The organism is Mesorhizobium sp. M0088 (assembly GCF_040322895.1).
Lineage (GTDB): Bacteria > Pseudomonadota > Alphaproteobacteria > Rhizobiales > Rhizobiaceae > Mesorhizobium.
Genome location: NZ_JAMYUI010000013.1, coordinates 1 through 54,915, shown reverse-complemented (window position 1 = coordinate 54,915; position 54,915 = coordinate 1). Strand labels below are relative to the sequence as shown.

58 protein-coding genes and 1 tRNA gene (1 of these 59 only partly in view) are annotated in these 54,915 nt (G+C 62.4%); 26 read left to right on the top strand and 33 right to left on the bottom strand.

Translation table 11 applies throughout. The features are described 5' to 3' along the window. A protein-coding gene (locus NKJ67_RS16980; protein WP_352582000.1) for an alkaline phosphatase family protein crosses the window boundary here: on the top strand, positions 1–1,111 show its 3' portion. It extends 458 nt beyond the left edge of the window; 1,111 of the gene's 1,569 nt are visible here — the last part of the coding sequence; its start codon lies beyond the left edge, outside the window; the stop codon is at positions 1,109–1,111. Between the two features lie 48 nt (positions 1,112–1,159). Here the strand turns inward: NKJ67_RS16980 and NKJ67_RS16975 are convergent, their stop codons facing one another. Then, positions 1,160–2,497, bottom strand: a complete 1,338-nt coding sequence (locus NKJ67_RS16975) for a PRC-barrel domain-containing protein (protein WP_352581999.1) — start codon at positions 2,495–2,497, stop codon at positions 1,160–1,162. A gap of 259 nt (positions 2,498–2,756) precedes the next feature. Between NKJ67_RS16975 and NKJ67_RS16970 the strand changes: the two genes are divergently transcribed. After that, on the top strand, positions 2,757–3,677 hold the full coding sequence (locus NKJ67_RS16970) for a diacylglycerol/lipid kinase family protein (RefSeq protein ID WP_352581998.1): 921 nt from the start codon (positions 2,757–2,759) through the stop codon (positions 3,675–3,677). 29 nt (positions 3,678–3,706) lie between these two features. Here the strand turns inward: NKJ67_RS16970 and NKJ67_RS16965 are convergent, their stop codons facing one another. Further along, positions 3,707–3,907 carry a hypothetical protein gene (locus NKJ67_RS16965; RefSeq protein WP_127269171.1) on the bottom strand — a complete coding sequence of 67 codons (201 nt, stop codon included), beginning with the start codon at positions 3,905–3,907 and terminating at the stop codon, positions 3,707–3,709. Positions 3,908–4,077: 170 nt separating this feature from the next. On the opposite strand from NKJ67_RS16965, the gene NKJ67_RS16960 reads away from it, so the two are divergent. Beyond that, positions 4,078–5,589 (top strand): sensor histidine kinase, encoded by a 1,512-nt coding sequence (locus NKJ67_RS16960; RefSeq protein WP_502905224.1) that lies wholly within the window; start codon positions 4,078–4,080, stop codon positions 5,587–5,589. Positions 5,590–5,604: 15 nt separating this feature from the next. Here NKJ67_RS16960 and NKJ67_RS16955 read toward each other — a convergent pair whose 3' ends face one another. From NKJ67_RS16955 to NKJ67_RS16945, 3 genes are all read right to left on the bottom strand, one after another. Then, positions 5,605–6,063 (bottom strand): hypothetical protein, encoded by a 459-nt coding sequence (locus NKJ67_RS16955; RefSeq protein ID WP_352581996.1) that lies wholly within the window; start codon positions 6,061–6,063, stop codon positions 5,605–5,607. Between the two features lie 11 nt (positions 6,064–6,074). Beyond that, positions 6,075–6,401: an ElaB/YgaM/YqjD family protein gene (locus NKJ67_RS16950; RefSeq protein WP_023811001.1), complete on the bottom strand. Its 327-nt coding sequence runs from the start codon at positions 6,399–6,401 to the stop codon at positions 6,075–6,077. Positions 6,402–6,529: 128 nt separating this feature from the next. Next, complete coding sequence (locus NKJ67_RS16945; RefSeq protein WP_256747408.1) at positions 6,530–7,291, bottom strand: Crp/Fnr family transcriptional regulator; 762 nt, start codon at positions 7,289–7,291, stop codon at positions 6,530–6,532. Positions 7,292–7,498: 207 nt separating this feature from the next. Here NKJ67_RS16945 and NKJ67_RS16940 point away from each other — a divergent pair, with 207 nt between their 5' ends. Continuing rightward, positions 7,499–7,810 carry a response regulator gene (locus NKJ67_RS16940; protein WP_050580453.1) on the top strand — a complete coding sequence of 104 codons (312 nt, stop codon included), beginning with the start codon at positions 7,499–7,501 and terminating at the stop codon, positions 7,808–7,810. Positions 7,811–7,823: 13 nt separating this feature from the next. On the opposite strand, the gene NKJ67_RS16935 is transcribed toward NKJ67_RS16940, so the two are convergent. Further along, positions 7,824–8,375, bottom strand: coding sequence for an RNA polymerase sigma factor (locus NKJ67_RS16935; RefSeq protein WP_013529285.1), 552 nt, complete (start codon positions 8,373–8,375; stop codon positions 7,824–7,826). 3 nt (positions 8,376–8,378) lie between these two features. Continuing rightward, the gene (locus NKJ67_RS16930; protein ID WP_127269630.1) at positions 8,379–8,582 is read right to left on the bottom strand and encodes a NepR family anti-sigma factor; all 204 of its coding nucleotides are present in this window, start codon (positions 8,580–8,582) and stop codon (positions 8,379–8,381) included. A gap of 216 nt (positions 8,583–8,798) precedes the next feature. Here NKJ67_RS16930 and NKJ67_RS16925 point away from each other — a divergent pair, with 216 nt between their 5' ends. From NKJ67_RS16925 to NKJ67_RS16900, 6 genes are all read left to right on the top strand, one after another. Further along, entirely contained in the window at positions 8,799–9,593 is a 795-nt protein-coding gene (locus NKJ67_RS16925; RefSeq protein WP_023810997.1) for a response regulator, read from the top strand. 284 nt (positions 9,594–9,877) lie between these two features. Next, positions 9,878–10,045, top strand: a complete 168-nt coding sequence (locus NKJ67_RS16920) for a DUF1328 domain-containing protein (RefSeq protein WP_013529282.1) — start codon at positions 9,878–9,880, stop codon at positions 10,043–10,045. A gap of 178 nt (positions 10,046–10,223) precedes the next feature. After that, positions 10,224–11,255, top strand: coding sequence for a sensor histidine kinase (locus NKJ67_RS16915; RefSeq protein ID WP_164748875.1), 1,032 nt, complete (start codon positions 10,224–10,226; stop codon positions 11,253–11,255). After that, positions 11,252–11,566, top strand: coding sequence for a hypothetical protein (locus NKJ67_RS16910; protein WP_236383520.1), 315 nt, complete (start codon positions 11,252–11,254; stop codon positions 11,564–11,566). Before NKJ67_RS16915 ends, NKJ67_RS16910 begins: the two co-directional genes overlap by 4 nt. A gap of 121 nt (positions 11,567–11,687) precedes the next feature. Then, positions 11,688–12,014 (top strand): hypothetical protein, encoded by a 327-nt coding sequence (locus NKJ67_RS16905; protein ID WP_127267715.1) that lies wholly within the window; start codon positions 11,688–11,690, stop codon positions 12,012–12,014. An 83-nt stretch (positions 12,015–12,097) separates the two neighbouring features. Further along, complete coding sequence (locus NKJ67_RS16900) at positions 12,098–12,343, top strand: YMGG-like glycine zipper-containing protein (RefSeq protein ID WP_023810994.1); 246 nt, start codon at positions 12,098–12,100, stop codon at positions 12,341–12,343. Between the two features lie 96 nt (positions 12,344–12,439). Here NKJ67_RS16900 and NKJ67_RS16895 read toward each other — a convergent pair whose 3' ends face one another. From NKJ67_RS16895 to xylF, 4 genes are all read right to left on the bottom strand, one after another. Continuing rightward, positions 12,440–14,068 carry a CHASE domain-containing protein gene (locus NKJ67_RS16895; RefSeq protein WP_127321395.1) on the bottom strand — a complete coding sequence of 543 codons (1,629 nt, stop codon included), beginning with the start codon at positions 14,066–14,068 and terminating at the stop codon, positions 12,440–12,442. Positions 14,069–14,195: 127 nt separating this feature from the next. After that, complete coding sequence (locus NKJ67_RS16890; protein ID WP_127267717.1) at positions 14,196–14,996, bottom strand: ATP-binding cassette domain-containing protein; 801 nt, start codon at positions 14,994–14,996, stop codon at positions 14,196–14,198. Between the two features lie 11 nt (positions 14,997–15,007). After that, a complete protein-coding gene (locus NKJ67_RS16885; RefSeq protein ID WP_127267718.1) occupies positions 15,008–16,360 on the bottom strand; it encodes a sugar ABC transporter permease in 1,353 nt (450 codons plus the stop codon). Positions 16,361–16,502: 142 nt separating this feature from the next. Then, positions 16,503–17,543: a D-xylose ABC transporter substrate-binding protein gene (gene xylF, locus NKJ67_RS16880; RefSeq protein WP_013529274.1), complete on the bottom strand. Its 1,041-nt coding sequence runs from the start codon at positions 17,541–17,543 to the stop codon at positions 16,503–16,505. A gap of 270 nt (positions 17,544–17,813) precedes the next feature. Between xylF and NKJ67_RS16875 the strand changes: the two genes are divergently transcribed. Continuing rightward, entirely contained in the window at positions 17,814–19,061 is a 1,248-nt protein-coding gene (locus tag NKJ67_RS16875; RefSeq protein WP_127267719.1) for an ROK family protein, read from the top strand. Positions 19,062–19,077: 16 nt separating this feature from the next. On the opposite strand, the gene phoB is transcribed toward NKJ67_RS16875, so the two are convergent. The 7 genes from phoB to NKJ67_RS16840 form a co-directional block, all read right to left on the bottom strand. Beyond that, a complete protein-coding gene (phoB, locus tag NKJ67_RS16870) occupies positions 19,078–19,767 on the bottom strand; it encodes a phosphate regulon transcriptional regulator PhoB (protein ID WP_010911896.1) in 690 nt (229 codons plus the stop codon). A gap of 16 nt (positions 19,768–19,783) precedes the next feature. Next, the gene (gene phoU / locus NKJ67_RS16865; protein ID WP_127267720.1) at positions 19,784–20,491 is read right to left on the bottom strand and encodes a phosphate signaling complex protein PhoU; all 708 of its coding nucleotides are present in this window, start codon (positions 20,489–20,491) and stop codon (positions 19,784–19,786) included. 26 nt (positions 20,492–20,517) lie between these two features. Next, positions 20,518–21,342: a phosphate ABC transporter ATP-binding protein PstB gene (gene pstB, locus NKJ67_RS16860; RefSeq protein ID WP_127267721.1), complete on the bottom strand. Its 825-nt coding sequence runs from the start codon at positions 21,340–21,342 to the stop codon at positions 20,518–20,520. A 17-nt stretch (positions 21,343–21,359) separates the two neighbouring features. Beyond that, positions 21,360–22,676, bottom strand: coding sequence for a phosphate ABC transporter permease PstA (gene pstA, locus NKJ67_RS16855; RefSeq protein WP_352581995.1), 1,317 nt, complete (start codon positions 22,674–22,676; stop codon positions 21,360–21,362). Beyond that, the gene (gene pstC / locus NKJ67_RS16850) at positions 22,673–24,139 is read right to left on the bottom strand and encodes a phosphate ABC transporter permease subunit PstC (protein ID WP_127271979.1); all 1,467 of its coding nucleotides are present in this window, start codon (positions 24,137–24,139) and stop codon (positions 22,673–22,675) included. Before pstC ends, pstA begins: the two co-directional genes overlap by 4 nt. 96 nt (positions 24,140–24,235) lie before the next feature. After that, positions 24,236–25,264 (bottom strand): PstS family phosphate ABC transporter substrate-binding protein, encoded by a 1,029-nt coding sequence (locus NKJ67_RS16845; protein WP_127271977.1) that lies wholly within the window; start codon positions 25,262–25,264, stop codon positions 24,236–24,238. A gap of 510 nt (positions 25,265–25,774) precedes the next feature. Further along, a complete protein-coding gene (locus NKJ67_RS16840) occupies positions 25,775–30,340 on the bottom strand; it encodes a PAS domain-containing protein (protein ID WP_352581994.1) in 4,566 nt (1,521 codons plus the stop codon). Between the two features lie 168 nt (positions 30,341–30,508). Between NKJ67_RS16840 and NKJ67_RS16835 the strand changes: the two genes are divergently transcribed. Continuing rightward, on the top strand, positions 30,509–30,859 hold the full coding sequence (locus NKJ67_RS16835; protein WP_128288233.1) for a hypothetical protein: 351 nt from the start codon (positions 30,509–30,511) through the stop codon (positions 30,857–30,859). 72 nt (positions 30,860–30,931) lie between these two features. Here NKJ67_RS16835 and NKJ67_RS16830 read toward each other — a convergent pair whose 3' ends face one another. After that, positions 30,932–31,168, bottom strand: coding sequence for a hypothetical protein (locus NKJ67_RS16830; RefSeq protein ID WP_013529265.1), 237 nt, complete (start codon positions 31,166–31,168; stop codon positions 30,932–30,934). Positions 31,169–31,292: 124 nt separating this feature from the next. Next, entirely contained in the window at positions 31,293–32,207 is a 915-nt protein-coding gene (locus NKJ67_RS16825) for a DUF2865 domain-containing protein (protein WP_127268025.1), read from the bottom strand. Positions 32,208–32,524: 317 nt separating this feature from the next. Here NKJ67_RS16825 and NKJ67_RS16820 point away from each other — a divergent pair, with 317 nt between their 5' ends. Continuing rightward, on the top strand, positions 32,525–32,737 hold the full coding sequence (locus NKJ67_RS16820; RefSeq protein ID WP_352581993.1) for a hypothetical protein: 213 nt from the start codon (positions 32,525–32,527) through the stop codon (positions 32,735–32,737). A gap of 14 nt (positions 32,738–32,751) precedes the next feature. Here the strand turns inward: NKJ67_RS16820 and tolA are convergent, their stop codons facing one another. From tolA to NKJ67_RS16785, 7 genes are all read right to left on the bottom strand, one after another. After that, entirely contained in the window at positions 32,752–33,120 is a 369-nt protein-coding gene (gene tolA / locus NKJ67_RS16815; RefSeq protein ID WP_128308833.1) for a cell envelope integrity protein TolA, read from the bottom strand. Between the two features lie 293 nt (positions 33,121–33,413). Next, positions 33,414–34,241, bottom strand: a complete 828-nt coding sequence (locus NKJ67_RS16810) for a glutathione S-transferase family protein (RefSeq protein ID WP_352581992.1) — start codon at positions 34,239–34,241, stop codon at positions 33,414–33,416. A 22-nt stretch (positions 34,242–34,263) separates the two neighbouring features. After that, entirely contained in the window at positions 34,264–34,845 is a 582-nt protein-coding gene (locus NKJ67_RS16805) for a VOC family protein (protein ID WP_352581991.1), read from the bottom strand. Between the two features lie 271 nt (positions 34,846–35,116). Further along, entirely contained in the window at positions 35,117–35,293 is a 177-nt protein-coding gene (locus NKJ67_RS16800; RefSeq protein WP_127320620.1) for a Flp family type IVb pilin, read from the bottom strand. Positions 35,294–35,472: 179 nt separating this feature from the next. After that, positions 35,473–35,547, bottom strand: a tRNA-Glu gene (locus NKJ67_RS16795). Between the two features lie 90 nt (positions 35,548–35,637). Continuing rightward, positions 35,638–36,045, bottom strand: a complete 408-nt coding sequence (locus NKJ67_RS16790) for a VOC family protein (protein ID WP_127395797.1) — start codon at positions 36,043–36,045, stop codon at positions 35,638–35,640. 48 nt (positions 36,046–36,093) lie between these two features. Then, complete coding sequence (locus tag NKJ67_RS16785; RefSeq protein WP_352581990.1) at positions 36,094–36,477, bottom strand: fimbrial protein; 384 nt, start codon at positions 36,475–36,477, stop codon at positions 36,094–36,096. 28 nt (positions 36,478–36,505) lie between these two features. On the opposite strand from NKJ67_RS16785, the gene NKJ67_RS16780 reads away from it, so the two are divergent. Both NKJ67_RS16780 and rpoH read left to right on the top strand, forming a co-directional pair. Continuing rightward, complete coding sequence (locus NKJ67_RS16780; RefSeq protein WP_352581989.1) at positions 36,506–37,546, top strand: RluA family pseudouridine synthase; 1,041 nt, start codon at positions 36,506–36,508, stop codon at positions 37,544–37,546. A gap of 201 nt (positions 37,547–37,747) precedes the next feature. Then, on the top strand, positions 37,748–38,659 hold the full coding sequence (gene rpoH, locus NKJ67_RS16775; protein WP_352581988.1) for an RNA polymerase sigma factor RpoH: 912 nt from the start codon (positions 37,748–37,750) through the stop codon (positions 38,657–38,659). A gap of 142 nt (positions 38,660–38,801) precedes the next feature. On the opposite strand, the gene NKJ67_RS16770 is transcribed toward rpoH, so the two are convergent. The 4 genes from NKJ67_RS16770 to NKJ67_RS16755 all read right to left on the bottom strand — a co-directional run bounded on the left by NKJ67_RS16770 (position 38,802) and on the right by NKJ67_RS16755 (position 41,344). Beyond that, on the bottom strand, positions 38,802–39,674 hold the full coding sequence (locus NKJ67_RS16770; RefSeq protein WP_127271973.1) for an MBL fold metallo-hydrolase: 873 nt from the start codon (positions 39,672–39,674) through the stop codon (positions 38,802–38,804). A gap of 140 nt (positions 39,675–39,814) precedes the next feature. Then, positions 39,815–40,474 (bottom strand): peroxiredoxin, encoded by a 660-nt coding sequence (locus NKJ67_RS16765; RefSeq protein ID WP_127260439.1) that lies wholly within the window; start codon positions 40,472–40,474, stop codon positions 39,815–39,817. Between the two features lie 220 nt (positions 40,475–40,694). Next, the gene (locus tag NKJ67_RS16760) at positions 40,695–41,060 is read right to left on the bottom strand and encodes a cell division protein ZapA (protein ID WP_023810969.1); all 366 of its coding nucleotides are present in this window, start codon (positions 41,058–41,060) and stop codon (positions 40,695–40,697) included. An 11-nt stretch (positions 41,061–41,071) separates the two neighbouring features. Continuing rightward, entirely contained in the window at positions 41,072–41,344 is a 273-nt protein-coding gene (locus NKJ67_RS16755; RefSeq protein WP_013529251.1) for a DUF4164 domain-containing protein, read from the bottom strand. A 263-nt stretch (positions 41,345–41,607) separates the two neighbouring features. Here NKJ67_RS16755 and tkt point away from each other — a divergent pair, with 263 nt between their 5' ends. The 7 genes from tkt (at position 41,608) to NKJ67_RS16720 (ending at position 51,112) form a co-directional block, all read left to right on the top strand. Next, entirely contained in the window at positions 41,608–43,599 is a 1,992-nt protein-coding gene (gene tkt, locus NKJ67_RS16750) for a transketolase (protein ID WP_352581987.1), read from the top strand. A gap of 153 nt (positions 43,600–43,752) precedes the next feature. After that, positions 43,753–44,763: a type I glyceraldehyde-3-phosphate dehydrogenase gene (gene gap, locus NKJ67_RS16745; protein WP_023810967.1), complete on the top strand. Its 1,011-nt coding sequence runs from the start codon at positions 43,753–43,755 to the stop codon at positions 44,761–44,763. 218 nt (positions 44,764–44,981) lie between these two features. After that, positions 44,982–46,871, top strand: a complete 1,890-nt coding sequence (locus NKJ67_RS16740; RefSeq protein ID WP_127271761.1) for a potassium/proton antiporter — start codon at positions 44,982–44,984, stop codon at positions 46,869–46,871. A gap of 147 nt (positions 46,872–47,018) precedes the next feature. Next, complete coding sequence (locus NKJ67_RS16735) at positions 47,019–48,215, top strand: phosphoglycerate kinase (RefSeq protein ID WP_352581986.1); 1,197 nt, start codon at positions 47,019–47,021, stop codon at positions 48,213–48,215. Positions 48,216–48,349: 134 nt separating this feature from the next. Next, the gene (locus tag NKJ67_RS16730) at positions 48,350–49,375 is read left to right on the top strand and encodes a class I fructose-bisphosphate aldolase (protein ID WP_127330958.1); all 1,026 of its coding nucleotides are present in this window, start codon (positions 48,350–48,352) and stop codon (positions 49,373–49,375) included. Positions 49,376–49,541: 166 nt separating this feature from the next. Continuing rightward, on the top strand, positions 49,542–50,282 hold the full coding sequence (locus NKJ67_RS16725; RefSeq protein ID WP_352581985.1) for a DUF899 domain-containing protein: 741 nt from the start codon (positions 49,542–49,544) through the stop codon (positions 50,280–50,282). A 62-nt stretch (positions 50,283–50,344) separates the two neighbouring features. Continuing rightward, positions 50,345–51,112, top strand: coding sequence for an SGNH/GDSL hydrolase family protein (locus NKJ67_RS16720; RefSeq protein ID WP_256747400.1), 768 nt, complete (start codon positions 50,345–50,347; stop codon positions 51,110–51,112). Here the strand turns inward: NKJ67_RS16720 and NKJ67_RS16715 are convergent. Continuing rightward, complete coding sequence (locus NKJ67_RS16715; RefSeq protein WP_023810961.1) at positions 51,080–51,241, bottom strand: hypothetical protein; 162 nt, start codon at positions 51,239–51,241, stop codon at positions 51,080–51,082. The two genes, NKJ67_RS16720 and NKJ67_RS16715, sit on opposite strands and share 33 nt — an antisense overlap. 117 nt (positions 51,242–51,358) lie before the next feature. Next, positions 51,359–52,306 (bottom strand): ring-cleaving dioxygenase, encoded by a 948-nt coding sequence (locus NKJ67_RS16710; RefSeq protein ID WP_352581984.1) that lies wholly within the window; start codon positions 52,304–52,306, stop codon positions 51,359–51,361. 311 nt (positions 52,307–52,617) lie between these two features. Here NKJ67_RS16710 and NKJ67_RS16705 point away from each other — a divergent pair, with 311 nt between their 5' ends. The 4 genes from NKJ67_RS16705 (at position 52,618) to NKJ67_RS16690 (ending at position 54,786) form a co-directional block, all read left to right on the top strand. Continuing rightward, positions 52,618–52,785, top strand: a complete 168-nt coding sequence (locus NKJ67_RS16705; RefSeq protein ID WP_013529241.1) for a hypothetical protein — start codon at positions 52,618–52,620, stop codon at positions 52,783–52,785. Between the two features lie 82 nt (positions 52,786–52,867). Beyond that, on the top strand, positions 52,868–53,458 hold the full coding sequence (locus NKJ67_RS16700; RefSeq protein WP_352581983.1) for a DJ-1/PfpI family protein: 591 nt from the start codon (positions 52,868–52,870) through the stop codon (positions 53,456–53,458). 72 nt (positions 53,459–53,530) lie between these two features. Then, on the top strand, positions 53,531–53,938 hold the full coding sequence (locus NKJ67_RS16695) for a hypothetical protein (protein ID WP_352581982.1): 408 nt from the start codon (positions 53,531–53,533) through the stop codon (positions 53,936–53,938). A 128-nt stretch (positions 53,939–54,066) separates the two neighbouring features. Further along, entirely contained in the window at positions 54,067–54,786 is a 720-nt protein-coding gene (locus tag NKJ67_RS16690; protein ID WP_013529238.1) for a helix-turn-helix transcriptional regulator, read from the top strand. Positions 54,787–54,915 lie beyond the last annotated feature (129 nt).

The following is a 54,915-nucleotide window of genomic DNA, read 5'->3' as shown; positions in this document are numbered from 1 at the left end:
CGACGCCAGCGCCGGGTCCCCCGACATCCACCGTCCGCTGGCCGACGGCGTGGCCGGGACCATCAGCAACGCGCCGCCCGTCTACTCCGGGCAACAAACGCCGGCGGCTTTCCTGACCGGCGAATTCACGCGTTGGCTTGGCGAACAGGAGAACGCCACGCCGTGGTTCGCGCATCTTTCCTTCATCAGCCCGCACCCGCCTTTCATTGTGCCGGAGCCCTACAACACGATGTACGATCCGGCTGACGGCCCGGCCTTCCGGCGCGCGGCAAGCTGGCACGAAGAGGCGAAAAACCATCCCTATCTTGCCTATGATCTCGGCCGGCAGAGACAGATAAAATTCCGCCCGGACGCCAGAGGCAAGGTGCACGACTGGAGCGAAGACGATTTTCGCCGCATCCGCGCGATCTATTACGGCATGATTTCCGAGGTCGACGCGCAGCTCGGCCGCGTCTGGCAAGCGATCAAGGCAGCCGGGGCGTGGGACGACACCATCATCGTTCTGACCTCGGACCATGCCGAGATGATGGGCGACCATTTCATGCTGGGCAAGGGTGGCTATTTCGACGGCAGCTATCACATTCCGCTGATCATTCGCGATCCGCGCCACGGCAAGGCGACCGGCGGCAGTGTCGACAGCTTCACCGAAGCGGTCGACATTTTGCCGACGCTTCTCGACCTGCTCGGCGAAAAGCCCGCGCCGCATCTCGACGGCGCCTCGCTGAAGCCGTTCCTGGGCGGAGAAACCCCTGCGGCCTGGCGCGATGCCGCGCATTGGGAGTTTGACTTCCGCTCGATTGCCGCGGGCGAGGCCGAAAGCCATTTCGGCATCGCCGCACGCCAATGCAACCTCGCCGTGATCCGCACGGAACATTTCAAATATGTGCATTTCGGCGGCAATCTGCCGCCGCTGCTCTTTGATCTTAAAAGCGATCCGGGCGAGCTGGACAATCTCGCGGCCGACCCCGGCCATCTCACCGTGCGCCTGGAATTCGCCGAACGGCTGCTCGCCTGGCGGGCCGAACATCTCGACCAGTCATTGGCACTGGCCGAATTGACCGAGAACGGCCTCGTCGGCCATGCCGCTGGCCTGCCACCTGGCCACACATAAATAAAGCCCGCGCCGTTGCCAGCGCGGGCTTCATTTGGCTGAACAGAATTACCTTACGATCATGCGCTGCTGATCGCGCTGCTCAGCATAGCTGCCCTTGTCATAGGCGGTTTGAGCCTCGAGCTGTTCCTTGGTGAAGGTCGTGTAGAGGTACTTGTTGCCGTCCTTGTCGGTCATGAATTTGAGATTATCCATACCAACCGCGACCTCCTTTTCACCGACGCCTAAGAAGCCGCCAACGTCGACGATCACCGCGTCCGTCTTGTTGTCAGGCGCAAGCACGACATCACCGATTTCGCCAACCCTGGCGTCGTTTGCGCCGTAGACAGTCGTGCCCTTCAGGTCATCGGCACGAATCTCGCCGACCGGCATCTCGGTCAACGTCGACTTGTCGATGGCGGCAGTCTGTGTCTGGTCGGGAGCCGAGGCGTCAGGGGTGGTCGCTGCCGGAGCTTCGGCGCTCTTGTCTGCCGGAGCGACAGCAGGAGCCGTCGTGTCGGACGGCACAGCAGCCGGAGCGGTGGCCGCAGGCTCGTTGGAAGCCGTCGTGGCCGGCGCCGGATCATAGGCCTTGCGGTCGAAATCGGGCTGCGCCTGCAGCTCTTCCTTGGTGGTCTGGGCCACCAGCCAGCGGTCGCCATTCTTCTCGGCCCACTGCGCCTTAGAGAAATCATAGGTGACATTCTTGGCGCCGAGGCCAAGGAAACCGCCCACGCCGATGACCAGGGACTCGGCCTTGCCTTGCTTGGTCAGCACGATGTCGTTGACGTCGCCGATGTTCTGCGCGTCATCACCGGTTCCGTTATATACGTCTTCACCGATGATGTTGGTGGCAAGGTTACCGTCCGCGCGCTTTACCGGTTCCGCCGGAGCGGCGTTCATGTCGGCCGGCTTTTGTGCCGTATCCGTCGTAGCAGGTGCCGTAGGTGCGGTCGCGTCGGTCGATGCCGCAGGTGCGGGGGCCGGACTGTAGGGCTGGCTGTCGAATTCCGCCTGAGCGGTCAACTCGTCCTTGGTCGTCTGGGCTACCAGCCAGCGGTCACCATTCTTTTCGGCCCACTGCAGCTTGCCGTACTCGAAGGCGACGCTCTTGGCACCGACACCCAGAAAACCGCCAACGTCGATGACGACGGATTTCGCCTGCCCATCCTTGTCGAAGACGACGTCGCTGACATTGCCGATGTTCTCGGCATCATCGCCGGTGCCGTTGTAGACGGATTCACCGATGATGTTGGTGACGATGCTGCCCTCTGCGCGGACCGTCGCGGCGCCTGACTCCTGAACGGCTGGGCTCTGTGCCGGCGCCGGGGTCGTCGCGCTCTGCGCATATGCGCCCGTCGCGATCAGTGTTGCGAGTGCGGTCGTGGCTAAAAGATTGCGGATCATGATAGTCTCTCCTCGTGCCTGATCTCATGCGCCGCGTCGTGGTCGCTGGGGAAATCGGACGCGGCATCTACAGGTTCACAACGTCGTGACCAGTCTGTTGTTCCGACAAAACCACTGCGGTTCGGGAAACGAAAACACGGAAATGATCGAGCGGCTTAGAAGCCCCTCCGTGTCAAGGGAACCTTTCCGTCGCCGCCGCGTTTCAGCCATCGGCTGGGCGTGTCCCGGCCACTTTTTGGCTGACGTGGTGGAGCGGGGTATGAAATTCGCAGCGGTGCTGAACCGGGATGGCGGCACTTTGCGCACCACCGACCTCGTCGCCTTCTCCGACAGGATGCATCAGACGCTGGAGACGGCAGGGCACTCGCTCAGCATCGAAATTGTCGCCGGCAAGGACGTGGTGGAAACGCTTGACAGCGCGGCTTCGCGTCGCTCTGTCGACATCGTGCTGGCGGGTGGCGGCGACGGGACCATTTCCGCCGCGGCCGCCCGGCTGATGGGCACGAAGAAGGCGCTTGCCATATTGCCGGCCGGCACCATGAACCTGTTCGCGCGGGGGTTGGGCATTCCGCAGTCACTCGATGGAGCGCTGAAATCCTTCGCCGACGGCGAAATCATCGCGGTCGACGTGGCGACAGCCAATGGCCAACCTTTCATACATCAGTTCTCGATCGGCATGCATGCGAAGATGGTGCAACTGCGCCAGAAGATGGAGTTCGGTTCGCGGTTGGGAAAGATCCGCGCCTCGGCCAAAGCGGCTTGGGCGACGATCAACAATCCACCTGCGATGAATGTGACGCTCAGCATCGGCGAAGCCGAAATGGCGGCACGCATCACCGGCATCGGCATCACCAACAATTTGTTCGGCGAAGGCCATTTGCCTTATGCCGACAATCCGGCGGGCGGCGTACTCGGTGTCTATGTCACGGTGGCGAAGCAGCGCGCCGAACTGGTCAAGTTTTTCTTCAACGTGGCGCGCGGCAAATGGCGCGACAACGAACATGTCGAAATCCACCAGACGAACAGAACGGTGCTGAAAATCCATTCGAGCAGCCGCAAGTTTCGCGCTGTGATGGACGGCGAATTGGTCAGGCTTGACCGTGAAACGGTAATCGAAATCCAGCCTGGCGCGCTGAATGTACTGGTGCCGGCGAGCGCGACCCAATCGAGAGCCGCCTGATGCGATGCGTTGCAACGAACAAACCGGCTTTAGCCAGCAGGAGCCTGCTCGGTGGTGCTGGGCGTGGGGACATGCTGTTCATCGCTGGTTGGCGCCTTGATCAACACACCATAAATCTCGGCAATGCCCCACGCAGCAAACACCAGAAGCAATGCGGCGATCAGGATTCGAAATCCATGCCAGCCCCATCGCCCCTGCCGCGCCTTGTTTTCTGGAATGATCTTGGCCATGCTCGATCCCTGTCTCATTCTGCACCAGCTGGCGCGCTCGGCAAATCATGGTCGGGTAACGGTTCCTCGCTAGGATGGTTCCGGAAAAGCGCGCTGGCCTTGCACCAGCGCAAGCAGGCGGCGGCGAAGACCGAGACGAGGCAATTGGGGTGACTGGCAAGACGCAAACAGTGCCCGAGCTGCCGGCCGAAGTTGCGCGCGCAGTCAAGGATGTTGACCGGCTCGCCGTGCTGCACGGGTTGGAGATGCTGGATACAGCGGCCGATCCCGATTTCGACCGCGTCAGCAGCCTTGCCGCGGCGGTGATGCAGGTGCCGATGGCCCTGGTCACGCTCGTCGACCTCGAACGGCAGTGGTTCAAATCCTGCTTCGGCCTGGACGAGGCCGAAACCGCGACCGACGTCTCCTTCTGCGCCCATGCGATTGCCGCCGGCGACGAACCGATGGTGGTGGTGAATGCAACGACGGATCCCCGTTTCAAGACCAACCCGCTGGTCACCGGAAAGCACCATGTCCGCTTCTATGCCGGCGCGCCGATGGTTGTGGCAGGTGCCCGCATCGGCACGCTGTGCGTGCTCGACCGCTCGCCGCATGGTTTTCCATCCCACGCTGAGCTCGACCAGTTGAAGTCGCTCGCCGGCCTCGCTGCCAGCCTGTTCACCCTCAAGGACGCAACCCGCAGCGGCGCGATCGCCGAGGCCGCACTGGTTCGCGAGGAAAAACGACGCGCCATCGCACTCGATGCGGCGTCGCTCGCTAGTTGGGCATGGGATATCCGCACCGATATCATCGAATGCGACACATTGATGTCGGAGCTGTTCAACCTGCCGCGATCCAACCGGCTGCGCGCACGCGACATCCTCACCGCCATCGATCCGCGTGACGTCTACCAGACCGAAACCCGCTTTCGCGACGCCCTGACCGGCAGCGACGACTATTTCGGCGAATACCGGGTGAAGGGCTTTCATCCGCCGCGCTGGCTCGCCACGCGCGGCCGTGTCATCGAGCGTGACGGCGACGGCAAGCCGACCTTGATCTTCGGCGTCAACTACGACATCTCCGAGCGTAAGCTCGGCGACGAACGCCAACGGCTGCTGCTGCGTGAGCTCAACCATCGCGTCAAGAACACTTTGGCGACCGTCCAGGCGCTGGCAACGCAGACCGTGCGCCATGCCCGCCCGCCAAGCGAGTTCCTCGAGGCGTTCGGCGCCAGGCTTCAGGCCTTGGGCATCGCCCACAATCTGTTGTCGGACCGCGAGTGGCGCGGCATCGGCATCAGTGAACTCGTCCAGATCGAGGTCAAACCTTTCGAAACGGCCGAGCAGCCGCGCATGACGATCTCCGGCGACGACCTGCTGCTGTCGCCCGACCAGGCCGTCGGGCTTGGCCTGATCCTGCATGAACTGGCCAGCAACGCGCTGAAATATGGCTCGCTGTCGGTGCCGTCAGGCAGGGTCGATCTCGGCTGGAGGACGCAAGGCAGGAGGGATGCCCGGCGTCTTGTGCTGACCTGGCGCGAAAGCGGCGGCCCGCAAGTCGCTCCGCCGGATCGGCACGGCTTCGGCTCGATCCTCATTCGCCGCAGCCTGGCCAAGGTCATTTCCAGCGAAGTAACCCATGAATTCCGGCCGGAGGGCGTGTTTGCCGAAATCTCGATGCCGCTGGAAGAGTTGTCAAAGTGACCTCTCCCAACAGCTCTATCTCCGTTCGCTCTCATCCGGATCGTCGGATTTCACATTCTCCCGGTAGATGGCGTAGGCCGCGAGCGCCACGGCGGGCCCTAGAATGACGCCGAGACCGCCTTTTCCCTTGAGCAGGCTCGGCAGCACGGCGAGTGCGGCGGTGATGCCGATCGCCTTCATGTCGGCATTGCGGCGCTGCGCCCGGCGCCGGGCGCGTGAGCCTGCGGAGATCCGGTAGATCAGCAGGATAAGTCCGGCAAGCACCAGGAAACCGACGCCAAACCCCAGTGCCGCGGCAAGCGGCCCATAGCGCATCGCCGTCCAGATATAGGCGGCCCCGACAAGAAAACCGACACCGCAAAGTGCGGCGGCCATGGCGATCACATAGACGATCGCCGCCGTGCGCGCCCGGTGTATGGCGGCCACGGTTTCCCCCGAGGCGAGGCCCGAGATCAGGGTTGCCAACATTCCCATCTGGAGCGCGACTAGCGACGCGCGATGAGCGCGAAAAGGAAGCCTACGCCGGCGGCGATCGCCAGTGACGTCACCGGCTTTTCACGCACGCTTGCCATCATCTGCGCTTCGATGTCCTTGGCATTGCTGCGCAGGCTGTCAAAGGCTGCTTCGCCCTGCGCACGCAACTGCTCGACCCCTTCCGTGGCTGCGCGGCGCGCGGTGCCATAGCCATGCTCGCCGGTCTTGGCCAGTTGTTTGGTGAGCTTGTCGATGTCGGCCTTCAACTGCCTGATGTCGGCTTCCAGGTCCGCATTTGCACGGGCGTCGTTTGCGGTCTTTCCTGCGGCAGTGGCCATGGCTTAACTCCTTGTGATTGCTTGGTTTCAAACGCGCTGCGCGTCTCAAGGTTCCGGCATTGGGGACAAAGTAGCCGAAAACGCATCGGCGCGCACCCGGTCCGCCGGCTCCGGCAAAACACGCTTCCTCAGATTAATGGCCGGCGCGCTTCACCCAGCCCTTCCCAGCCGGCGAGCCGCTTGAGCCCTTCATTGTCGGAAACCACGCAGCCGCCGTCGCGCCAGACGATCAGCTTGCGATCCATCAGCTTGCGGATCGTCTTGTTGGTGTGAACCAGCGACAGGCCAAGCGTATCGGCGATGTGCTGTTGCGTGATCGGTATCTGGACGGATTGGTTGCCATTCAGTCCGACGACCTTGGCGCGGCTGCCGATGAAGGCGATGAGATAGGCAGCGCGCTCGATCGCACTGCGGCGCCCGAGGCTGAGCAGATTCTCGTCCAGCATCCGCTCTTCACGCGATGCGATCCAGGTGATGTCATAGGCCAGCCCGGGATGATTGCGGTACAGCTCATGCAGATATTCGCGCTCGAAAACACACAGCAGCATCGGCGACAGTGCCTCCACGGAATGCTGCATCTCGCCCATCACACTGCCTTGCAGGCCAATCAGATCACCGGGCATGAGATAGTTGAGGATCTGGCGGCGGCCGTCCCGCAGCAGCTTGTAGCGGAACGCCCAGCCGGAGAGCACCGTGTAGAGATGGGCGCTATGGCTTCCCTCCACCAGCACCGTGCCACCCTTTTCGACTGCGAGTTCGCCCTTCTTGAATTTGCTGATGAAGGCCAGTTCCTGTTTTTCGAAATCGCGAAAAATCGGCAACGGCCGCAATGGGCAGTTCTCGCAAGGATATTGGCGGCTGGAGAAAGCGCTATTGTTCTGAACCGACATTTCGACCCCCCTTCGAAAGCCGCTCTTGGAGAGCGCGTTTCAACGCGTTGCAAGGATTGAGGTTCCGCCCGCTTGCCACATGTCTTTTTTAAATGACAGCAAGCGAATTAGCGATCATGACTCCGGCGTTTCAAGGAGTCTTTGCCTGTGCCCACATTGCTCGACGGATTGCGGATTCTGGTCCTGGAGGACGAATTTCTGATCGCCATGGACGTCGAGCAGCTTTGCCGCGACCATGGCGCCGATGAGGTGGTGATCGCCCGTGACCTGACCGAGGTCGATGGCCGCGAGGTCGCCACGCGATTCGATGCAGCCATTGTCGACTTGATGCTGGGCGGCGCCTCAACTATCGATTTCGCCTCCGGGCTGCGCGCGGCAGGCATACCTTTCGTGTTTGCGTCGGGCTATTCGGATGCCGATGAAATCAAGGCATCGTTTCCGGGCGTCAGGCTGGTTGGCAAACCCTATTCGGGTGAAGACCTCGTGCAAGCGGTCGCCGCGGCCTGCGGACGCGCTTGAGACACGATCGCGGTCAGCTCGCCGGCGAGCTCGTTACCTGGGCCGAAATTGCGTCCGGACCATACTCGTCCTCGCCTGATATTTTCAGGATCTCCTGCAAGCGCGTACGGGCTCGGCTGACGCGGCTCTTGATCGTTCCCACCGCGCAACCGCAGATCTCGGCGGCCTCCTCGTAGGAGAAACCAGATGCGCCGATGAGGATGATGGCTTCGCGTTGGTCCTCCGGCAATTGCTCCAGGGCGCCGCGAAAATCCTTCAGGTCGAGCTGGCCGTGCTGGGCCGGATGAACGGCAAGCCTGGCCGTCATGATACCGTCGCTGTCCTGCACTTCGCGCCCGCGCTTGCGCATCTGCGAATAGAACTCGTTGCGCAGGATGGTGAAAAGCCAGGCCTTGAGATTGGTGCCGGGCTGGAAGCTCTCATGCTTGTCCCAGGCCTTGACGAGCGTTTCCTGGACGAGGTCGTCGGCTTTGTCGGCATTTTGCGTCAGCGACACGGCGAACGCGCGCAGACTTGGGATTGCCCCAAGCAGATCGGTCTTGAAGCCTTGTGAGACCGCGGCCATGCCTCAGTCCTTCTTCTGTGCGGGTTCAGCCCGTTCCAGCTGGCTAAGCAACTGGGAAAAGCGATCCGGCACATCGTCGGAGACCAGCGCGTCGTAATATTGTTTGAGTTTGCGTCCGATTTCGGAGTTCGGCCCAAGAGCATCACCAGAACCGTTCCGGCGCCTGCTCTCAGCGCCAGCCAGAATATCTTTCGTCATATCCTTCATTTTGCCCTTATATTCCCAGCGCTCAAACCGCTCTTATCATACTCAACACAACGCAAGCGGCGCCCTCGTCTGGTTGCCCATCCCGACCCCAAACGCCCCTCCCCGGTATTTGTTCCGTCGAGGCGGAACTTTTTCTAAAAATCCGCGTTATCGTCAGGGCTTGCAGTCAGCTTGACCTGCTACGCATTCACGTCATTCTGAGGGAGACGTCTTACCATGAGCTTATCCGCCACCATCGCACCACATCTGCCCTTCCTGCGCCGCTTCTCGCGGGCTGTTTCCGGGTCGCAAGAGAGTGGTGATGCGCTGGTAGCCGCGATGCTCGAGGCCATCATCGCCGATATCGAGATATTTCCCGAAGCATCGAGCGACCGCATCGCGCTGTACAAGGTTTTCGCCAAGCTGTTCACATCGGTCGCCATTCGCGTTCCACAGGAGCAGGCGCAATCGGCGTGGGAACAGCGCACCGCCGCCAATCTGAATGCGATCGCGCCGCGGCCCCGTCAGGCCTTCCTCCTCGTGGCTGTCGAAGGCTTCAGCGAGGACGAAGCGGCTGAGATCCTCGACGTCGGCGACCAGGAGTTTTCAGAGCTGCTTGCCCAGGCGAGCAACGAGATATCCCGTCAGGTGGCAACCGACGTTCTGATCATCGAGGATGAACCGCTGATCGCCATGGATATCGAAGAAATGGTAGAGAGCCTCGGGCACCGCGTCGTTGGAACGGCGCGCACCCATGCCGAGGCCGTGATGATGTTCGGCAAGACACGGCCGAAGATGGTGCTGGCCGACATCCAGCTTGCCGACGGCAGTTCCGGCATCGAGGCCGTGAACGAGATCCTGTCATCGACGTCGGTGCCGGTCATCTTCATCACCGCCTTCCCCGAACGCCTGTTGACTGGTGAACGACCGGAACCAGCCTTCCTGGTCACCAAGCCGTTCAATCCCGACATGGTCAAGGCGCTGATCAGCCAGGCACTGTTTTTTGACCGGCAGGCGAAAGCAGCCGCATAGTCGCGAATTGAGGAGTGGAGGAATTGAGGAATTGAGGAATTGAGGAATTGAAGGCGATAGCCTCGCTCGCCGATTTCTCCAGATCATCAAAATCGTCAATTCATCAATTCCTCAATTCTTCAATTCTTCACTTCGAGCCGCCTGATCCACGCATCGGGCGGTGAGGGCGAATTTCCTGCGCGTCCGGCTGCCGAACGAATTGCAAGCTCGGTCTTTTTCGGCAAAGGGTGGGAACAAACCGCAACCACCCACGTTTTTATCGCATCATTCGAAGGAGATGCATCATGCTTTACTGGGCGCTCGTATTTCTCGTCGTTGCGATCATCGCCGGCGCGCTTGGTTTCGGCGGCATCGCCGGTACATCTGCCGGCATAGCGCAGATATTGTTTTTCATCTTCCTCGCTTTCCTGGTCATTTCGCTTCTTGCGGGCCTGTTCAAAAGGGCTTCGTAAAGACGGACGGCCGAACACTGGAAGCCGCACCCCTCAAACGGTTTCCAGCCACCGCCGGGCGGTGTCCTTCAAAGGACGCCGTCCGGCGGACCGTTTTTTGGCGGCGGGTTCGGGAAACCTCTTTGGAACCCATTCACCGGTGAGCCGTTCAGCCTGAATTGGGTGGACAGTTTGGCCGATGGGTTCCAGGACCGGAAACAGGAAGGACGACGTGCAAAGCGATGAAGTCATCGCCCTCCATCCTGCCGAAAGCGGCATGCAGCTCGGCCGCGCCCTTCTTCACGCGTTGCACAATGCCGGCATTTCCGTTCTCTACCAGGACCGCGAGATGAAAACCGTATGGGCGCGCAACATGCGTGCGCCCTGGGTTTCGGACACCGCCGACAGCATCGGTATTCTGCCGGAGGCGCAGGCCGACCGCATCGGCGCGGCCAAGCGCGACGTCATTGCATCCGGCAACCCCCAACGTCTCGAGATCAGCGTTCCCGTCGAGGATGGCAGCCGCTGGTTTGAGGTCTGGATCGATGCCGACCACGGCGACGGCGGCACGGTGCAAGGCGTCGTCACCACGATGGTCGAGACGACCGAGCAGAAGCGCCGTGAGCAGACCCTGACGACGCTGTTGCGGGAGGTGAGCCATCGCTCGAAAAACCTGCTGGCGATCATCCAGAGCATAGCCACCCAGACCGGTCGCTACTCCGACAGCATCGGCGATTTCCTGACACGTTTTCGCGGCCGGCTGCAATCGCTGGCTTCGTCCCAGGATCTCGTGACCTCTTCCAACTGGCGGGGCGCCGCACTTCGCGAACTCGTATCGGGCCAGGTGGGCCGCTACGGCGGCGATCCGGTTCGCAGCCTGAGGTTTCAGGGGGCCAACCCCTATCTCAATCCCAACGCTGCCCTGCATATCGGCCTTGCGATGCATGAACTCGCCGTCAATTCGGTGAGCTATGGCGCCCTGTCGCGGCCCGATGGATTCGTCAATGTTACAGCCAACCTGACCGCCGCCGACACGGGAACCTCCCTGTCGCTGACATGGGCCGAGGCAATCGGAGCCAGTGATGTCAGGCGTAGCGAGAAGCGCTTCGGCAGCGTCGCACTCGAACGGGTCGTGCCGGCGTCACTGAACGGAACGGCGACGCTCGAAATCGCGGCTGGCCGTCTCGAGTACCGCCTTGTCGTTCCCCACGGCAATTTCGAGACGGATTGAGCGACCCGAGCTTTCTTAACCAGCTGTTCACCATAAAAGCAGATGCTGTTTTTCCCAGATACCGCTGGAACCTGTTGCATCACCGAACATTTCCGCAGCAGGATTTGCAGCATGGTGCGGGAGGGAATGCCTTGACGGTTGCCGATATGAACAGACTGGAGCAGGCCGCCCGGATTTCCATGGGCGAGTTTGAGGACTCCGAGTCATCCGCGCCACCGCTGGCCCCTGTCCCCAACGGAGCCTTGCGCCTTGTTGCGTTGGCCTTGGTGGCGGTGATCGTGGTGGTCGCCCTGTACCAGCTGGTCTATTGAGGCCAGCTCGTTTCGGCCGGCGACAGAATCAATTGTCGCCGTCTTATTTCCCTACCCGGCCCAGCGCGCCAGGAACTTTGGCTGATGTAGACCGTTACTATGGCGAGAGGACTTTCCCGCCATGGAACATATCGCTGCATTGCTGCTGGTCATCGGTTGCTCGAACACGATGGCCGACTGCCGTGAACTCCAGGTGCCCGTCAGCATTTTCGCGACCGCCGAGCAATGTGTGGCCGAGCGCCCATTCGTCTTGGGCGACGTGCAAGGGCAGGCTGATCACATCGTCGCCAAATGTCTTGCCGTCGATCCGGTGCTTGAAGACGACTATGATCAGATCGTCTGGAACGTGCGCGCCGATGGTACGCTTGACGCTTCTTTGGCAATTTCCAGCCTGGTAATGGCGTCGAACGCGGCAGGCCCAGAAAAAGACTATCTTCACCAACAATAGATTGCAGCAGCAAAGGCCGTCATTTCATGCTAAATGGCAGCTGGAGCTTTACCAAGTGAGGACAAAAAGTGAGGAGTGACTCTATGCGGAAGATGATTATTGCCCTGGTTGCGGTGGTTGCCGTCAGCGGCTGCACCTCGACCGAACAGGACGTGGTTGGCGGCGGCTTGATCGGCGCCGGTGTCGGCGGCTTGGTCGGCGGCGGCAAGGGCGCGCTGATCGGCGCGGCCGTTGGCGCCGGTTCCGGCCTGCTGGTGCGCAATCTGCGCAACGGCTATTGCCAATATCGCGATCATCGCGGCCGGATCTACACGGCTCGCTGCAACTAATTCGGCGATAATCGAAACGTCGATCCGGAGGCTGGTCCGCTGGCCTTCGGATTTTTCATGTCCGGACGCTTGATCCTTTTCGGGAGAAGGTCGCGCTCAATTGGCGAGTGGAATTTTGATTTCCACGTTCAGCCCATTGGCCTGGTAGTCGCGCTTGATCGTACCGCGTAATTCGCGCGTCACGTTGAGATCGATCAGCTTGGTGCCGAAGCCGGTTTCGGCGGGAGCTTCGAGTTTCTTCTGCCCGTTTTCGCGCCAGTTGAGGGCCAGCGTCCTGTCGCGCCCACGCCCTTCCAGAGACCAATCCACTTTCAGTGCCCCCACGGAATTGCCGGCTTCGCCGTATTTCAGCGCATTCGTCGCCAGTTCGTGGAAGGTCAGGCCGAGCGCTTGCGTCGTGGTTTCGTCAAGCAGCACTTGCGGCCCTGACAGCAGCCCCTCGGGCAACTCCTTGCCGAACACCTGGCCGAGTTCGATGCGCAAGAGATCGCCAAGATCGGCCTTCTGCCAGCGAGAGCGCGTCAGCATGTCCTGGGACGCTGCCATCGCCTGCAGCCTGGCCGAGAAAGATGCGGAAAACTCGTTGACGTCGGTAGCCCGCGATGCCGTCTGGCGCGCGATCGCCAGCACCCTGGTGATCGAATTCTTGATGCGATGCTTCATCTCCTGCAGCATCAGGTCTTTTTCGATCAAGCTCTTTTCCGTGGTTTCGTGCAACCGCGACGCTGCCTCATAGGCCCGCTCCTGATATCGCGCCACCAGCGCGATGGCGCCCGCCAACAGCAGGCCGAATAGCCCCAGCATCACCGGAATGGCGCGCGACGACGGCTGCGAGAAGGCGCTTGTCGGCCGGAACAGGACAGTCCATGGCCGTCCGGCGACGATGATCTTTCGGGTGACCAGCAGCCTGTCCCCGAAAGTCGAAGCCGGCGGCGTCTCCGACCGGAACAGCAGATTGTCGCCGCTCACGGCACCATCGCCGTCATAGATTTCGGTGTTGACCGGCAGTAGCGGCGACCGGCTGAGCGCGGTCTGGAACAGATCGCGAGCCCGGAAGGCCGCATAGAGAAAACCTGATGTCGAGGATCTCGAAGCATTGATGACGTCGGGAGCGGTTTCGACATTGAGCCGCACGAAAACGAAGAAGCCGGTGAACGTCTGCGAGGCGCCCGTGTCCTGGCCCAGTTGCACCAACCCGCTGGCGTGCTGCTGGTCGTCGGACATCGCCTTTTCGATCGCCACACGCCGCATCGGTTCGCTGAACATGTCGTAGCCGATGGCGGCTTGGTTGGATGGATCCAGCGGTTCGAACAGCACGATAGGGGTACGCCAAGGTTGCGTGGTATCCGGGTAGATTGGATGACTGACGCCATAATCGTGCAGCATATCGCGTTCGACCGTCGCCTCGTCGCCCGTCTTTGCCAGCCTGAGGAAACCGATGCCGCGCAAGCCGGCGAAATTCTTGTCGACATCGAGCGCGTTGAAGAACGCCTTGAACTCATTGCGAGAAATATCGCCATTGCGGGCGTCGAACAGGGCCTGCGTCGAGCGCAGCAGCGACAGATGCAGGTCGATGCGGCTCTCGATCCGGTTGAGCGCGTCGTCGGCAGTCGCCTCGAACTTGATGCGCGCGGCTTCCTGTGTGGCGAAATAGGCGAAACCTGCCATCACCATGCTGATTAGTGCGACGGCGATAAAGGCGATGATCGGGAAAAGCTTCTTCAACGGATCGTGCGGTCCCTGAGCGATATCGGACCTTTATGGGCAAGTCGCCGTGCCAACACAATGCCAAGGCCAAGCCATCCTTACGGCTGGCATATCACGTGTCCGGCAACCGCGAGCTGGCTTGATCTCAGGCCGCGATCTTCAGCGCGCCCGGTCCTGGAATGGCGCCCGGCGGGCATTTGCCAAGAATGATCATCCCCAGCACCTCGTCCTGCGTGACATCGGTGGTGCGGGCGGTGCCAACGACCTGGCCGTTCTTCATGACGCAGACCCGGTCGGCAAGCTCGAACACATCGTGGATGTCGTGGCTGATCAGGAAGATGCCGATGCCATCGGACTTGAGCTGCTTGACCAGTTCGCCGACCTGCGCCGTTTCCTGCGGACCAAGCGCCGCCGTCGGCTCGTCCATGATCAGGATGCGGGCGTTGAACAGGATCGCACGCGCGATCGCCACCGATTGCCGCTGGCCACCCGACAGCTTGATCACCGGCTCCTTGAAGCGCTGGAAGCGGGGATTGAGCCGACCCATCACCTTGCGCGCCTCGGCCTCCATGGCAACGTCGTCGAGCGTGCCCCAGGCGGTCATCAGCTCGCGGCCGAGGAACAGATTGGCGGCGGCGTCGACATTGTCGGCCAACGCCAGCGTCTGGTAGATCGTCTCGATGCCGTATTTCTTGGCGTCGCGTGGATTGGAGATCGATGCCTCCTCGCCGTTGACGAAGATCTGGCCCGAATCGCGCTTGTAGGCGCCGGACAGGATCTTGATCAATGTCGACTTGCCGGCGCCATTGTGGCCGAGCAGCGCCACGACCTCGCCGGGGAAAAGATCGATCGAGGCGTCGTCGACGGCGCGGATGCCGCCAAACGCGATCGAGATGTTCCTCATGTCGATCAGCGCGGTGGCTGCAGGAGCAGTCTTGTCATTCATGGCATGCCCTCCTAGACGCGCTTGCGATAGACGGTGTCGAGCCACACGGCGATGACCAGTACGGCCCCGACGACGATGCTCTGCAGCGGCGAGTCGACGCCGAGCAGCACCATGCCGGACTGCAGCGACTGCATCAGCAGCGCGCCCAGCATGGCGCCGATGATCGTTCCCGATCCGCCGGCAAGCGACGTGCCGCCGATCACGGCGGCTGCAATGACGAGCAGTTCGTCGAGCGTTCCAAGCACGTTGGTGGCCGAATTCTGCCGGGCCGAGGAGATCGCCGCGGCAATCGTGGCCAGCACGCCCATGATCATGAACACCTTCATGGTGATCCATCGCGTGTTGATGCCGGCGAGATTAGCCGCCTCGGGATTGCCGCCGATGGCGAACACATAGCGGCCGAAACGGGTGCGGTTGGTGATGAAGGTCATGACCAGCCCGACGGCGACAGCCATCAGCACCGGTATGGCGATACCGTGGGCGATGAACAGGCCGCCTTCGGGAACGGTGATGTTGTTGGCGGCCGCATATCTGTTCACGATGCCGATCGGCCAGGGGTAGGAGTTGGCGAGCCAGACCGCACCCATGATGGCGCCGCAGGTGACGACTCCAAGCAGCGCCTCGGCCCAGATCGGACGTAGCGGAAACCGGAAACGCTTGCGCTGCACCCGCCCGTTGAACAGCCCAAACACCACGGCGAGGCAGGCGACGATCCCAACGACCCAGCTCCAGGTCGCGCCGATCGATCCCGCCGGCCCACCGCCCATCAGCTGAAAAGTGGCGTTAAGCGGCGCCACGGTCTGGCCTGACGTGACCCACCAGGCGGCACCGCGCCAGACCAGCAGGCCGCCCAGCGTCACGATAAAGGCGGGCACTTCGAGATAGGCGATGACGAAGCCTTGAAAAGCGCCGATCAACAGGCCGAGCGCCAGGCCGATGACCAGTGCCAGGACCCAGATCCACGGGTTGCCGAGTTCGAGCCCGACAAAGCGCACCAGGAAATGCACCTGGGCAAATCCCATCACCATGCCGATCAGGCCCTCGGCGGAACCGACCGACAGGTCGATGTTGCGCATGACGATGACCAGCACCATGCCGCAGGCCATGATGGCAACCGCGGATGTCTGCACCGACAGGTTCCACAGATTGCGCGGCGTGAGAAAGGTGCGGCTGTCGAAATCGAGCGGATTGACGCCAAGGCGCAGGCTGGAAATGACATGCAGCCCAATCCAGATGACCAGCAGCGCGCCGATCATGCCGAGCATGCGGGTGTCGATCTCGGTCGCCTTCAGGAACCGGGCGACGGCGCCGAGTTCCGACGCGCGCGCCGTATCGGTCTGCGGGTTTGACGTCGTATCGGTCATGGTTTCCTCCCACCGGCTGGCCGTCTGACGCGCATGCCGGAGCCCAGCCTAGAAGCTATCCGCATGATGCGGAAACAGAATTCTTTGAGAAAACGCCGCGGCTTTTGGGCCGCGGCGTTCAGATATTTCAAAGTGGTACGGATCAGTTGCAGGCCGCCACGGTGCCGGCGGCGACACCCGCGCAGACTTCGTCCTTCTTGATCCAGCCGGCGTCGATGACGACGTTGAGATTGTCCTTGGTGATGGCAACCGGGGTCAGGAACAGCGACTTGACGGTGTTGCCGCCCGGCGTCGTGAAGTCCTTGGCGCCGGCGATGTCGCTCGTCTTCTTGCCGTCGGCCAGTTGCGAGGCGATCTCGGCGGCATTCTTGCCGAGCTCCCGCGCGTCCTTCCACACCGACACGGTTTGCGTGCCGAGGGCGATGCGGTTCAGCGCGGCGTGGTCGCCGTCCTGACCCGAGACCGGCACGGTGCCGGCCAAGCCTTGAGCCGTCAGCGCCGCGACGACGCCACCGGCAGTGCCGTCATTGGCCGCGACCACCGCGTCGACCTTGTTGTCGTTGGCGGTCAGGAACTGTTCCATGTTCTTCTGGGCGTTAGCGGGCAGCCAGCCATCCGTGTAGGCTTCGCCGACATTCTTGATCTTGCCGCTGTCGATGGCTTCCTTGAGCACTTCCATCGAGCCCGAGAACAGGAAGTCGGCATTGGGATCGGCACCGGAGCCCTTGATGAAGACGTAGTTGCCTTCCGGCTTGACCTTGAACACTTCGCGGGCCTGCATGCGGCCGACTTCCTTGTTGTCGAAGGTCAGATAGAAGACGTCCTTGTTCTCGATCAGCCGGTCATAGCCGACGACCGGAATGCCTTCGTCCAGCGCCTTCTGCACGGCCGGGCCGATGGCCGAAGCGTCCTGCGCCAGGATGATCAGGGAATTAGCGCCCTGCGAGATCAGGCTTTCGACATCGGTAAGCTGCTTGCCGGGATTGGACTGCGCATCGGCGGAGATGTACTTGTCGCCGGCGGCCTCGATCGCCGTCTTCATGGCGGCTTCGTCGGTCTTCCAGCGTTCTTCCTGGAAGTTGGACCACGAAACGCCGACAACCTTGTCCTTCGCCTGCGCGACAGACGCGAGCGTCAGCGACATGGCGGCACCCGCCAGGATGGCGGCCGTGAATCTTTTCATATTATCCTCCCTGCGCCGCGTATGGCGCGACCAAACTGACCCGAGGGCCGGCACAGAGGCTCTATTTTTTCGAGCCTCGAAAAAATACTGGGCCAACGCCCGAACGCTGTCAACATCGATTCTGATGGATTTTGATGTCATTTCGAGTTTTTTTCGAGTCTCGGAATAAATAAATGACACGGCGTGCAGCTTCTGCCAGTATTTACCGGCGTCACCGACAGCGTTCCAGGGGCAGGAGGAACCGCGGCGACCGGGAGGATATGAAAGAACATGTCGGTCGGAATCCGCCACGACGATCTGCGCCGCCGCAACCGCGCCATGGTGATCGCGGCAGTGCGCCGCGCCGGACAGCCGTCGCGAACCGAGATCGCCGCGACCACAAGCCTCAGCCATTCGACCATCTCGGCGATTTCATCCGACCTGATCGTCGAAGGCATCCTGACCGAAAGCAAGCCGAGCGAGGCCGGCTCGCTCAAACGCGGCCGGCCGCAGGTCGGCCTCAGTCTCAATCCGGAAGCGGCCGCGGTAATGACCGTGGTGCTGTCGCTGAACTTCCTCTCCGTCGCCGTCATCGACTATGCCGGCCAGGTGATATCCGAGGAACAGCGCCGGCTGGACACGCTGACGATGTCGCGCGAGTCGCTGATCGGGGAATGCACGGCCATCGTGCGGCGCCGCCTGGCAGATCCCGACCTGGACGTGCGCAGCATCGCCCGCATCGCGCTGGCCATCCAGGGCATCACCGACACCCGTGCCCGCGCCATGCTGTGGTCGCCGATCACGCCGCACACCGACATCGCCTTCGCTGACATATTCGAAGACGAGTTCGGCATCCCTGCCATAATGGAGAACGACTGCAACATGATGGCGGTGGCGCTGCGCTGGCGCGACCCCGATCGTTACCGCGACGATTTCATCGCTATCCTTTTGTCGCACGGCATCGGCATGGGACTGGTGCTGAAGGGTGAATTGTTCACCGGCACCCATTCTTCGGGCGGCGAATTCGGCCACATGATCCATCGGCCGAACGGCGCGCTATGTCGCTGCGGACGGCGCGGCTGCGTCGAAGCCTATGCGGGCAATTACGCCATCTGGCGCAACGCCAGGCAGATGGGCGAGGATGCAGAACCCGTTGCCGATGTCAGCGACGCCGACATGCGCGCCCTGGCTGCCGCGGCCCGCGAAGGTGACGGACCCGAACGGGAAGCCTATCGCAAGGCCGGCGAAGCGCTCGGCTACGGCCTCGGCAGCCTGTTCGCGCTGATCGATCCGGCGCCGGTCGCCATGGTCGGTGTCAGCGCCGCCGCCTTCGACCTGATCGAGCCGGCATTGCGGCAAGCGATTGCCCAGACCGCCGGCGGCCAGCATTCCAAATCGATTTCCTTCGACACCGAGCCGAACGAACTGCCGCTGATCCGCGAAGGCTGCGCCATGCGGGCGCTGATCTTCGTCGATCAGGAGATTTTTGCGCCGGGCGTGCAGGCAAGATCCGGTTTCGGCGGCAAGAACGTGGCGTGAGTTCAAACGAGGGAGTTCAGTCCTCTCGGATGGCGTATCCGGCGCCACGGATCGTGCGGATGACATCAGGCATACGGCCATTGTTGACCGCCTTGCGCAGCCGGCCGACATGCACGTCGACCGTGCGCTCGTCGATGTAGATCGTCTCGCCCCAGACATTGTCGAGCAGCTGGCTGCGCGAGAACACGCGGCCTGGATGGCGCATCATGAATTCGAGCAGGCGGAATTCCGTCGGCCCAAGCCGGATCTCGCTCTTCTTGCGATAGACACGGTGCGACTCGCGATCGAGCACGATATCGCCGACCTTCAGCACGCTGGACAGCACTTCCGGCTTGGCCCGGCGCAGCAGCGCCTTGACCCTGGCCATGAACTCCGGCGTCGAGAAGGGCTTGACCAGATAGTCGTCGGCGCCGGTCGACAGGCCGCGCACGCGGTCGCTTTCCTCGCCTCGCGCGGTCAGCATGATGATCGGCAGCCGCTCGGTCTCGGGACGCATTCGCAGGCGCCGGCAGAGTTCGATGCCCGAAACCGCAGGCACCATCCAGTCGAGCACCAGAAGATCGGGAACGTTCTCCTGCAGCCGGATTTCGGCCTCGTCGCCGCGCGTCACCACCTCGACCTGGTAACCTTCGGATTCAAGATTGTAGCGGAGCAGCACGCCTAGCGGCTCCTCATCCTCCACCACCATGATGCGTGGTGCGATCATCGGCTGGTCACCCCTGTTATGCCGCTGGCGCGGACATTGCCGTCTCGTCCTGCTTCGGACGATTGGCTGGCAGCTGCGTGCCGGTCAAAACATAGTAGGCATTTTCGGCGATGTTGGTCACGTGGTCGCCGATCCGCTCGAGGTTCTTGGCGCAAAACAACAGGTGCGTGCACGCCGTGATGTTGCGGGGATCTTCCATCATGTAGGTCAGCAGCTCGCGGAATACCGAGGTGTATTTGACGTCGATGCGTTCATCATTGTTTCTGAGCGTGGCAAGCGCAGCCGCGTCAGCGGCGGCATACTCGTCGACGACCCCCTGCACCTGGATCAGCACCAGCTGCGCCATCGCGTCGATCGAATGCGAAAGGTCGTGCGGCGTAACGCTCAGCCCGACAGTGCCGACGCGCTTGGCGATGTTCTTGGCAAGGTCACCGATGCGCTCGAGGTCGCCGGCCATGCGGATCGAACCGACCACCGCACGCAGATCGTTGGCCATTGGCTGGCGCTTGGCGATCAGCGTGATGGCGCGATCGTCCAGCTCGCGCTGGCGTGCATCCATGATGGCATCATCGGAAACCACGCGCTGCGCCAGCGCATTGTCCGAATTGAGCAAAGCCTTGGTCGAGCCACTGACCATCGAGCGGGCGAGATCGCCCATGTCGCGGATCAGCTGGCTGATCTGCTCCAGATCCTCATCGAAAGATGCAACGGTATGTTCACCCATGATCTTCGTCCCTCATATGCCTGAGCTCAGCCGAACCGGCCGGTGATGTAGTCCTGGGTGCGTTTGTCGTCGGGGGTGGTGAACATCTTGTCGGTGGCGCCCTCCTCGACCAGATAGCCTAGATGGAACATCGCGGTGCGCTGCGACACGCGCGCTGCCTGCTGCATCGAATGGGTGACGATGACGATCGTATAGTTCTGGCGCAGTTCGTCGATCAGTTCCTCGACGCGAGCAGTGGCGATCGGGTCGAGCGCCGAACACGGTTCGTCCATCAGGATCACCTCGGGCGACACGGCGATGGCGCGTGCAATGCACAGACGCTGCTGCTGGCCACCGGAAAGACCCGTGCCAGGTTCCTGCAAACGGTCCTTCACCTCGTTCCAGATTGCCGCCTTCTTCAGGCTCGACTCGACGATCTGATCCATGTCGGCCTTGCGCTTGGCCAATCCGTGGATGCGCGGGCCATAGGCGACGTTCTCGTAGATCGACTTGGGGAACGGATTGGGTTTCTGGAACACCATGCCGACGCGCGCCCTGAGTTCGACGACATCGATGTTCTTGTCGTAGATGTCTTCTTCGTCGAGCGTTATCTTGCCGGTTACCCGCGCGGAATCGATGGTGTCGTTCATGCGGTTGAGGCAGCGCAGGAAGGTCGACTTGCCGCAGCCGGAAGGGCCGATCAGCGCCGTCACCTGATTCAGGCGGACGTCGAGATTGACATCGAACAGCGCCTGCTTCTCGCCATAGAACACGCCGACCTTGTCGCCGCGCATTTTGATCACTTCGTTCGACTTGGCGTTCATCTTATCGCCCACTGCGTTTTCAAGGGACTGTTCGGTCATGATGTTCATACCAAAATGCCTTTTTTCTACCAGCGCCGCTCGAACCGACGCCGAAGCACGATCGCGGTGATGTTCATGGCCATGAGGAAGACGAGCAGGATGATGATGGCGCCCGACATGCGCTCGACGAAGGCGCGTTCGGCCTCGTTCGCCCACATATAGATCTGCACCGGCAGCGCGGTGGCCGGATCGAAAGGCGTCGTCGGTGGATCGGCGACGAAGGCGACCATGCCGATCAAGAGCAGCGGCGCGGTTTCGCCGAGCGCACGCGCTAGACCGATGATGGTGCCGGTGAGGATGCCGGGTGCGGCAAGCGGCAGGATGTGCTGGAACACCATCTGCATCTTGGAGGCGCCAAGACCGAGAGCCGCCGAGCGGATCGACGGCGGCACCGCGGCAAGTGCGGCGCGCGTCGCGATGATGATCGTCGGCAGCGTCATCAGTGTCAGCACCAGGCCGCCGACGAAAGCGGCGGAGCGCGGCATGCCCAGGAAATTGATGAACACCGCGAGGCCGAGCAAGCCGAAGACGATTGACGGCACCGCTGCCAGATTATTGATGTTGACCTCGATAAGGTCGGTGAAACGGTTCTTCTTGGCAAACTCCTCCAGATAGATGGAGGCGGCGACGCCGATCGGCAGCGCCAGGAGCAACACGATTACCATCATATAAAACGAGCCGATGATCGCCACGCCCATGCCCGAGGTTTCCGGGCGGCTGGAGGCGCCGTAGGTGAACAGGCCGCTGTTGAAGTGCTCGGCCATCGCGCCCTCGGTCTTGAGCTTGTTCATCCAGGTGATCTGCTGGTCCGAGACCTTGCGTCGCGCTTCCTCGACACTGAGGTCGATCTGGCCCTTGAAAGCCGAGTCGAGATTGGCGGCGGCGAGGATGTTGACGTTGCGTGTCGTGCCGATCACGGACGGATCGGCGGCAACGATGTCGCGCAACTGGACGCGGGCGCCTTCCGACAGGAAGCCCTTGAGCTTCTGGATCATCGGCTTGTCATCAGGAGAGATGCCGAGCTTGGCCACAAGCGCGTTTTCGGCGAGCTTGGGATAATTTGCCTTGATCAGAACGCTCGGATCGGTTGCACGCTTGCCGGAAGGATCGATCACCTTCTCGTCGAACGAGATCGGCAGTGATACCGTCGTCTGCCAGAAGGCGGTGTAGCCTTTCGAGACGATGGTGATCAGCATGATTGCCAGGAACGCCAAGCCTACGGAAATCGCCACGACGCCATAGATGCGGAAACGGCGTTCGGCGGCGTAACGGGCCTTCAGGCCGATGTCGCGGCGCGGATGGGCCGCCGCCCTGACCATCGTATCCATGGAGATGTCGGTCATTCGTACTGCTCCCGATATTTGCGCACGATGTAGAGCGCGACGATGTTCATCACCAACGTCAGCGCGAACAGCGTCAGGCCGAGCGCGAAGGCGACCAGCGTCTGCGGCGAATTGAACTCGAGGTCGCCGGTGAGCTGGTTGACGATCTTGACGGTGATGGTCGTCATTGCCTCGAACGGGTTGATGGTAAGGTTGGCGGCGACGCCCGCCGCCAGCACGACAATCATCGTTTCGCCGATGGCGCGCGAGGCGGTCAGCAGGATGGCGCCGACGATGCCGGGCAGTGCAGCCGGCAGGATCACCCGCTTGATCGTCTCGGAGCGGGTCGCGCCGAGGCCAAGCGACCCGTCGCGCATGGCGCGCGGCACCGCGGTTATGATGTCGTCCGAGAGAGAGGACACGACCGGGATCAGCATGACGCCCATGACCAGGCCGGCGGTGAAGATGCTCTGGCCCTGGATGAAGGGCGAACCGCCGGTCAGCGCCGCGGACAGGTCGCGCAGGAACGGCCCAAGCGTGACGACGGCGAAGATGCCGTAGACGATGGTTGGTATGCCGGCCAGAAGTTCAAGCGCCGGCTTGACCACCGAGCGCACCTTGGGCGTTGCGTATTCGGCCATGTAGACAGCCGACATCAGCCCGACCGGCACCGCAACCAGCAGCGCGACGGCGGCGATGTAGAGCGTGCCCGCAAGAAGCGGGATCAGGCCGAACTGACCCTGGCTGCCGCCCGAACCGGCAGCGGCAAAACGCGGATCCCAGACGGTGCCGAAGAAGAAACTCATCGGCGAGACGCTTTCGAAAAAGGTGATCGTCTGGAACAGCATCGAAAGCACGATGCCGATGGTGGTCAGGATGGCGATGGTGGAGGCGGCAAGCAGCCCCCACAGCATCAGCCTCTCGACATTGTTGCGGGCCCTGGCGCGCGGCTCGATCTGCCTGAGCGCATAGAAGGCGCCGGCGATCGAGGAAACGAGAATGACAATGGCGCCGAACAGGCCGAGCCGGTCCTGGACCTTGTTCGCCTCGACGGCGATCGGGATCATGTAATCCTGCGTGTCGCTCGCCAGTGCCACACCCTTGGCGGCGAGCAGCGGCTGCAGCTCGGCAAAGCTGGCAGGCATTGCGGCCAGTGTGCCTGCATCGAGTTTGCGCAGGCCCCTGGCGAGGCTCTTTACGAGGCTGACATCCAGTGCCTCACTGGCAACCTTGCTGTCGACGGTGCGCTCGGGCAAGGCAGTGTGAATGTGTCGGTCAAGATAGACGGAAGACCCGACGGTCCAGACGGCAAGCAGCAAAAGAGCAGGCAGAACGGCGAGCAGGAAGGCCCACCAGCCATGATAGTGGGCGCGCGAATGCGGCTTGACCTTGCCATTGTCCTGGGCCGCGGCACGTTGCCGACCGATGAAAAAGGCAACCAGGCCGACGGCAACGACGATGGCCAGTACGAGCAAGGACGACATGGACCCACCCCAAGAGAAATTCTTACGCAGCCGCCATTGCGGCCTGCGATGAAACCGGGGCGCGGGATTTGGCCCGCACCCCGGTTCGGCAGCTGATTACATCGACTTTCCGGCGGCGAAAGCGTCACGCTGGGCCTGACGCTCGGCATCCGGAGCCGCAACGAGGCCGTATTCGGCGAGCGGGCTTTCCGGGCCAACCATCTGGTCGTCAAGGAAGAACTCGACATATTCCTTGAGGCCGGGAACGACGCCCAGATGCGCCTTCTTGACGTAGAAGAACAGCGGGCGCGAGACGGGATACTTGCCGCTGGCGATCGTCTCGGTCGAAGGCACGACGTCTTCCACGGTGGCGACCTTCAGCTTGTCGGCATTGTTCTCATAGAAGGCGAGGCCAAACACGCCGACGCCGGTCTTGTTGGAGTCGATGCGGGCGAGCGTCTCGGTATAGTCGCCATCGATGTCGACGGCCTTGCCGTCCTTGCGGATGGCGATGCAGGTTTTGCCGATTTCCTTGTCGTCGGCAATGCCGGCGGCCTTGAGAGCAGCCTTGTCACAGCCGGCATCGAGAAGCTTGGTCTCGAACACTTCGCGCGTGCCGTGCTTTTCGCCCGGAATATAGGCGGCGATGTCCCAGTCGGGCAGCTTCGGATTGACCTGGCTCCACTTGGTGTTCGGATTGTCGACGAGCTTGCCGTCGACGACCAGCTTGGCCGCCAGCGCCTTGTAGATGTCGGCGGGAACCAGCGCCCAATCCGGGCCCTTGATGTCGGTGGCGAAGACGATGCCGTCATAGCCGATCCGGACTTCCTGGACTTCCTTCACGCCGGCGTCGGCGCAGGACTTGAGTTCGTCCGCCTTGATCGGACGCGACGAGTTGGCGATGTCGATGGTATCTTCGCCGACGCCCTTGCAGAATTCCTTGATGCCCGCGCCGCTGCCGCCGGATTCGACGACCGGGGTCTTGAAGTTGGTGAATGTTTCGCCGAACTGCTCGGCGACGATCTTGGCATAAGGTAACACTGTCGATGATCCGGCGACCTGGATCTGGTCGCGCGCGGCGGCGAAGCCGGACGTCGCGGCGAGCGCAAGCGCAGCGGCCGACGCCGTATAGAGGAATTTCTTCATGTGGCCTGCTCCTGTTCGGAAGATGGTCTCTCGGCGCTCGTCAGTCGGCGCCCGCTGAGGCCAATAGCCTTCGATTATAACAGTCGCATGACAGTTTGATGTCACCCCGGTAACGCGTCATCGGGATGAGCAGAATGCCCCTGGCCGGCACTCCCGACGCAGCCCCGCTTTGTCACCGGAATCAGGGACTTGCTCGATTCGGTCGAGGCTGGCCGGCGATTTGAGGATCAGCCGGCCTTTATGAAGAAAAGCCGGACGGGAGCGCGTTGCTCTCAGCCAGACGGTGTCGTGGCCGGGCCATCGCCGAAAACAGGTCCGTTGGGGTAGGTTGTGACGCTGTCTCATGCCGGCGGTCGCTGCTCCCGCCCGTAACTGGGAAGAGCGGAATTCGAATGTCGCCATTGTCTCGGCTGGATGCCGCCTTTCATATGGTGCGATCGCACCATAGTCTTGGCCGCTGACAGGGGCGCGAATCTTCGCCGTATTCCCGGTACTCGGGCAGAGCCGGCCTTACCCGGCGTTGCGCTGCGCCTGCCGGCTGGCGCCGACCCAGCGCTCGACCTTCTCGAGCAACGCCCGGGGACTGATCGGCTTGGGCAGATAGTCGTCCATGCCTGCCTCCAGGCAGCGCTCGCGGTCGCCCTTCAGCGCATGCGCGGTGACGCCGACGATTGGCACATGCGTGCCGGTTTCTTCCTCCAGCCGGCGAATGACGGCGGCTGCTTCGAGACCGTTCATCTCCGGCATGGAGACATCCATCAGGATCATGCACGGGTTGAGCCGGCCGAAGGCGTCGAGCGCCTTGCGGCCATTGCCGACGATCTCGAAACCATAACCGGTCTCGCCGAGGATCTGGGTGAACACCATCTGGTTCACCTCATTGTCCTCGGCCACCAGGATATCCAGCCTGTCGCCGCCAGCCGCCACCGGTGGCCGGGGGCGAATCGAAGGCGGCTGCAGCAGCGCCCGCTGTTCGGACGGTGCCGAGGGCTGCGGCCGCATCACATAACCCGTAGCGACGTCGGCTGCGAGCGGCTGCGCGTCGCTGCCGCTCGTGTTGTGGCGATGCCGCTGGATGGTGGCGACCAGCGTTTCCAGCAGCACCGAGGAGCGCGCCGGCTTGATCAGCTGGGCATCGATGCCAAGATCGCGATAGCTGGTGTTGGCGAGCGACTGGTCGACCGAGGTCAGCATGATGATCGGCGTGCCGGCAAGGCCGGCGGTGCTGCGCACGATCCGCGCCATTTCGGCGCCGCTCATTCCAGGCATCTGGTAGTCGAGCACGACGCAATCGACCGGGACACCATAGGCAGCGGCGGCGATCAGTACCTTGAGGCCTTCGGCGCCGCTTTCGGCCGCGCAGGAATCGAACGTCCACGATGTCATCTGTTCGGTCAGGATGGCCCGATTGACGGCATTGTCGTCGACAATCAGCACACGCGCACCGGTCACGTCGATCGGCATGATGCGCTGTCCGTTCTGCTGTCCGGCCCTCGGCAGCGTCACCGAGAACCAGAAAGTCGAGCCCTTGCCTTCCGCACTTTCGACCCCGATGTCGCCGCCCATCAGCTCGACGAGCCGCGAGGTGATGGCAAGACCGAGGCCGGTTCCCTCGTGCCGCCTCGTCGAAGAGGTGTCGACCTGGCTGAATTTCTCGAACACCAGTTTCAGTTTTTCCTCGGGGATACCGATACCGGTATCGGTGACCGAGATCGTCAGCTTCGTTCCGGTCGGAACCCTCTCGCCGGTGACGTCGACCAGCACATGGCCTTCATCGGTGAACTTCACCGCGTTGCCGAGCAGGTTGGTGACGATCTGTCTGATACGGCCGACATCGCCGACGAACAGGCTCTCGAGCCGAGGTTCGACACGCACGATCAGCTCGAGGTCTTTTTCCTTGGCTCGTGTCGACACCAGTGTCGCCACATCCTCGATCGCCTCGGCCAGATTGAAGGGCGCCGGATCGAGCACCAGCTGACCGGCATCGATCTTGGAGAAGTCCAGGATGTCGTTGATGATGGTGAGCAGCGCATTGCCCGATTTCACGATGATGTCGGTGAACGTCTTCTGCTTCGGGTCGAGGTCCGATTTGGCCAGCAGTTCGGCCATGCCGAGCACACCGTTCATCGGCGTACGGATCTCATGGCTCATATTGGCGAGGAATTCCGACTTGGCGCGGTCGGCGAGCACGGCGCGCTGACGCGCCTCGCGCAGTTCGGCCTCTCGCATCTTCAGCTCGGTGATGTCGGTGGTCGAGCCGATCAAATAGAGCGAGCCGTCGGAGGCGATCATCGCGCCCTTGCGGGCGAATTGATGCCTGACGCTGCCGTCGGCCAACGTCACCGTCTCTTCGACCTCCTGGGTTTCGCCGGTGCGCAGCACGGCGAGGTCGCCATTGACGAAAGCCTCGCCATCCGGCCCGAAAATCTCGATGTCGGTCTTGCCGATAGCCTCTTCCTTGCGGAAGCCCGTGAGATCGCACCAGCCCTTGTTGACATAGAACTGCCTGAGATCGGAGCGCTTGGCGTAGATCGATACCGGCACGTTGTCGATCAGGCTGCGGAACACCTCGTTCTCGCGCATGCTCTCTTCCAGCGCACGCTCGCGCGCCTTGACGTCGGTGATGTCGGTGCTCGAACCGACCAGATGCACCGACCCGTCCAGCGTCACCAGGCGGCTCTTGCGCGTCATCAACTGCCGAACCGTGCCGTCGCGATGGGTGACGGGTTCCTCGACCTCCCTGACGGCGCCCGTCACGGCGACTTGCGTGTCGTCATGGCTGTAGCCATCGGCGTCCTGCGCACCGAACAACTGCCGGTCGGTGCGGCCGATGACATCCTCCTTGGCCAAGCCGGTGATCGCGCACCAGGCCTTGTTGACGAATTCTATGCTCAGGTCCTGCGCCTTGATGAAGGCGGCCACCGGCAACTCGTCCATCACGTGCCGGAACAGGTCGATCTGGCGCATCGAATCGCGCAATGCCGCCTCGCGGCTCTTGATCTCGGAGATGTCAACTCGAACACCGATGAAGGTGCCATCATCGGTCCGCATGTCGTAGACCTGGTACCAGCGGCCGTCGGGGTTATGACGCTCGTAGCAGGAATTGGGCAAGCGGTAGCGGGCGAGGATCGCATCCAGCCAGCGGTCATGGTCGCTGTCGTAGAGCTGGTCGACTTGTGGATCGCCGCTGTCGCGGAAATAGCCGTTCGCATGGCCCAGAACGAGTGCCTCGCGGAATGTGCAGCCGGGCTGCCATGCCGGCTTCAAGGCCGGCAGCGTATCCTGGATCTTGCGGTTGGCGAAAACGAACCTGTCGTCGCGATCGTAGATGATCACGGCGGCCGGCAAGGATTCCAGCACGCTGGCGAGATGCTTGCGCGCATCCTGCGCTTCCGTCTCGCGGCGCTTCATTTCGGAAATGTCGAACAGGAAGCCGGCAACGTAGTTGCGGCCGCTGGCCATGCCGACGCGGCTCTTCCTGACGACGCGTGATCGGCTGGCGCCATCGGCCTCGAAGTTTTCTTCCACTTCGTAAGCGCGTCCGGTTGCAAGCACCTCCCGTTCGCTCTGCTCGAAGAGCGCGACAGCGTTCGTCGGGAGGAAATCGCCGCCGGGCTTGCCGAGCATGGCTTGCGGCGTCTGGCCAAACAGGGCCGCGAACGCCTCGTTGACGAAGACAAAACGCAGATGGTCGTCCTTGACGAAGATCGGATCCTTGACGGCGTTGATCACCGCTTCCGCCAGCCGCGCTTTCTCCAGCGCGTCGGCGAGTTCGGCCTCCCGGTCCTTCATGTCGGTGACGTCGACATAGGAGATCAGCCGCTTGCCGCCGGCCAGCGGCGCCATCGACGATATCAGCGTGCGGCCGTCATTGCGCGGGAACTGCCGCGATCCGGCGGTGCCAGCCCTGATTTCCGCCTCGCGCTCGGCGATATGCCGCTGCCATGATGCATCGTCGGCACCAAACGGATCGATGTCGCGGCTGGCGTCCATCAGATCGCGGAAGCTGCAGCCGATCTCGGCGCGCCGGGCGTCGATCTGCCAGAAATCATAGAAAGCACGGTTGATGATCTCGGTGCGCATATCGGCGTCGAGGACGAGGACACCGATCGGCATCTGGTCGACCATGGTGCGGAGACTGGCGAAGGTCTCGGCGATCTTGGCGTTCGCGCTTTTGATCTCCGCATCGCGTTGCTTGATCTCGGTGACCTCATAATAGGTCAACAGCCGCTTGCCGCCTGACAGCGCCGTCACCGAGAACATCATCGTCCTGCCGTTGGCATGGACAAATTCGCGCGGCGCGACGGATCCGGCGCGAATCTCCTCGAGACGAGTGGCAAGGTAGCGCTGCCATTGCCGTTCGTCGATGTCGCCATAGATGCCGCTGCGGCGGTTGAGCTCCATCAACAGGCTGAACGGAGCGCCGACGCCGACAGCGCCGTCCGGAATCCTCGAGAGGTCGCGATAGGCCTTGTTGACGATCAGCGTGTCGAGCCTGGCGTCGAGGAGCACGACGCCCATGTGCATGGCGTCCATCGTCCGCTCGAGGTCGGCCAGATGCTGGTCGGGCTCGCCGTCGGCCGATGGTTCCGGCCCCGGACCCTTGAAGGCGCCGGCCAATGCCGTGACGTTGCGGCCGATTCCGCGATAGCCGGCAAATCTTCCTTCGTCGTCGAACTTCGGAAAGCCTGATGTCAAGACCCAGCGACAGTCGGCGCTGCCACCCTTGAGTTCGTAGACGAAGTCGCGAAAAGGCCGGTGCGCCTGCAGATCCTCCAAATGCGCGGCGCCACTACGATCGCCGTTCAGGACCTGATTGAGGAAGTCGAAGCGGAACCGGCCAAGCACGTTTGCCGGATCGATGCCGGTGGCTGCCTGGTAATTTTGCGAGAGCCAGGAGAAGCGCAGTTCGGCGTCGGTCTCCCAGACCCAGTCGGAACCGGCTTCGACGAGTTGGCGAAGCGCATCGTTCGAATCCATGCAAGAGGCGGACGATGATGCATCGTCGCCATGCGCTGTGGATCTGCGAGGCGCGCGCTTGCCGCGCGCGCTGATTGTTTCGTTCGCTTCCGCCATGCCGTCCCCACCCCGAAAACCAAGGCCGAACCCTCCTCCGCGGTTCGTCGGCAAAATGTGCCCGAGAAGCATTAAGGATCCGCTAACCTTAACGGTCAGTTAGCTTCATTCCGCCCGGTTGTCGGCGGGGTCGAACCCGCTATATAAGCAACGGCAGGGGTATTGCTGATGCTTGGACGGATTGTGCCTTTTTTCATGGGGCTGGCGCTGCTTTTCGGCGGCGGTTGCTCGCGCAGTTATGACGGCACGGTCGTCATCCCGAGACCGCTCGATGTCCGGCGCATCTGGGATCGGCCGCCACCGAATGTCGACTACGGCCAATCCGAGGTCGAAAACGGCGCTTTTCCGGTGGCGCCGCAGCCGCCCCGGCGTTTTTCCGAGCGCAAGGTCAGCCATGCCGCACCGAAACGGCACCAGACGAGGTTGCCTGCGTCGGCGTCCCTATCGGCGCCGGCGAAGTCGCTGACCTGCAGGAACATCAGCGAGCCTGGCAAGAGAGCTCGCATGGTCTGCGATTAGATTGGAGCTTGGTCCTAAAAGCGGGATTCGGTCAAACAAACACGATCCGCGGATAGCTCGGCGAACGGGCTTTCACAGGGAAGCAGCGCCTTTTTTCGGCTCCTTCGCTCCGAGCTTGTCGAGTGCAAGACGAACCTGACGCAGATCTTCCTGCCAACCGTCATCGTCGTCCATTGGACCCTCCGAGGCAGCCCGCTGCAACCCACGCGCCTCGGATTCGATCTCGCGCAGTTCGGCGATTTTCTGTTCGGTGGTCAGCGAGTCGTCTTCGACGATCTCCAGCACCCGCATTTCCCTGAACGTAGCCATGGCGTTCCTCCCGGCTGATGTCGATCACAACGCCGTGAGCGCCCCTCTGTTCCAGACGGATCGCGCAGCCGCATAGCAGCAGGCACGCCGCCGCCGGTGATCGCAAATCGGGGAAGACCGGCGATCATTCGGCCGGGAAAAATGCCGGGCCGACCAAGCGCACCGGCCGCTCGCCGGCCTCGATCGAAAGGTGCTGGGCGGCACCTGGGGCTTCGGCATCGATCCCGGGGACGGCCGCAACCGTGCCGAGATCCGGCTTCGCCGTCGGCAACGGAATAATGGCGTTGCGCATGTTGGCGGGCGTCACGGTCCTGGCTCGCAGTTCGGTGACCCGCTGGTAGTAGCGCTTGACGTCGCATGCCTTGAAATTCGCATCATCGCGATATCTGAAGGCTGCCGGCAGCTCGGTATAGGGTTTGCGCGTGTCGAGCGCGGTCATCTGGTCGGTCTCGAGGCTGGCGTCGTTCAACGTGTAGAGGTCGACGCCGGGGTCATCGCAGATGTAACGGCATTGATCGACCGTCTCCTTCAGATCGCCGCTGGCGGCGAATTGCGACTTTGGCGCCGGGAAGAAATATCCGTCCGACAGACGCACGCAAAACAGCATCGCATTGCCGGCGAACGTGGTGCTCGCCGATTGGGTGCTGGGCGCGGCGCGCACAGGCCGTTGCTTTGCCGAAGGCGCACAGCCAAGCGCGACGAGGCGCGCCTGCAGGCCCGCTGTGTCGCGGCCCGAATTCCCAGCGGCAGCAATCCGGCGCTGCACATCCGAGCGGCTCCTGGCGAGATCGGCGCAAGCGTTGAAGAGACCACCAAGCGAACTCTTCGCCGTGCACTGGCGCTGTCTCTCGATAGTCTGGATGGCTGCAAGTTGCCGGCGCAACTGGGCAAGCTCCGGGCTCGCCCCGCCGCTGCGGCCAGCCGAAAGCAACTGGCTTCTGATCGCGCCGCAGCTGTCCGCGTAGGACGAAAGCGTACCGAACAAAACTGCCGCCAGAGAAATAAATGCGATCACCATGGAAGGCCAGAAACGGATCATCGGGACAACTGGTCCTTTTTGCGGAGAACCTGGAATTTAGAGTCCATGACTTCAGCAAGCTTCGGTTACATGAGTAGTTCCTAATAATCTAACGAATTTCGACATGAATGACCTATTGTCTATTGTACTACGTCACCTCATGTAAATTCGATATTACATTTTTATTTCAAGATTGAGACGAACCTCGAAAGAAAGCGCAAGCCTGACCATCGCCGAGGACCTGCAGCGCAACGGACCAAGATCAATGCGCCATTATCGCCAGGGGTTCGAAACCTTTGTCGGGCCTTCCGCGTTGAAGGACCAAAGGGAGAACGCAGATGTCGATCCACTTCACCGTCTCCGGCCTGACAAGAAACCTGTTTCACTCGCTGGGGCTGGACCAGCGCGCGCCAAGGCCACTCAATCCCGAGCAAAGCCTGCTGCTGGAATGCTATCTGGCCGGCCAGGTTCCTGAATCAGCCTGGAGCGACTACGTCTTCGAGACGCCCGATCTTGCCCGGCATGCCGAGGCTAGGCGCAGTCACCACTGACCCGACAACGAGGCTTACTTGGGAGAGGCGAATTGCAACGTAAACACGTTGCCAGCGATCCCTTGCGCCAGCTTCGCCGAGAAAGTCAGGGGCAGGCAATCCTGCAGGGCCGCTGTCGCGGCATCGACAAACGTTTTCTTCGATTTGGCATCACCATCCACTTTAATGGCCGTCGGCCTCGGCGGGCCGATCAGCGTGCCGTCCCGCTTGAAGCTGAAGCTCAAGGTGACGCTGGCGGTCCCGGCGTCCGCCGGCGGTGTCCAGCATGCCTGGATCGCTGCCCCGACATCGTCCATAGTGTTGAGTTCGGCTGCACTCGAAGCATGGACAGCGGCCGCCAGCATCACGCCCGCAACCGCAATCCGTCTCGCAACGCTTTTCATCGCCAGCCCTCGTCTCATGCCTGACCGACAATCCATGCCGGACTGCCGAAATGGATGGTAGGGCCAACGCCGGCAATGACAATATCTCTCGACAAAAGTTGACGCCAAAAAAGCGACACTGGACGAGGCCTGCGTGCCAGATCGCACTTGGCGATGGCGTGCGAACAGCAAAAAGGCCGGCATTGCGCCGACCTTTCCTATCGCTACGACGTTCTGCGCCAGTACATCCGTGGTCGCGGGCCGAAAGCGAATTGCCTGCAGTAGACAGGGCTTTGGTTAACGTATCCTTAACCTCAGGCCTTGGCCTGCGACTTCACATGGGCGATGTAGCCGCGCACATCGCCGGCCGGCTCGCTATAGGCCTTGCCGAGCGTCTTCTCGATCGCCGCCACATAGTCCTTCGCCCACTTGGGCAAAGCATAGTCGACGACGGCCAGGAATTCGAGCGTCGCCGCCAGGCGGATATCGGCGATGGACGGGTTCTTGCCGCCGATGAACGGCTTGCCGTCCCTGAAGAAGCTGTGAAACACTTCGAGCGGCTCGGCGATCGCCGCCATCGCCGCCTTCTGGGCCTCCGACTTCCTGTCGGGGTGCGCGTCGCTGTGGCCGACCTCGCCGGCATATTGTGGGAAGCCGAGCGCCGGATAGGTGGCGCGCGCCACATAAGGGTAGAGCGTACCGATCAGGTAGAACATGGCACTGTCGACCATCGCCCGCTTGGCCGGCGCCTTCGGATAGAATTTCTCCAGCCCGTGCTTGTTGGCGAGATACTGCATGATGGCGCAACTTTCCCACAGCACGCCTCTGGGGAGGCCCTTGTCCTCGATCATCGGTGTCAAATGGGCGGGATTTCGCGCCATGAACTCCGGCGAACGGGTGTGGCCCCAGGCATCGGTCTCGGCATGGTCGAAACCGGCCGCGCGCGCAAACACCCGCACGGTCATGTTGTTGACGCTGGGCTTCAGCATACTGAGCTTCAACGCCGGCTTCTTGGCCGGCTTGGACTTGGGCGCGGCTTTTGCCGTCGCCTTCACCGCAGGCTTGGCGGCCGCCTTGGCTTTTGGCTTTGCCGCAGCTTTCGCCGCGGATTTCCCGGCAGTCTTCGTCGCTGTCTTGGCCATCTTGTTCCTCCCTCTGGTCTGTTCAGTATGGGTTCTTCGGCGCCCGATCGTCCGACAAGGTGGCGCGGGAACGCTCGACGAGCGCCTGGATCGCATCGGCGAGATGCACTTCGGCGATGTTGTAGTCGCCGCGCGTGACCCGCAGCCTGTGCGCTTCCATCAGCACATCGGCGTGGGTGAAGCCCGCTGGCGGTTCGAAGCGGTAGGACGCCAGTTCGATCAGCAGGCCGAGCGGATCCTCGAAATAGATCGAATCCATGAAACCGCGATCCTTGACGCCGCTGTGCTTGATGCCGCGCTCGTCAAGACGGGAGACCGCCTGCAGGAAGGTGACGCGCGACACCGAAAAGGCGATGTGGTGGACACAGCCCGGATCGGTCGGCGTGCGCCGCTTCTCCGGTGTGCGGCTCTCGTCGGTGAAGATGGTGATCAGCCGGCCGTCGCCGGGATCGAAATAGAGATGGCTTTCCCTCGGCTTGTCGAGGTTGGGCTGTTCGAAGACGAACGGCATGCCGAGCACGCCTTCCCAGAAATCGATAGAGGTCTGGCGCCCGGCGCCGACCAGCGTGATGTGATGAACGCCCTGCGACTGCAGCTTCTGCATTGGCATTCCTCCCCCACGGCATCAACTGGCCGTCCGGGCAGCGCGGCGTTCTGCGCGCCGCCGGAGCCGCACCTCAGGATCCGTGACGTGATGCTAATGCAAACAGGGCCGCAGCGCCAGAAGCGACGAACGCGGCGACGCAACGGATAAGCCGGATGATTGAGAGTGCGCCGTCCTTCCGATGCCCGGCATCGGAAGGACGTACACGCTACGCTTTTGGAGGCTGAGGGTCGACGATCCGGCCGACGGCCGACCGAATTGAGGTACCGACTTACGAGCCGCTGCTGTTGACCGTAGTGCCGACGTTCGTGAAGATCCCGTTGAGCGAATTGCCCAGCGCCCCGGCGCCGGTGATGATCGCCAGCGCGATAAGAGCCGCGATCAAGCCATACTCGATCGCGGTCGCGCCCGACTCGTCCCAAGCGAAACGACAGGCTATTTTCTTCATGTCGACCTCCTACAGCTACTAAAGCGACAACTAATATATCGTCGTGAGTTGCGGGGGCGTTAAGGTTCTCGGTTTCGGGTCCGTTAACATTTGCCAGACGAATGAAATGAAGGCCAGTATCGAGGGTCGTCGACTTCAGAAATGAAATCGGCGGCATCCTGCAAATTTGTCGAAAAACTTGGTACGCCCAAGGGGAATCGAACCCCTGTTCCCGCCGTGAGAGGGCGGTGTCCTGACCGCTAGACGATGGGCGCGTTCAAGAACCGGCGATATAGGCTGAGCGCTGGGAAAAAGCAACTGGGCTTAGGCCGCTTTCCCTTGCCGAGGAAAAGCCGGCCGTCAGCCTATCGTTTTGGTTCGATCAGATCCCAGAGATTCCCATGCAGATCGGCGAAAACCGCCACCGTGCCATAGGGCTCGAAGCGCGGTGCTTCGCGGAATTCGACGCCCTTCTCCAGCATCGCCGCATGGTCGCGGGCAAAGTCGTCGGTTTCCAGGAACAGGAAGACACGCCCGCCGGTCTGGTTGCCGATGCTCTGCCTTTGCGCCTCGTCGGACGCTTCGGCCAGAAGCAGCCTGGCGCCCTGCCCGTTGGCCGGCGCGACCGTGATCCAGCGCTTGCCGCCGCCGAGATCGACATCTTCGACGAGCAGGAAGCCCAGCCGCTCGACATACCAGGCAATCGCCTCGTCATAATTGGCGACGACCAGGGCGACCGTGGCGATGCGGCGATGCTCGGCGAACCCGCTCATGCCTGAGGCTTGCTCATTGGCCTGCTGCCGTTCATCGTTGCGGCTCGGTCACTTGTTGCGGATCGCAAAGCGGCCGATCAGGCGTCGCTCGGTGATGTCGTAGACGAAGATCGTGCGGCTGCCGTCGGCAAGCTCGGCGTCGATCGAGACACGATTGCCGGACAGCGACTGGCTGAGCACCTTGGCGCCGACCGGCAGCACGATGTCGCCGCTGACCGGTTCGCCGGCGGGTGTCTGGATATCGCCGGCCAGCGGCGGGTTCGCCGACGGTGCATTGCGCGCTTTGTAGACAAGGGCGCCGATCACCACCATAAGGGCGAGGAACAGCAGGCCGAGATTGATCCCGACGAAGCGGACGAGTTTCCTGCGCACCTTTTCGACCTCGGGGTCGAGCGGCTTATCCTGGTCTTCTTCGGCGATCGGGCTGGCCATGGCAAAACAGTTCCGGAACGGTTTTTCAATGAGCGCTCATAGCGAAGAGGCCCCTGAATTGATAGAGGCGGAACCGACAGTGCTGGTGGCGGGCGCGGATGCGGCCGGCCTGCGCCTCGACCAGTGGCTGGCCGCAAGCCTCGGCCCGAACATGTCACGCAGCCGCGTGCAGATGCTGATCAGGCAGGGCGCGGTCTCGGTCGACGGCAAGCCCGTCGACGAGACCAAGCGCAAGATGGCGCCGGGCGAGAGCGTGTCGGTTACCATGCCGGAGCCGGAGCCGGCGGAGCCGCAGGGCGAGAACATCGCACTCGATGTACTCTATGAGGACGACGAACTGATCGTCATCAACAAGCCGGCCGGGCTTGTCGTGCACCCCGGAGCGGGCAACTGGACCGGCACGCTGGTCAATGCGCTGATCCATCATTGCGGCGACAGCCTTTCAGGAATCGGGGGTGTGCGCCGGCCGGGCATCGTCCACCGCCTCGACAAGGAGACCAGCGGCGTCATGGTCGTCGCCAAGACCGACCGCGCCCACAAGTCACTGTCCGAGGCTTTCGCCGATCACGGCCTGACCGGCGACTTGGAGCGTGCCTATCTGGCGCTGGTCTGGGGCATACCGCAGAGGCCGACCGGAAGGGTCGACGCGCCGCTCGGCCGCGCCGCCGACCGCGTGCGCCGTGCCGTGGTGCCGGAAGGACGCGACGACGCCCGTCATGCGGTCACCCACTTCGCCGTGCAGGAGCGCTTCGGCGAGAGCCAACAGGAGTTCGCCACGGCCAGCCTGGTCGAATGCCGGCTGGAGACCGGCCGCACCCACCAGATCCGTGTCCACATGGCGCATATCAGCCATCCGGTGATCGGCGACCCCGATTACGGCCAAGCCTTCCGCACCAAGGCCAACCGGCTGCCCGAACCGCTGAAAAGCCAGGTCAAGGCATTTCCCCGGCAAGCTTTGCATGCCTGGCTCCTTGCATTTCGCCACCCCACTACCCATCTAACGATGAGGTTCGAGACGCCGTTACCGAGGGACATGGAGGAACTCGTCGGCGGCTTCCGCAAGCTCTGAACCCGTCACCGACAAGCCATCAAAAAACCTGACTGACATTGTTCACTTCACCGTGACACACTGTTTCGTGTTGAACAAATGCCTGTCTTTTCTGGTTTTGTTCCTGTATAAGATCTGATGTCGCGGGCGAGCCTTTTGGTGCTCGCGTCACATGCCCGCCGCGTTTCGGGGGCATCACTCCAATAGAGAGGGGGCGCTATCATGGCCCAGTCACTACCCAGTATCGTTTCCGGCGAAGGCGGCCTCAGCCGCTACCTGGAAGAGATCCGCCGCTTTCCCATGCTGCAGCCGCAGGAAGAGTACATGCTCGCCAAGCGTTACGCCGAGCATGAAGACACCTCCGCTGCGCACAAGCTCGTCACCAGCCACCTCAGGCTCGTCGCCAAGATCGCCATGGGCTATCGCGGCTATGGCCTGCCGATCGGCGAAGTGATCTCGGAAGGCAATGTCGGCCTGATGCAGGCCGTCAAGAAATTCGAACCCGAGCGCGGCTTCCGCCTCGCGACCTATGCCATGTGGTGGATCAAGGCCTCGATCCAGGAGTACATCCTGCGCTCGTGGAGCCTGGTCAAGATGGGCACGACCGCCAACCAGAAGCGCCTGTTCTTCAACCTGCGCAAGGTGAAGGGCAAGATCCAGGCGCTCGACGACGGCGACTTGAAGCCCGACCATATCACCGATATCGCCACATGGATTAAGTTTTCCGAAGCCGAAGTGGTGTCGATGAACCGCCGCCTGTCCGGCGACGCCTCGCTCAACGCCCCGATCCGGGCCAGCGAAGGCGAATCCGGCGAATGGCAGGACTGGCTGGTCGACGACCACGAAAGCCAGGAAGAGATGCTGATCGAGCAGGACGAGCTGGAAAACCGGCGCGGCATGCTGTCGGGCGCTCTTGCCGTGCTCAACGAGCGCGAGCGGCGCATCTTCGAGGCCCGTCGCCTCGCCGAAGAGCCGCTGACGCTGGAAGAGCTGTCGTCCGAGTTCGACATCAGCCGCGAGCGCGTGCGCCAGATCGAGGTGCGCGCCTTCGAGAAGGTGCAGGACGCGGTCAAGGCCGCCGCCAAGCGCCAGACCCAGGCGCTGCGCACGATTGAGGCGCAGCCGGCGGCGTAAGGTTAGCTAAGGCAACAAAAAATCAAGGCGGCGCCAGGAAACCTGGCGCCGCCTTTTTTGTGGCTGATTGGGAGTTGGCGAACGGGGGCGACAGCCAATCTCCCCCGCAAGGGTCGAGATTGGCAGCTTCACCAACGGCCCCTCAAAGCCCGTCCAGCGGAAACTTCAGGTACCGCCGGCCATTGGCTTCGGGTTCGGGCAGCCTCCCGCCATTCATGTTGACCTGCAGCGCATGCAGGATCAGCCGCGGCATCGGCAGCGTCCTGTCGCGCGCCTCGCGCAGGGCGACGAACTCGGCCTCGCTGCAGGCGGCGGCAAGATGGATGTTGGTAGCCTTCTGTATGGCGACCGTGCTTTCCCACAAAGGTTCGCGGCCGCCGGCCTGATAGTCATGGCCGACGAACACCCGCGTCTCGTCCGGCAACGCCAATATGTCCTGGATCGAGCGCCAGAGCCGCGCGGCACTGCCGCCGGGAAAGTCCGTCCTCGCCGTGCCGCTGTCGGGCATGAACAGCGTGTCGTGGATGAAGGCGGCATCGCCGATCACATAGGTGATGGAGGCCAGCGTGTGTCCGGGCGAGAACAGCACCTTGACCGGAAGGGTACCCACTTGGAAGGTTTCGCCTTCTCTAAACAGCCTGTCCCACTGCGAACCGTCGGCGGGAAAATCCGGCCAGTTGTAGATCGCTTTCCACAGTTTCTGGACCTCGATGACCCTGTCGCCGATCGCCGTCGGCGCGCCGGTCTTCTCTCTCAAGTAATGCGCCGCCGAGAAATGGTCGGCATGCGGATGGGTGTCGAGGATCCATTCGACGCTCAGTCCCTGCTCGCTGACGAAGTCGAGCATGACATCGGCATTCGTCGTTGCCGTAGCACCGGATTTCTCGTCGAAATCAAGGATCGGATCGATGATGGCGCATCGCTTCGTCGCCTGGTCGGCGACGACATACTGGATGGCGCCGGTCGGCTTGTCATAGAAGCCGCTGACCTGCGGCCTGGCCAAAGCTACGTCCAATTCCGGCTTCCCCAACTCTCGGTCGCCAGGAATGATTTTCTCTGACGACACCCGAGAGGAGCATGGTTGTCCGCTCGGGTGAGCCAGTCAAGTATCCTTTCGCTCGCGGCGACAGGAAAGCCAAAAACTGTTCCGAGCGGTCAGGCCGACGGCTGCTTGGTCTTCCGCAGATACGGCAGGATGGTCTCATAAGCGCCGAAGCGTTTGATTGCATCCTCGTTGGAAACGGCCGCGGTGATGATCACGTCCTCGCCCTGCTTCCAGTTCGCCGGCGTCGCCACTTGATGCTTGGCGGTGAGCTGCATGGAATCGACCGCGCGCAGGATCTCATCGAAATTGCGCCCCGTGGTCATCGGGTAGGTCAGCACCAGTTTGATCTTCTTGTCCGGTCCGATGACGTAGACCGAGCGCACTGTGGCGTTGTCGGCGGGCGTGCGGCCCTCCGACGTCTCGCCGGCACCGCCCGGCAGCATGTCGTAGAGCTTGGCGACCTTGAGGTCCTTGTCGCCGATCAGCGGATAGTTCACCGAATGACCGGTCGCCGTCTTGATGTCGTCCTGCCACTTGCCGTGACTTTCGACCGGATCGACCGAAATGCCGATGATCTTGACGTTGCGCTTCTTGAACTCGCCTTCGAGCCCCGCCATCGTGCCAAGCTCGGTCGTGCAGACCGGCGTGAAATTCTTCGGGTGACTGAACAGGATCGCCCAACCGTCGCCGATCCAGTCATGGAATTTGATCGTCCCTTGCGTGGTCTCGGCGGTAAAATCCGGCGCAATGTCGTTGATACGAAGGCTCATGGTACATCTCCCCTGTAAACGGAACCGTCGGCAGCGAGGAACGGCACGCGGCAACCCACGCCACCATCAAGCTGTCCCGCCCGGCATCGTTGCATCTTAGCGCAAAAATCGTGGCTGCAAGATAATATGAAACTCTTGTCGGCGGGAGGCGAGCATTTTTATGCTGCCGAATGCGCGGCGCGCGGATGAGAGCCTGGGGCTGGACAGGAAAGGTTCTGTCTCAGCTCTTGTTGACCGCCAGCGTCACAGTCAGGTCTTCCATGCGCTGTGCCAGCGCGCCAAGCGCATTGGTGAGCACGCTATCGCTCTTGTCGGCCTTGGTCAGAGCCTCGTCGCGGGTCTTGCGCAAGGTCAGCACTTCGCTTTCCATGCCCTTGACGCGTTTCTGCAACTCCGAGAGTTCATCCATCACCATGATGCCGGCCATAACGGTCAGCCGCTGATCGCCGATCTCGCCGAACGAGTCCTTCAGGTGTGAAACATAGCGGTCGAAGCGTTCGGCAAGGTCGATCAGATGCTCTTCCTGGCCCTCGTCGCAGGCCATGCGATACTGCTTGCCGTCGATTGAAACCGTGACCTGTGCCATCGGGCCAGCTCCTATCTGTCCAACACGGCGCGGATGGTTTCCATGGCAGTCACCAAACGTCGCGAGACTTCCTTGTTGGCATCTTCCAGCCGTTCGGCGCGCGCTTCGGAATTATCGAGTTCCTGCGCCAGCCGCGAGCGATCGGCATTCATCCGCTGCACCTCGGCCTCGGCTTCGGAGTAGTCGCGTTCATGCTCGAGCTTGGCCGCGACGGCGTTTTCCAGCCCCTCGATGGCCTTGCCCAGCCTCGCGATGACTTCCTTGAGTGTGGCTTCCCCGGTCATGGCCTTCGTCCTGTGCCCTGCCCATCACCGAATCGTTCACGTTCAGAACGCGTTATCCCTGAAACATTAGGCACCGGGTGAAGGCAACGTCAACAAAGCTCTCGCGACTGTCCCCCGCTAACGCTAATGTAGGTCCGCCGCCGGCATCACAAGACCGGCAAATGTGCACCCGATTTGTTGACTAAAAGCCCGCGCCTGCTATGTGTCGCGCACCCTTTTCAAGGGCTCTCCCAAGCCCCCAAACCCCCACTTCTGGAGGAACCATGACGTCGCGTGAACAACATGACCGGATGGCCAATGCGATCCGCTTTCTCTCCATGGACGCCGTCGAGAAGGCAAATTCCGGCCATCCAGGCCTGCCAATGGGCTGCGCCGATATCGCCACGGTGCTGTTCACGCGCTTCCTGAAATATGATCCCAAGGCCCCGCACTGGGCCGACCGCGACCGTTTCATCCTGTCGGCCGGCCATGGCTCGATGCTGCTCTATTCGCTGCTGCATCTGACCGGCTACGAAGACATGACCCTCGACCAGATCAAGCACTTCCGTCAGTTGGGCTCGAAGACCGCCGGCCATCCCGAATACGGCCATGCCGCTGGCATAGAGACGACGACGGGGCCGCTCGGCCAGGGTCTCGCCAATTCGGTCGGCTTCGCGCTCGGCGAGCGCATAATGAATGCCGCCTTCGGCAACGATCTCGTCGATCATTACACCTATGTGCTGGCCGGCGACGGCTGCCTGATGGAAGGTGTTTCCCAGGAAGCCATCGCGCTTGCCGGCCATCTCAAGCTCAACAAGCTGATCGTCTTCTGGGACAACAACGACATCTCGATCGACGGTCCGGTCTCGCTGTCCGACAACACCGATCAGGTGGCCCGCTTCCAGGCCTCCGGCTGGAATGCCAGCCACATCGACGGCACCGATCCGGAAGCCATCGCCTATGCCATCGAAGCCGCCCGCCATTCCGACAAGCCGACCATGATCGCCTGCAAGACGACCATCGGCTTCGGCGCGCCGACCAAGGCCGGCACCAACAAGGCGCACGGCTCCCCCCTTGGCGCCGACGAGATCGCCGGCGCGCGCAAGTTCTTCAACTGGGATTCGCCGCCCTTCGAGATTCCGGCCGACATCCTCGACGCCTGGCGCACCGCCGGCAAGGCCGGCGTCAAGGCGCGTGCAGACTGGGAAGGCCGCCTGGCCAAGGCCGATGCCAAGCTGAAGGCTGAGTTCGAGCGCCGCATCAGCGGCAAGCTGCCGTCCAATTTCGACGCGGTCATTGCCGATTACAAGAAGAAGCTGTCGGCCGACAAGCCGAAGGTCGCCACCCGCAAATCGTCCGAGATGGCGCTGGAAGTCATCAACGGCGCCTTGCCCGAGACCATCGGCGGCTCCGCCGACCTGACCGGCTCCAACAACACCAAGACCAGCCAGACCAAGAACATCACCTCGGACGACTATGGCCAGCGCTATGTCCACTACGGCATCCGCGAACATGGCATGGCGGCCGCCATCAATGGCTTGACGCTGCATGGCGGCCTCATCGCCTATGGCGGCACCTTCCTGTGCTTCTCCGACTATGCCCGGCCGTCGATGCGTCTGGCTTCGCTGATGGGCATCCGCTCGATCTTCGTCATGACCCATGATTCCATCGGTCTGGGCGAAGACGGCCCGACCCACCAGCCGGTCGAGCATCTGGCCGCATTGCGCGCCATTCCCAACCACAATGTCTTCCGCCCGGCCGACGCCGTCGAAACCGCCGAATGCTGGCAGATCGCCCTTGAGTCGGAAAAGACGCCGTCGACGCTGGCGCTGACACGCCAGAACCTGCCGACGGTACGCAACGAATTCGTTGCCAGGAACCTGAGCAGCCAGGGTGCCTATGAGCTGGCTGCCGCCAGCAGTGAAGCGGCGGTGACGATCTTCGCCACCGGCTCCGAGGTCGAGATCGCGCTCGGCGCCCGCGACCTGCTGGAAAAGCACGGCCATCCCACCCGCGTCGTCTCGGTGCCCTGCTTCGAACTGTTCGACCAGCAGAGCGACGACTACCGCAAGAAAACGATCGGCAACGCGCCGATCAAGATGGCGATCGAGGCCGGCATACGCCAGGGTTGGGATCATCTGATCGGCTCCGACGGCATCTTCGTCGGCATGACAGGCTTCGGCGCCTCGGGCACGATCGAGCAACTCTATCCGCATTTCGGCATTACCGCCGAAGCCGCGGCCAAGGCGGCGGAAGCCCGCCTGCATACCAAGTAGGTTCAAGGTTCGGCGAAATCGCGAAGGCGGACTCGCCGGGCTGGCCTAACTTAATCGATTTAAATCCACGTCGCTGCGGCTGGATTCTTTCTGCTTCCGCCGCTATGAAACTGCGGACCCCTCGTCCGCCCTCCAACTCCCAGGGAGAGAATTATGACCGTCAGAGTTGCCATCAACGGATTTGGCCGCATCGGCCGCAACATCCTGCGCGCCATCCATGAATCCGGCCGCAAGGACATCGACGTCGTCGCCGTCAACGACCTCGGCCCGGTCGAGACCAATGCGCACCTGTTGCGCTATGACAGCGTGCACGGCCGCTTCCCGCATGAAGTTTCGGTTTCCGGCGATCAGATCACCGTCGGCAAGGAAACGTTCAAGGTCACCGCGATCAAGGATCCGACGCAGCTACCGTGGAAGGAACTCGGCATCGACATCGCGCTCGAATGCACCGGCATCTTCACCGCCCGTGACAAGGCAGCGGCACACCTGACCGCCGGCGCCAAGCGCGTCATCGTTTCGGCCCCTGCCGAAGGCGCCGACCTCACCGTCGTCTACGGCATCAACCACGACCAGTTGACCAAGGATCATATCGTCATCTCGAATGCCTCCTGCACCACCAACTGCCTGGCGCCGCTGGCAGCCGTGCTGCATGAGACGGTCGGCATCGAAAAAGGCATGATGACGACGATCCATTCCTACACCGGCGACCAGCCGACGCTGGACACCATGCACAAGGATCTCTACCGCGCCCGCGCCGCTGCCCTGTCGCAGATCCCGACCTCGACGGGTGCCGCCAAGGCGATCGGGCTGGTGCTGCCCGACCTCAAGGGCAAGCTCGACGGCATCTCGATCCGCGTGCCGACCCCGAACGTCTCGGTCGTCGACTTCAAGTTCATCGCCAAGCGGTCGACCACGGTGCAGGAGATCAACGACGCGGTGATCGCCGCTTCCAACGGCAAGCTGAAGGGCATTCTCGGCGTCACCCATCATCCGAACGTGTCGATCGACTTCAACCACGATCCGCGCTCCTCGATCATGGCGCTCGACCAGACCAAGGTGATGGACGGCAACTTCGTGTCGGTGCTGTCCTGGTACGACAATGAATGGGGTTTCTCCAACCGCATGGGCGACACATCGGTCGCCTTCGGCAAGACCATCGCCTGATCACAAAGCTTTCTTTTCGAGACTTGGAACGCCCGGCTTTGCCCGGGCGTTTTTCATGAGCGCAGCTTGCGCCTTCCCAATTTGTGTCCTGCGCGCCAAAACATCCGAAAATCAGCGGCATAGGCCAAAAAGCCACCCTGCCGCCTTGCACTGGTCACGTCTTCGCCCCACTCTCTCGCAAAGCAGGAGACAGACGAATTTGAGGGGCTGATTTCAGGATGGAGCATGCGATCTATCTCGTCACGCTGGTCGGCACAGCGCTTGTCGTCGCCGCCGCGTTTTCGAGCCTGATCGCCTTCCGCTTCGGCGCCCCTCTTCTGCTCCTGTTTCTCTGCATTGGCCTCGCCACCGGCACCGACGGACTCGGCATCCAGTTCGACAACGCCCGCATCGCTTATTTTGCCGGCTCACTGGCGCTGGCCGTCATCCTGTTCGATTCCGGTTTCGGCACGCCGCTCAATGCCTTGCGGCAGGCTGCGGGCCCGGCCTTGTCGCTGGCGACCTTCGGCGTGCTTGTCACCACCGGCCTGTTCGGCGTCGCCGCCCATTATCTGCTCGATCTCACCTGGCTGGAATCCTTCCTGCTCGGGGCTGCCGTCGCCTCCACCGATGCGGCGGCCGTGTTCTTCCTGCTGCGCGCCGGCGAGATCAATCTGCGCGAACGCGTGCGCTCGACGCTCGAGGTGGAATCCGGCACCAACGACCCGATCGCCATCTTCCTGACCATCACGCTGGTAGAGATCATCGCCGCCCACGCCAACCCCGAAACCAATGTCCTGGTCACCAGCCTGTTCCTCGGCTTCCTCCTCAACATGGGCCTTGGCGCTGTCGTCGGCGTGCTCGGCGGCCTCGCCATCGTGCGCCTCGTCGACCGGCTCAATCTCGACCACGGCCTGCTGCCGATCTTCGTGCTGACCTTGTCGCTGATGGTGTTTGCAGCCGCCGGCGCCATTGGCGGCTCGGGCTTCCTGGCGGTCTATATCGCCGGCCTCATCTCGGGCAATTCCGATATCCGCGCCGTCACCATCCTCAAGCGCTTCCAGGACGGCATGTCATGGCTGGCACAGATCATTATGTTCCTCATCCTCGGCCTGTTCGCGACGCCGTCGCAGTTCCCGGCGATCATGGTGCCGGCGGTGCTGCTCGGCCTGTTCCTGATGTTCATCGCCCGTCCGATCGCGGTCTGGCTCTGCCTGATCCCGTTCCGTCTGCCGCGCCCCGAGGTCGCCTTCGTCTCCTGGGTCGGCCTGCGCGGCGCGGTGTCGATCCTGCTCGCCATCACCCCGCTGCTGGGCGGGCTGGAAAACGGCCGTGTCATCTTCAACACCGCCTTCATCATCGTACTCGTGTCGCTGGTCATCCAGGGCTGGACAGTCGGACCGCTGGCGCGCCGCCTCGGTCTGATCGTGCCGGCACGGCTCGGACCGCTGGACAAGGTCGAGCTGGAACTGCCGGGCTCGGCCCATCACGAGCTTCTTGCCTATCGCGTTGCACACGGCAGCCCGGTGGCGCGCGGCGAGCGCATCCCACGCTGGGCGCGACCCTCGCTGGTGTTGCGCGACGGCCGCTCGATGCGCTTCCAGGACATGGGCCGGCTCGCCGCCGGCGACCAGGTCTACATTTTCGTGCCGGACCGCTATCCGCGCCTGCTCGACAAGCTGTTCGCGAGCCGTGCAGTGGTCGATCCCGAGGATGCCGATTTCTTCGGTGCCTTCGCCGTCGACCCCGCGCGCTCCGCCGCTGAACTGGAAGCGGCCTATACGCCAGGCCTGACCGAAGCGGAGCAAAAGCTCACCGTTGGCGCGCTGGTCACGGCGCGGCTCGGCGGCCATGCCGAATACGCCGACCGCGTCCTGCTCGGCCCGATAGAACTGATCGTCCGCGACGTCGACGACAAGGGCAAGATCATAGGCCTCGGCCTCTCGTTCGAGCCGACCGCGCCGGTGGCGCGGGTGCCGGTCTTCCTCAGCGCCGGCGAAATCGGCGATCGTCTTTCCGCCTTCATCCGCAACTGGCGCAAGCCGACCGAGACGCAGGAGGCCGAGGCGCGGGCGGACGAAAAGCAGGCCCCGGAGCCAGCGCCGGAAAAGGCAGCAACCGAAAGCTGACAAACCCGCTATTGAGCGCTGCCATTCATCCGCCCCGCCGGTGCAAGATCGTGCCCACTTCAAAATTTCGGTTCGAGCGCGCCCTAAGCCTTGCATCGACACCGATGCGGGGTATGGTCCCCCGGTTTTTCGCGAAAGGAACCCCGCATGGCCGCCTTCAAGACACTCGACGATATCGGCAACATCAGCGGCAAGCGTGTGCTGGTGCGCGTCGACCTCAACGTGCCTGTCACTGAGGGCAAAGTCACCGACGCCACCCGCATCGAACGCATCGCGCCGACCATCGCCGAGCTGTCAGGCAAGGGTGCCAAGGTCATCCTGCTCGCCCATTTCGGCCGACCCAAGGATGGCCCCTCGCCCGAATTCTCGCTGGAACCGATCGCCAAGGCGACAGCCGACGTGCTCGGCCGCCCCGTCGGTTTCGCCTCGGATTGCGTCGGCGACACGGCCGGAAGCGCTGTCGCCGCCATGAACAAGGGCGACGTGCTGCTGCTCGAAAACACCCGCTTCTACAAGGCCGAGGAGAAGAACGATCCGGCCTTCACGGAAAAACTCGCCGCCAATGGCGATATCTTCGTCAACGACGCCTTCTCGGCCGCGCACCGCGCGCATTCTTCGACGGAGGGGCTGGCGCATCTGTTGCCGGCTTTTGCCGGCCGCACCATGCAAGCCGAGCTTGAGGCGCTGGAGAAGGGCCTGGGAAAACCGGTTCGTCCGGTCGTCGCCATTGTCGGCGGCGCCAAAGTCTCGACCAAGATCGATCTGTTGATGAACCTGGTGAAGAAGGTCGATGCCCTCGTCATCGGTGGCGGGATGGCCAACACCTTTCTTGCCGCGCGTGGCACCAATGTCGGCAAATCGCTGTGCGAGCATGATCTCGCCGCGACCGCCAAGCAGATCATGATCGAGGCGGCCGAGGCCGGCTGCGCCATCATCCTGCCGGTCGACGGCGTCGTCGCCAAGGAGTTCAAGGCGGGCGCGGAATGCGAGACCGTCGCCATATCGGACGTGCCGGCCGACGGCATGATCCTCGATGTCGGCGCCAAAACCGTGACGGCCATCGGCGAATGGATCGACCGCGCCGCGACACTGGTCTGGAACGGCCCGCTCGGCGCCTTCGAGATCGCGCCCTTCGATCATGCGACGGTAGCGGCTGCCAGGCACGCGGCGTCGCGCACCAAGGAAGGCAGGCTGGTCTCGGTCGCAGGCGGTGGCGATACGGTCGCGGCGCTCAACCATGCCGGCGTCGCCGACGACTTCACCTATGTCTCGACCGCCGGCGGCGCTTTCCTGGAATGGATGGAAGGCAAGCCGCTGCCCGGTGTCGATGTGCTGAAGCGCTGAGGCTCCGCGGCGATCAACACTCGGAGAGCAAACAAGGCTGCCCGAGGCTTTCAATCGATTCGAGCTTTCCGATGCCATTCCTTTGGCGGTAGACTTCCGTTAAGCGCGGAACAACCGTTTCAGGAGAAGCAACAATGAGCGAACGTCTCGAAGACATTGCCGCCGCGATCGTCGCCGATGGCAAGGGCCTGCTGGCCGCCGACGAAAGTTCAGGCACCATCAAGAAGCGCTTCGACGTCATTGGCGTCGAATCGACCGCCGACAGCCGCCGTGACTACCGCGAGATGATGTTCCGCACCAGGGAGGCGATGACCCGTTACATCTCCGGCGTCATCCTCTATGACGAGACGATCCGCCAGAAGGCCGCCGACGGCACGCCGCTGGTCGACATCATCAAGGCGGCCGGCGCCATCCCCGGCATCAAGGTCGACGCCGGCGCCAAGCCGCTGGCCGGGTTTCCCGGCGAGACCATCACCGAAGGCCTCGATGGCCTGCGCGAGCGCCTTGCCGATTACTACAAGCTCGGCGCCCGCTTCGCCAAATGGCGCGCGGTGATCGATATCGATGTCGCCAAAGGCGTGCCTTCGGGGACCTCGATCGGCTCCAATGCCCATGCGCTCGCCCGCTATGCCGCCCTTTGCCAGGAAGCCGGCATCGTGCCAATCGTCGAACCGGAGGTGCTGATGGACGGCGCACACGACATCGACACCTGCTACGAGATCAGCAAGGTGGTTTTGCTCAAGCTCTATAACGAACTCTACGCGGCACGCGTCGTGCTGGAAGGCACTGTCCTGAAACCGAACATGGTGCTGGCCGGCAGGAAGTCGGGCAAGGTGAGCAGCCCCGAAGAAGTCGCCGAAAAGACCATAAAACTGTTCCGCGAAACCGTTCCGGCAGCGGTGCCGGGCATTGCCTTCCTCTCCGGCGGCCAGGAGGACGAGGAGGCGACCGCCAACCTCAACGCCATCAACGCCATCGGGCCGCACCCGTGGAAGCTGACCTTTTCCTATGGCCGCGCACTGCAGGCCGCGCCACAGAAAGCCTGGAGCGGCAAGGCCTCGAACGTTGCCGCCGGTCAGGCCGCCTTCACCCATCGCGCCCACATGAACCATCTGGCAGCACTCGGAAAATGGAAGGCGAGCCTGGAACAGGCCGCCTGATCACAGTCCTTTCTTCCTCCTTTGAACCCGGGCCGATGCGCCCGGGTTTTTTTGTTTGTGACTTGCCGGGCTTGGGGCGGAGCCTCTCCGTCCTTATTTCCTCTCGGGCGATGTCGGGTTGTGCTCATCCCGAACGTCCTTGGAATGACACTTCAGGGAGAGGTTCATGCATCGCAACAAGATCGTTTCGCGCGAAGACTGGTTCCAGGCGCACAAGGCGCATCTGGCGCGCGAGAAGGAACTGACGCGGCTCCGCGAGCGGATAGCGGCTGAGCGACGTGAATTGCCCTGGCTGAAGATCCGGAAGGACTATGTCTTCGAAACCGGGCAAGGGCCGAAGAGACTGGCCGACCTGTTTGCCGGCAACAGCCAGCTGATCGTCTATCACTTCATGTTCGGGCCGGGCTGCGTCAGTCATTGCGAGGGCTGCTCATTCCTTGCAGATCATATCGACGGCGCCAATCAGCATCTGCGGCATCACGACGTGTCGCTGGTCATGGTTTCGCGCGCTCCACTGGCGGAACTTCTGCCTTACAAGCAGCGCATGGGCTGGAAGTTCGACTGGGTGTCGTCCTATGCCTCGGATTTCAACTTCGACATGCAGGTCTCCTTCACCGACAAGCAGATCGCCGCGGGCGACACCACCTACAATTTCGAGACCCGTCCACGAACATCGAAGGAGCTTCCCGGCACCAGCGTTTTCTACCGGGACGAGGCCGGCGACATCTTCCTCACCTTCATGTCGCGCGCCCGCGGCGGCGAGGCGCAGATCGGCGCCTACAACTATCTCGACATGACGCCGAAGGGCCGCAACGAGAACGGCCCCTATCACGGACTGATGGATTGGGTGCGGCTGCACGATGAATATCAGGGCAAGCAAGCGGGGCAGGCGAGTTGCTGCGATTGAAGAGCGTTCCCGTCGACCAAAACATGCGCTAAGGCTGCCGCTGATCGTTTAACGGTACTGCTATGCGCTTCCCGTCCCTACTCACCTGGCTCGCCTTCCCGGTCTATATCTGGCAAGGCCTCGGCGTGCGACGCCGCACCACGCGCATGCTGCCGGCGCAAGGGCCGGTCATGCACGAAATATCAGGCAAGGCGCCTGATATTTCGCTTCTGGTGCTGGGCGATTCGTCCGCCGCGTCGGTCGGCATAGGCAATTCGGAACATGGGCTTGCCGCGCAACTCGCCGTGCTGATTTCACAAAGCACAGGCCGCACCGTGCGCTGGCGGGCGGCCGGCTTTAATTCGGCAACGTCGGGCCAGATACGCGACCATGTCCTGCCCAATCTGTCGGCCGAACCGTGGACGCATATCGTGTTGGCCATCGGCACCAACGACACCAAGAATTTTCACTCCGTGCCGCGCTTCAAGAAGGAGTTCGGCGGCCTGCTCTACGGCCTGCGCGCCAAATGGCCGGAAGCACGCGTGGTGTGGTCGCCGGTGCTGGAGTTCACCCGGGCGCCGGCCATGCCGCCGCTGCTCGGAAAAATCCTCGAGATTCGCGCCACCGACATGAACCGGATGGGCGAACGCCTTTGCCTGGAGCGCGGCGCGGTGCCGGCGCCGCGCCTGCCGATCACCAATCCGGAAGCCGGTTTTGCCTCGGACGGCTTTCACGCCTCGGAAGCAGGCTACCGGGCCTGGGCCGAGCATCTGGTTGGCCCGGTGCTTGGCAATTGGGCACCGACGACAAGTGCCGTCCTACGTCAAATGCCCGAGCACGGCCGCCAGTGAAATCGCAGCCATGGCGAGCAGTGCCAGCTTCCAGAAATCACCGCGGCGCTTGAGGCCTGGCCAGCCAAGCGGCTTGATCAGTTGAATGACCATGAAACCGACGATGACAAGGGCGAGGAATTTCGTCATGCCGCCTTTGACCAGCAACGCGCCCGGCTGTCAAAGCACGTCGTTCGCTGCCTGAGAAAGAACGGACGCCGCGATTCTAGGTCGGAAAGCGGCGCCCGCCTGCGACTGGGCAACGATCTACTTCAGCGGCTTGAGGCGGGCCTCGATCGAAACGCGCTTCGGTTCGAGGAATGGCGGCAAGGCCAGGCTTTCCCCCAACGTTTCCAGCGGCTCGTCGGCGGTGAACCCCGGTCCATCGGTGGCGATCTCGAACAGGATGCCGTTCGGCTCGCGGAAATAGAGCGAGCGGAAGTAATAGCGCTCGACCTCGCCGCTCGACGGCAGGCGGAATTCGGCCAGCCGCGCCGTCCATTGATGCAGCGTTTCCTGGTCCGGCGCCCTGAAGGCAACATGGTGAACCGCACCGGCACCTTGCCGTGCCGGCGCCAGTCCCGGCTGCACCAGGACATGCAGCTCCGCCGCCGGCCCGCCCTCGCCCATCTCGAAGACGTGAACCTGGCCCTCCGGCGAGGCATAATCGCGCGCCTTGCGCATGTTCATCACCGTGGTCACCACCGCCTCGGTGTTGGTGATGTCGGGAACGCTGATGACGATCGGCCCGAGCCCGCGTATCTGGTGCTCGACCGGTACCGGGCTTTGCGCCCAGGGATGGCTGCCGCCCTTGCCGCCATCGCTGACCAGGCGCAGACGCTGGCCCTCGGGATCTTCGAAGTCCAGTGACGCATAACCGCCGATGTCGGCGATCTCTCCTGTTGCCAGGCCTTCGTCGGTCAAGTGTTGCTTCCACCAGGCAAGGCTCTCCCGGCTGCCGACCCTGAGGCTGGTCCGCACGATGCTGTGCGTGCCGCGCCGCTCGCGGCCGACCGGCCAGTCGAAGAAGGTAAGGTCGGTGCCCGGTGTCGCTTCGCCGTCGGCATAGAAAAGGTGGTAGGCCGAGGTGTCGTCCTGGTTTACGGTCTTCTTGACCAGCCGCAGACCCAGCACCTTGGTGTAGAAATGAAGATTGCCGGGCGCATTGGCGGTGATGGCGGTCAGATGGTGGATACCTGTCAGTTGCAAGCTCATGGTCGTCTCCCTGCTGTTGGGAAAGAATTTTCTCCCTTCATATCAGACCTGCGGTCACCTCGCTGAAGGCCGCGTATCCCGACAGTCCGTCGCCGGAAGCTGAACAGCGGCACCGAATACAACGCCGTCTCTATGAACAATCGGGAGTCGCAAACCTGCCTTGAGGCACCGGTCGATGCGGCGAGAAGCGATGCCTTGCCTGCGGCGCGCGCACTGTCCGGAACTATTGTTCGCCCCCTGCCATCCTCCTGACAGACTGCTGTCAGGAGGGGTATGCGATAGTGCCTCTACACAGAGAGAGGAGACTAGCCATGAACGGTTATACCATTCTGCGCGGCATGCAGCACTATGTCGGCAAGATCCGCACGATGCGCAACGAGATCCGCACCCAGCGGTTCATGAACTCGCTGCCGGCGGACATTCGCAAGGATATCGGCTGGCCGGATATGTATGCGGACCGTGGCCCTCGCGGCAATTGAAGTCAATTTTCGACCGGCGATTGGATGTGGGCGCGTCAACGCCCAGATAACAGGTCCGGTGCGTGAGGATGGGAGCGAGCTTATGCCCGAACAGAAGACGATCGGTTTCCTTTTCATCGAAGGTTTTGCCGACTGGGAGTATGGGCTGCTGGCGGCCTCGGCGGTCGAATGGTTCGGCGCCCGTGCCGTGTCGCTGACGCCTGATGGCAAGCAGGTGACTGGCATTAGTGGCTTTCGGCTGATCCCCGATCGCTCAACAGGCGCCAGCGAGAATGCCGATCTCGATGCCATTGCCGTCATTGGTTCCGACCAGTGGACGAGCAAGGCACAGCCTGATGTAGGCAACCTGCTTGCCGCCATTGCATCGCGCGGCGGTGTGGTCGGCGGCATCTGCGCCGGCACGCTGGCGCTGGCCCGCGCCGGCCTGTTCGAGAAGGCCAAGCATACCAGCAATGGCCGCGAGTGGATCAAGGGTCATGAAACCGGTTATGCCGGTGCCGAGAACTACCAGGATGTGCCGCATGCCGTAGCCGACGGCAAAATTGTTTCCGCGCCGGGCTCGGCGCCGGGCACCTTCGCGCTCGCCTTTCTGAAGACGCTCTACCCCGAAAGAGGCAGCGATCTCGCGCGGATGCGGACACTGTTTGCCAAGGAATATGCTGAAGGCTCCTGACAGTATGCTGTCAGGAGGGCCGTGCAATGGTGCCAGCTTCGGACACCGCGCATTGGCGTCAAAGGACGATCGATGAAGAGTTGGAACGACAGACTGAGCACACCAGGCATCAACGGCGTGAAGCCAACGCCGCGCACGATGGCCGATGTCGTCGAAGGCCAGCTTATGCTGGTGCCGACGGCGCGCCAGGTTGATGATTTCATCCGCTCGATTCCCGAAGGCGTCGAGATGGATGTGCGTGCGCTGCGGACAGCACTTGCCCTCGAGCATGGCGCCGAAGTGACATGCCCGGTCACCATAGGCTATCATTTGCGCACTGTTGCCGAAGCCGCCAACGAGGACCTCCAGCGCGGCATGACGCTGAGTGACGTGGCACCGTTCTGGCGCGTGCTCGATGCGAAAACGCCGACGACGAAGAAACTGTCCTTCGGAGCGGAGTTCGTCGCCGCGCAGCGCAAGCGCGAAGGGCTGAAACCATGAGGCATGCCGCCCAAAAGTGTTCTGCGGTTTTGGGATAACGGCATGCGCGAAAACACGATGCCGTGCCGTCCAAAAGTGGACATCAGTTTTGGGCGACATGCATAAAGACAACACCGAGGGACCATACGATGCGCCGCGCCGACAGGCTCTTCCAGATCGTGCAGCATCTGCGCGGTGGCCGACTGGTCACCGCCCAGAAGCTCGGCACGTGGCTCGAGGTTTCCGAGCGAACCATCTATCGCGACATTGCCGATCTGCAGTCGACCGGAGTGCCGATCGACGGCGAGGCCGGCGTTGGCTACATGATGAGGGAGGGGTTCGACCTTCCGCCGCTGATGTTCACGCGTGACGAAATCGTCGCGCTGGTCGCTGGCGCCCGCATGGTGCGTGCCTTTGGCGGTGCCGCCATGGCGCGCGCCGCCGACGAAGCGCTGGTCAAGATCGGCGCCGTCCTGCCCGATGCCGAAAAGGACCGCATCGCCCGCACCGAGATCCACACGCCGATGTGGGTGGTCAGCGACGCTGCCCGCGAGGCCATCGACCTGATCGAGCGCGCGGTCGAAAAGCGCCAGGTGCTGACCATCGACTATTCCGACGAGGCCGGCCGCGGCACCGCCCGCGATATCCGCCCGCTCGGCCTGTGGTTCTGGGGAAAGGTGTGGACGCTGGTCGCCTGGTGCGAGATGCGCGACGATTTCCGCGCCTTCCGCATCGATCGCATCGCCTCGGTGGTCATCGCCGGCCGCATCTTCAAGCCGGAGCGTGGCAAGCAGCTTGCCGACTTCTACCGGGCGGTGGAGCGCAGCGAGGATTATGGCATGGCGCCGGATCGCGCGGCGCGCAGCTGAAACCTGACGCAGCTACAAAAAAAGCCCGCTCGAAGCGGGCTTTCCAGACTGCTGACAAACCCCTGGCATTTGCTGGGGGTTTTTGATTCACTGGGTCATGTTGAAGCGACCCGCCCCTGAACAGACCGC

Bases quoted from the DNA above. Each gene is read 5' to 3' on its own strand.
- NKJ67_RS16975 (WP_352581999.1), bottom strand. From the start codon at position 2,497: ATGATCCGCAATCTTTTAGCCACGACCGCACTCGCAACACTGATCGCG.
- NKJ67_RS16970 (WP_352581998.1), top strand. From the start codon at position 2,757: ATGAAATTCGCAGCGGTGCTGAACCGGGATGGCGGCACTTTGCGCACC.
- NKJ67_RS16965 (WP_127269171.1), bottom strand. From the start codon at position 3,907: ATGGCCAAGATCATTCCAGAAAACAAGGCGCGGCAGGGGCGATGGGGC.
- NKJ67_RS16955 (WP_352581996.1), bottom strand. From the start codon at position 6,063: ATGGGAATGTTGGCAACCCTGATCTCGGGCCTCGCCTCGGGGGAAACC.
- NKJ67_RS16950 (WP_023811001.1), bottom strand. From the start codon at position 6,401: ATGGCCACTGCCGCAGGAAAGACCGCAAACGACGCCCGTGCAAATGCG.
- NKJ67_RS16945 (WP_256747408.1), bottom strand. From the start codon at position 7,291: ATGTCGGTTCAGAACAATAGCGCTTTCTCCAGCCGCCAATATCCTTGC.
- NKJ67_RS16940 (WP_050580453.1), top strand. From the start codon at position 7,499: ATGGACGTCGAGCAGCTTTGCCGCGACCATGGCGCCGATGAGGTGGTG.
- NKJ67_RS16935 (WP_013529285.1), bottom strand. From the start codon at position 8,375: ATGGCCGCGGTCTCACAAGGCTTCAAGACCGATCTGCTTGGGGCAATC.
- NKJ67_RS16930 (WP_127269630.1), bottom strand. From the start codon at position 8,582: ATGAAGGATATGACGAAAGATATTCTGGCTGGCGCTGAGAGCAGGCGC.
- NKJ67_RS16925 (WP_023810997.1), top strand. From the start codon at position 8,799: ATGAGCTTATCCGCCACCATCGCACCACATCTGCCCTTCCTGCGCCGC.
- NKJ67_RS16920 (WP_013529282.1), top strand. From the start codon at position 9,878: ATGCTTTACTGGGCGCTCGTATTTCTCGTCGTTGCGATCATCGCCGGC.
- NKJ67_RS16915 (WP_164748875.1), top strand. From the start codon at position 10,224: ATGGGTTCCAGGACCGGAAACAGGAAGGACGACGTGCAAAGCGATGAA.
- NKJ67_RS16905 (WP_127267715.1), top strand. From the start codon at position 11,688: ATGGAACATATCGCTGCATTGCTGCTGGTCATCGGTTGCTCGAACACG.
- NKJ67_RS16900 (WP_023810994.1), top strand. From the start codon at position 12,098: ATGCGGAAGATGATTATTGCCCTGGTTGCGGTGGTTGCCGTCAGCGGC.
- NKJ67_RS16890 (WP_127267717.1), bottom strand. From the start codon at position 14,996: ATGAATGACAAGACTGCTCCTGCAGCCACCGCGCTGATCGACATGAGG.
- NKJ67_RS16885 (WP_127267718.1), bottom strand. From the start codon at position 16,360: ATGACCGATACGACGTCAAACCCGCAGACCGATACGGCGCGCGCGTCG.
- xylF (WP_013529274.1), bottom strand. From the start codon at position 17,543: ATGAAAAGATTCACGGCCGCCATCCTGGCGGGTGCCGCCATGTCGCTG.
- NKJ67_RS16875 (WP_127267719.1), top strand. From the start codon at position 17,814: ATGTCGGTCGGAATCCGCCACGACGATCTGCGCCGCCGCAACCGCGCC.
- phoB (WP_010911896.1), bottom strand. From the start codon at position 19,767: ATGATCGCACCACGCATCATGGTGGTGGAGGATGAGGAGCCGCTAGGC.
- phoU (WP_127267720.1), bottom strand. From the start codon at position 20,491: ATGGGTGAACATACCGTTGCATCTTTCGATGAGGATCTGGAGCAGATC.
- pstB (WP_127267721.1), bottom strand. From the start codon at position 21,342: ATGAACATCATGACCGAACAGTCCCTTGAAAACGCAGTGGGCGATAAG.
- pstA (WP_352581995.1), bottom strand. From the start codon at position 22,676: ATGACCGACATCTCCATGGATACGATGGTCAGGGCGGCGGCCCATCCG.
- pstC (WP_127271979.1), bottom strand. From the start codon at position 24,139: ATGTCGTCCTTGCTCGTACTGGCCATCGTCGTTGCCGTCGGCCTGGTT.
- NKJ67_RS16845 (WP_127271977.1), bottom strand. From the start codon at position 25,264: ATGAAGAAATTCCTCTATACGGCGTCGGCCGCTGCGCTTGCGCTCGCC.
- NKJ67_RS16840 (WP_352581994.1), bottom strand. From the start codon at position 30,340: ATGGCGGAAGCGAACGAAACAATCAGCGCGCGCGGCAAGCGCGCGCCT.
- NKJ67_RS16835 (WP_128288233.1), top strand. From the start codon at position 30,509: ATGCTTGGACGGATTGTGCCTTTTTTCATGGGGCTGGCGCTGCTTTTC.
- NKJ67_RS16830 (WP_013529265.1), bottom strand. From the start codon at position 31,168: ATGGCTACGTTCAGGGAAATGCGGGTGCTGGAGATCGTCGAAGACGAC.
- NKJ67_RS16825 (WP_127268025.1), bottom strand. From the start codon at position 32,207: ATGATCCGTTTCTGGCCTTCCATGGTGATCGCATTTATTTCTCTGGCG.
- NKJ67_RS16820 (WP_352581993.1), top strand. From the start codon at position 32,525: ATGTCGATCCACTTCACCGTCTCCGGCCTGACAAGAAACCTGTTTCAC.
- tolA (WP_128308833.1), bottom strand. From the start codon at position 33,120: ATGAAAAGCGTTGCGAGACGGATTGCGGTTGCGGGCGTGATGCTGGCG.
- NKJ67_RS16810 (WP_352581992.1), bottom strand. From the start codon at position 34,241: ATGGCCAAGACAGCGACGAAGACTGCCGGGAAATCCGCGGCGAAAGCT.
- NKJ67_RS16805 (WP_352581991.1), bottom strand. From the start codon at position 34,845: ATGCAGAAGCTGCAGTCGCAGGGCGTTCATCACATCACGCTGGTCGGC.
- NKJ67_RS16800 (WP_127320620.1), bottom strand. From the start codon at position 35,293: ATGAAGAAAATAGCCTGTCGTTTCGCTTGGGACGAGTCGGGCGCGACC.
- NKJ67_RS16790 (WP_127395797.1), bottom strand. From the start codon at position 36,045: ATGAGCGGGTTCGCCGAGCATCGCCGCATCGCCACGGTCGCCCTGGTC.
- NKJ67_RS16785 (WP_352581990.1), bottom strand. From the start codon at position 36,477: ATGGCCAGCCCGATCGCCGAAGAAGACCAGGATAAGCCGCTCGACCCC.
- NKJ67_RS16780 (WP_352581989.1), top strand. From the start codon at position 36,506: ATGAGCGCTCATAGCGAAGAGGCCCCTGAATTGATAGAGGCGGAACCG.
- rpoH (WP_352581988.1), top strand. From the start codon at position 37,748: ATGGCCCAGTCACTACCCAGTATCGTTTCCGGCGAAGGCGGCCTCAGC.
- NKJ67_RS16765 (WP_127260439.1), bottom strand. From the start codon at position 40,474: ATGAGCCTTCGTATCAACGACATTGCGCCGGATTTTACCGCCGAGACC.
- NKJ67_RS16760 (WP_023810969.1), bottom strand. From the start codon at position 41,060: ATGGCACAGGTCACGGTTTCAATCGACGGCAAGCAGTATCGCATGGCC.
- NKJ67_RS16755 (WP_013529251.1), bottom strand. From the start codon at position 41,344: ATGACCGGGGAAGCCACACTCAAGGAAGTCATCGCGAGGCTGGGCAAG.
- tkt (WP_352581987.1), top strand. From the start codon at position 41,608: ATGACGTCGCGTGAACAACATGACCGGATGGCCAATGCGATCCGCTTT.
- gap (WP_023810967.1), top strand. From the start codon at position 43,753: ATGACCGTCAGAGTTGCCATCAACGGATTTGGCCGCATCGGCCGCAAC.
- NKJ67_RS16740 (WP_127271761.1), top strand. From the start codon at position 44,982: ATGGAGCATGCGATCTATCTCGTCACGCTGGTCGGCACAGCGCTTGTC.
- NKJ67_RS16735 (WP_352581986.1), top strand. From the start codon at position 47,019: ATGGCCGCCTTCAAGACACTCGACGATATCGGCAACATCAGCGGCAAG.
- NKJ67_RS16730 (WP_127330958.1), top strand. From the start codon at position 48,350: ATGAGCGAACGTCTCGAAGACATTGCCGCCGCGATCGTCGCCGATGGC.
- NKJ67_RS16725 (WP_352581985.1), top strand. From the start codon at position 49,542: ATGCATCGCAACAAGATCGTTTCGCGCGAAGACTGGTTCCAGGCGCAC.
- NKJ67_RS16720 (WP_256747400.1), top strand. From the start codon at position 50,345: ATGCGCTTCCCGTCCCTACTCACCTGGCTCGCCTTCCCGGTCTATATC.
- NKJ67_RS16715 (WP_023810961.1), bottom strand. From the start codon at position 51,241: ATGACGAAATTCCTCGCCCTTGTCATCGTCGGTTTCATGGTCATTCAA.
- NKJ67_RS16710 (WP_352581984.1), bottom strand. From the start codon at position 52,306: ATGAGCTTGCAACTGACAGGTATCCACCATCTGACCGCCATCACCGCC.
- NKJ67_RS16705 (WP_013529241.1), top strand. From the start codon at position 52,618: ATGAACGGTTATACCATTCTGCGCGGCATGCAGCACTATGTCGGCAAG.
- NKJ67_RS16700 (WP_352581983.1), top strand. From the start codon at position 52,868: ATGCCCGAACAGAAGACGATCGGTTTCCTTTTCATCGAAGGTTTTGCC.
- NKJ67_RS16695 (WP_352581982.1), top strand. From the start codon at position 53,531: ATGAAGAGTTGGAACGACAGACTGAGCACACCAGGCATCAACGGCGTG.
- NKJ67_RS16690 (WP_013529238.1), top strand. From the start codon at position 54,067: ATGCGCCGCGCCGACAGGCTCTTCCAGATCGTGCAGCATCTGCGCGGT.